At 33.6% G+C, this 57,671-nt stretch carries 52 protein-coding genes and 1 tRNA gene (2 of these 53 cut by a window edge); 30 read left to right on the top strand and 23 right to left on the bottom strand.

What is annotated here, in order from left to right; translation table 11 throughout:
- Both QLS31_RS03645 and QLS31_RS03640 read left to right on the top strand, forming a co-directional pair.
- Window positions 1-904: the end of a DUF294 nucleotidyltransferase-like domain-containing protein gene (locus QLS31_RS03645; RefSeq protein WP_282742670.1), read on the top strand. Its footprint begins 1,013 nt before the window's first position; the window shows 904 of its 1,917 coding nt (coding positions 1,014-1,917); its start codon lies off the left edge, out of view; its stop codon occupies window positions 902-904.
- Window positions 905-906: 2 nt separating this feature from the next.
- Window positions 907-1,503 (top strand): 3'-5' exonuclease, encoded by a 597-nt coding sequence (locus QLS31_RS03640; RefSeq protein ID WP_121342024.1) that lies wholly within the window; start codon window positions 907-909, stop codon window positions 1,501-1,503.
- 8 nt (window positions 1,504-1,511) lie between these two features.
- On the opposite strand, the gene QLS31_RS03635 is transcribed toward QLS31_RS03640, so the two are convergent.
- The 14 genes from QLS31_RS03635 to QLS31_RS03570 form a co-directional block, all read right to left on the bottom strand.
- Window positions 1,512-2,003, bottom strand: coding sequence for a 4'-phosphopantetheinyl transferase superfamily protein (locus QLS31_RS03635; RefSeq protein WP_121342023.1), 492 nt, complete (start codon window positions 2,001-2,003; stop codon window positions 1,512-1,514).
- A gap of 27 nt (window positions 2,004-2,030) precedes the next feature.
- Window positions 2,031-2,288 (bottom strand): phosphopantetheine-binding protein, encoded by a 258-nt coding sequence (locus QLS31_RS03630; RefSeq protein WP_282742667.1) that lies wholly within the window; start codon window positions 2,286-2,288, stop codon window positions 2,031-2,033.
- Between the two features lie 52 nt (window positions 2,289-2,340).
- Window positions 2,341-3,612 carry a beta-ketoacyl-[acyl-carrier-protein] synthase family protein gene (locus QLS31_RS03625; RefSeq protein ID WP_282742665.1) on the bottom strand — a complete coding sequence of 424 codons (1,272 nt, stop codon included), beginning with the start codon at window positions 3,610-3,612 and terminating at the stop codon, window positions 2,341-2,343.
- Window positions 3,613-4,047 carry a hydroxymyristoyl-ACP dehydratase gene (locus QLS31_RS03620; RefSeq protein ID WP_282742663.1) on the bottom strand — a complete coding sequence of 145 codons (435 nt, stop codon included), beginning with the start codon at window positions 4,045-4,047 and terminating at the stop codon, window positions 3,613-3,615.
- A gap of 2 nt (window positions 4,048-4,049) precedes the next feature.
- Entirely contained in the window at window positions 4,050-5,102 is a 1,053-nt protein-coding gene (locus QLS31_RS03615; protein ID WP_121342019.1) for a type III polyketide synthase, read from the bottom strand.
- Complete coding sequence (locus tag QLS31_RS03610) at window positions 5,099-5,812, bottom strand: methyltransferase domain-containing protein (protein ID WP_282742661.1); 714 nt, start codon at window positions 5,810-5,812, stop codon at window positions 5,099-5,101. The genes QLS31_RS03615 and QLS31_RS03610 overlap by 4 nt, the downstream gene beginning before the upstream one ends.
- Window positions 5,813-6,943, bottom strand: coding sequence for an NAD(P)/FAD-dependent oxidoreductase (locus QLS31_RS03605; protein ID WP_282742659.1), 1,131 nt, complete (start codon window positions 6,941-6,943; stop codon window positions 5,813-5,815). It abuts the gene before it with no gap.
- A gap of 155 nt (window positions 6,944-7,098) precedes the next feature.
- Window positions 7,099-9,006 carry an acetate--CoA ligase gene (gene acs, locus QLS31_RS03600; RefSeq protein ID WP_282742657.1) on the bottom strand — a complete coding sequence of 636 codons (1,908 nt, stop codon included), beginning with the start codon at window positions 9,004-9,006 and terminating at the stop codon, window positions 7,099-7,101.
- A 523-nt stretch (window positions 9,007-9,529) separates the two neighbouring features.
- A complete protein-coding gene (ilvC, locus tag QLS31_RS03595; RefSeq protein ID WP_282742655.1) occupies window positions 9,530-10,999 on the bottom strand; it encodes a ketol-acid reductoisomerase in 1,470 nt (489 codons plus the stop codon).
- A 65-nt stretch (window positions 11,000-11,064) separates the two neighbouring features.
- Window positions 11,065-11,589: an acetolactate synthase small subunit gene (ilvN, locus tag QLS31_RS03590; RefSeq protein ID WP_099715558.1), complete on the bottom strand. Its 525-nt coding sequence runs from the start codon at window positions 11,587-11,589 to the stop codon at window positions 11,065-11,067.
- 4 nt (window positions 11,590-11,593) lie between these two features.
- On the bottom strand, window positions 11,594-13,288 hold the full coding sequence (gene ilvB / locus QLS31_RS03585; RefSeq protein ID WP_282742653.1) for a biosynthetic-type acetolactate synthase large subunit: 1,695 nt from the start codon (window positions 13,286-13,288) through the stop codon (window positions 11,594-11,596).
- Between the two features lie 80 nt (window positions 13,289-13,368).
- Window positions 13,369-15,042, bottom strand: coding sequence for a dihydroxy-acid dehydratase (gene ilvD / locus QLS31_RS03580; protein ID WP_282742652.1), 1,674 nt, complete (start codon window positions 15,040-15,042; stop codon window positions 13,369-13,371).
- Between the two features lie 272 nt (window positions 15,043-15,314).
- Window positions 15,315-16,430 (bottom strand): 3-isopropylmalate dehydrogenase, encoded by a 1,116-nt coding sequence (gene leuB / locus QLS31_RS03575; RefSeq protein ID WP_282742650.1) that lies wholly within the window; start codon window positions 16,428-16,430, stop codon window positions 15,315-15,317.
- A 38-nt stretch (window positions 16,431-16,468) separates the two neighbouring features.
- Entirely contained in the window at window positions 16,469-17,644 is a 1,176-nt protein-coding gene (locus QLS31_RS03570; RefSeq protein WP_099716341.1) for a 2-isopropylmalate synthase, read from the bottom strand.
- 154 nt (window positions 17,645-17,798) lie between these two features.
- On the opposite strand from QLS31_RS03570, the gene QLS31_RS03565 reads away from it, so the two are divergent.
- Window positions 17,799-19,343, top strand: coding sequence for a hypothetical protein (locus QLS31_RS03565; RefSeq protein ID WP_099715562.1), 1,545 nt, complete (start codon window positions 17,799-17,801; stop codon window positions 19,341-19,343).
- Between the two features lie 322 nt (window positions 19,344-19,665).
- On the opposite strand, the gene QLS31_RS03560 is transcribed toward QLS31_RS03565, so the two are convergent.
- A complete protein-coding gene (locus QLS31_RS03560) occupies window positions 19,666-21,642 on the bottom strand; it encodes a dehydrogenase E1 component subunit alpha/beta (protein ID WP_282742648.1) in 1,977 nt (658 codons plus the stop codon).
- 172 nt (window positions 21,643-21,814) lie between these two features.
- On the opposite strand from QLS31_RS03560, the gene QLS31_RS03555 reads away from it, so the two are divergent.
- The 8 genes from QLS31_RS03555 (at window position 21,815) to QLS31_RS03520 (ending at window position 28,380) form a co-directional block, all read left to right on the top strand.
- A complete protein-coding gene (locus QLS31_RS03555; RefSeq protein ID WP_282742646.1) occupies window positions 21,815-22,765 on the top strand; it encodes a 2-oxoglutarate and iron-dependent oxygenase domain-containing protein in 951 nt (316 codons plus the stop codon).
- Between the two features lie 147 nt (window positions 22,766-22,912).
- A complete protein-coding gene (locus tag QLS31_RS03550; protein ID WP_121342010.1) occupies window positions 22,913-23,242 on the top strand; it encodes a translation initiation factor in 330 nt (109 codons plus the stop codon).
- Between the two features lie 73 nt (window positions 23,243-23,315).
- A complete protein-coding gene (locus tag QLS31_RS03545) occupies window positions 23,316-24,185 on the top strand; it encodes a nucleoside phosphorylase (RefSeq protein WP_282742644.1) in 870 nt (289 codons plus the stop codon).
- A gap of 94 nt (window positions 24,186-24,279) precedes the next feature.
- Entirely contained in the window at window positions 24,280-25,404 is a 1,125-nt protein-coding gene (locus tag QLS31_RS03540) for an SDR family oxidoreductase (protein ID WP_282742642.1), read from the top strand.
- A 114-nt stretch (window positions 25,405-25,518) separates the two neighbouring features.
- Complete coding sequence (locus QLS31_RS03535) at window positions 25,519-26,046, top strand: GNAT family N-acetyltransferase (protein ID WP_282742640.1); 528 nt, start codon at window positions 25,519-25,521, stop codon at window positions 26,044-26,046.
- Entirely contained in the window at window positions 26,046-26,897 is an 852-nt protein-coding gene (locus QLS31_RS03530) for a substrate-binding domain-containing protein (RefSeq protein WP_282742638.1), read from the top strand. The genes QLS31_RS03535 and QLS31_RS03530 overlap by 1 nt, the downstream gene beginning before the upstream one ends.
- Before the next feature lie 21 nt (window positions 26,898-26,918).
- Complete coding sequence (locus QLS31_RS03525) at window positions 26,919-27,851, top strand: transglutaminase (RefSeq protein ID WP_282742636.1); 933 nt, start codon at window positions 26,919-26,921, stop codon at window positions 27,849-27,851.
- 238 nt (window positions 27,852-28,089) lie between these two features.
- A complete protein-coding gene (locus QLS31_RS03520; RefSeq protein WP_282742635.1) occupies window positions 28,090-28,380 on the top strand; it encodes a hypothetical protein in 291 nt (96 codons plus the stop codon).
- Between the two features lie 95 nt (window positions 28,381-28,475).
- Here the strand turns inward: QLS31_RS03520 and QLS31_RS03515 are convergent, their stop codons facing one another.
- The gene (locus QLS31_RS03515; protein ID WP_282742633.1) at window positions 28,476-28,913 is read right to left on the bottom strand and encodes a PepSY-like domain-containing protein; all 438 of its coding nucleotides are present in this window, start codon (window positions 28,911-28,913) and stop codon (window positions 28,476-28,478) included.
- A 386-nt stretch (window positions 28,914-29,299) separates the two neighbouring features.
- Between QLS31_RS03515 and QLS31_RS03510 the strand changes: the two genes are divergently transcribed.
- The 3 genes from QLS31_RS03510 (at window position 29,300) to QLS31_RS03500 (ending at window position 33,202) form a co-directional block, all read left to right on the top strand.
- Window positions 29,300-30,757 (top strand): NAD(P)/FAD-dependent oxidoreductase, encoded by a 1,458-nt coding sequence (locus tag QLS31_RS03510; RefSeq protein ID WP_282742631.1) that lies wholly within the window; start codon window positions 29,300-29,302, stop codon window positions 30,755-30,757.
- Window positions 30,758-30,847: 90 nt separating this feature from the next.
- A complete protein-coding gene (locus QLS31_RS03505) occupies window positions 30,848-31,588 on the top strand; it encodes a LytTR family DNA-binding domain-containing protein (protein WP_282742630.1) in 741 nt (246 codons plus the stop codon).
- A 105-nt stretch (window positions 31,589-31,693) separates the two neighbouring features.
- Window positions 31,694-33,202, top strand: a complete 1,509-nt coding sequence (locus QLS31_RS03500; RefSeq protein WP_282742627.1) for an amidohydrolase family protein — start codon at window positions 31,694-31,696, stop codon at window positions 33,200-33,202.
- Between the two features lie 143 nt (window positions 33,203-33,345).
- Here QLS31_RS03500 and QLS31_RS03495 read toward each other — a convergent pair.
- Window positions 33,346-33,420 (bottom strand) — tRNA-Val (locus tag QLS31_RS03495).
- 211 nt (window positions 33,421-33,631) lie between these two features.
- Between QLS31_RS03495 and QLS31_RS03490 the strand changes: the two genes are divergently transcribed.
- Window positions 33,632-35,419 (top strand): ABC transporter transmembrane domain-containing protein, encoded by a 1,788-nt coding sequence (locus QLS31_RS03490; protein WP_282713034.1) that lies wholly within the window; start codon window positions 33,632-33,634, stop codon window positions 35,417-35,419.
- A gap of 106 nt (window positions 35,420-35,525) precedes the next feature.
- Here the strand turns inward: QLS31_RS03490 and QLS31_RS03485 are convergent, their stop codons facing one another.
- Complete coding sequence (locus QLS31_RS03485; protein ID WP_282742625.1) at window positions 35,526-36,695, bottom strand: proline dehydrogenase family protein; 1,170 nt, start codon at window positions 36,693-36,695, stop codon at window positions 35,526-35,528.
- Between the two features lie 92 nt (window positions 36,696-36,787).
- Between QLS31_RS03485 and aroB the strand changes: the two genes are divergently transcribed.
- The 6 genes from aroB to QLS31_RS03455 all read left to right on the top strand — a co-directional run bounded on the left by aroB (window position 36,788) and on the right by QLS31_RS03455 (window position 43,711).
- On the top strand, window positions 36,788-37,855 hold the full coding sequence (gene aroB / locus QLS31_RS03480; RefSeq protein WP_282742623.1) for a 3-dehydroquinate synthase: 1,068 nt from the start codon (window positions 36,788-36,790) through the stop codon (window positions 37,853-37,855).
- A 286-nt stretch (window positions 37,856-38,141) separates the two neighbouring features.
- The gene (locus QLS31_RS03475; RefSeq protein WP_282742621.1) at window positions 38,142-39,545 is read left to right on the top strand and encodes an arginine decarboxylase; all 1,404 of its coding nucleotides are present in this window, start codon (window positions 38,142-38,144) and stop codon (window positions 39,543-39,545) included.
- Between the two features lie 93 nt (window positions 39,546-39,638).
- On the top strand, window positions 39,639-40,610 hold the full coding sequence (locus tag QLS31_RS03470) for a deoxyhypusine synthase family protein (protein ID WP_099715600.1): 972 nt from the start codon (window positions 39,639-39,641) through the stop codon (window positions 40,608-40,610).
- A 9-nt stretch (window positions 40,611-40,619) separates the two neighbouring features.
- Window positions 40,620-41,027, top strand: a complete 408-nt coding sequence (locus QLS31_RS03465) for a DNA primase (protein ID WP_121342003.1) — start codon at window positions 40,620-40,622, stop codon at window positions 41,025-41,027.
- Between the two features lie 87 nt (window positions 41,028-41,114).
- Window positions 41,115-43,226 carry a DNA helicase RecQ gene (gene recQ / locus QLS31_RS03460; protein WP_282742618.1) on the top strand — a complete coding sequence of 704 codons (2,112 nt, stop codon included), beginning with the start codon at window positions 41,115-41,117 and terminating at the stop codon, window positions 43,224-43,226.
- Between the two features lie 8 nt (window positions 43,227-43,234).
- Entirely contained in the window at window positions 43,235-43,711 is a 477-nt protein-coding gene (locus tag QLS31_RS03455) for a DNA-deoxyinosine glycosylase (protein ID WP_282713041.1), read from the top strand.
- Between the two features lies 1 nt (window position 43,712).
- Here the strand turns inward: QLS31_RS03455 and QLS31_RS03450 are convergent, their stop codons facing one another.
- From QLS31_RS03450 to QLS31_RS03435, 4 genes are all read right to left on the bottom strand, one after another.
- Entirely contained in the window at window positions 43,713-44,228 is a 516-nt protein-coding gene (locus QLS31_RS03450; protein WP_121343307.1) for a DinB family protein, read from the bottom strand.
- A 10-nt stretch (window positions 44,229-44,238) separates the two neighbouring features.
- Window positions 44,239-46,824 (bottom strand): phosphoenolpyruvate carboxylase, encoded by a 2,586-nt coding sequence (locus tag QLS31_RS03445; protein WP_282742615.1) that lies wholly within the window; start codon window positions 46,822-46,824, stop codon window positions 44,239-44,241.
- 96 nt (window positions 46,825-46,920) lie between these two features.
- Window positions 46,921-47,400: a winged helix-turn-helix transcriptional regulator gene (locus QLS31_RS03440; protein ID WP_072943262.1), complete on the bottom strand. Its 480-nt coding sequence runs from the start codon at window positions 47,398-47,400 to the stop codon at window positions 46,921-46,923.
- A 76-nt stretch (window positions 47,401-47,476) separates the two neighbouring features.
- Entirely contained in the window at window positions 47,477-48,631 is a 1,155-nt protein-coding gene (locus tag QLS31_RS03435) for a M14 metallopeptidase family protein (RefSeq protein WP_282742613.1), read from the bottom strand.
- A gap of 311 nt (window positions 48,632-48,942) precedes the next feature.
- On the opposite strand from QLS31_RS03435, the gene QLS31_RS03430 reads away from it, so the two are divergent.
- Window positions 48,943-49,419, top strand: a complete 477-nt coding sequence (locus QLS31_RS03430; protein ID WP_282742611.1) for a helix-turn-helix transcriptional regulator — start codon at window positions 48,943-48,945, stop codon at window positions 49,417-49,419.
- Window positions 49,420-50,330: 911 nt separating this feature from the next.
- Here QLS31_RS03430 and QLS31_RS03425 read toward each other — a convergent pair.
- Entirely contained in the window at window positions 50,331-51,242 is a 912-nt protein-coding gene (locus QLS31_RS03425; protein WP_282712646.1) for a helix-turn-helix transcriptional regulator, read from the bottom strand.
- Between the two features lie 196 nt (window positions 51,243-51,438).
- Here QLS31_RS03425 and QLS31_RS03420 point away from each other — a divergent pair, with 196 nt between their 5' ends.
- The 8 genes from QLS31_RS03420 to QLS31_RS03385 all read left to right on the top strand — a co-directional run.
- The gene (locus QLS31_RS03420) at window positions 51,439-52,290 is read left to right on the top strand and encodes an aldo/keto reductase (RefSeq protein ID WP_282742608.1); all 852 of its coding nucleotides are present in this window, start codon (window positions 51,439-51,441) and stop codon (window positions 52,288-52,290) included.
- Window positions 52,291-52,299: 9 nt separating this feature from the next.
- Window positions 52,300-53,451 carry an aldo/keto reductase gene (locus QLS31_RS03415; RefSeq protein WP_282742606.1) on the top strand — a complete coding sequence of 384 codons (1,152 nt, stop codon included), beginning with the start codon at window positions 52,300-52,302 and terminating at the stop codon, window positions 53,449-53,451.
- Between the two features lie 39 nt (window positions 53,452-53,490).
- Window positions 53,491-53,970, top strand: a complete 480-nt coding sequence (locus QLS31_RS03410) for a nuclear transport factor 2 family protein (protein WP_282742605.1) — start codon at window positions 53,491-53,493, stop codon at window positions 53,968-53,970.
- A 40-nt stretch (window positions 53,971-54,010) separates the two neighbouring features.
- Complete coding sequence (locus QLS31_RS03405; protein WP_282742603.1) at window positions 54,011-54,457, top strand: nuclear transport factor 2 family protein; 447 nt, start codon at window positions 54,011-54,013, stop codon at window positions 54,455-54,457.
- 10 nt (window positions 54,458-54,467) lie between these two features.
- Window positions 54,468-54,704: a carboxylesterase family protein gene (locus tag QLS31_RS03400; protein ID WP_282742602.1), complete on the top strand. Its 237-nt coding sequence runs from the start codon at window positions 54,468-54,470 to the stop codon at window positions 54,702-54,704.
- On the top strand, window positions 54,656-56,074 hold the full coding sequence (locus QLS31_RS03395; RefSeq protein WP_349238929.1) for a carboxylesterase family protein: 1,419 nt from the start codon (window positions 54,656-54,658) through the stop codon (window positions 56,072-56,074). The genes QLS31_RS03400 and QLS31_RS03395 overlap by 49 nt, the downstream gene beginning before the upstream one ends.
- 34 nt (window positions 56,075-56,108) lie before the next feature.
- Window positions 56,109-57,191, top strand: coding sequence for an alpha/beta fold hydrolase (locus QLS31_RS03390; RefSeq protein ID WP_282742599.1), 1,083 nt, complete (start codon window positions 56,109-56,111; stop codon window positions 57,189-57,191).
- Window positions 57,192-57,260: 69 nt separating this feature from the next.
- Window positions 57,261-57,671 carry the 5' portion of a flavodoxin gene (locus tag QLS31_RS03385; protein ID WP_282742597.1) on the top strand. Its footprint extends 192 nt past the window's final position, so the window shows 411 of its 603 coding nt (coding positions 1-411); it begins with the start codon at window positions 57,261-57,263; the stop codon falls past the right edge of the window.

Here is a 57,671-nt window from a genome sequence, read left to right as displayed (position 1 = left end):
CAGCGAAATTAATTTAGCTATAATTAAACGTTCTGTAGAGTTATCCATTTTAGATTTAGGCTCACCTCCTGCCCGTTTTGCCTGGCTAAGTATTGGAAGTCAAGGAAGAAAAGAACAACTATTATTAACCGATCAGGACAGTATATTAATTTTCGAAGATGTTTCGGCTGATAAATATCGTGAGGTAAAAGATTATTTCCTTAAACTTGGAAAACGAACAACAGCTACGCTTGAAAAAATTGGTTATGAATTATGTCCAAACGGGCATATGGGAAGCAATATGCTTTGGTGTAAATCACTGACTGATTGGACAAAACAATACGACAGCTGGATGAATACTCCAGGTGAAAATAGCAATGATTTAAGCAGTATTTTCTTTGATTACGAAATCACTTTTGGAGAACAAAGAATCGAAGATGCCATTGGAAATGTAGTTTTTAAAAATTCAAAAAACAACACTTTGTTCTTTGATTTCTTAGGAAACGATGCATTGAGAAAAAATTCACCGTTGACTTTTTTCAAAAATTTTATTGTGGAAGAAGAAGGTCCAAACAAAGATAAATTTGATATAAAAACACGTGCTTTGATGCCATTGATTGATGGTGCTCGTTTGTTTACCTTAAATTTTGATATTCGTGGAATCAACAACACCTTTCAGCGATTCAAGCAGTTAGCAATTGCAGATCCTAAACATGCTGAAATTTACCTTAATTGTGCTGAAGCCTTTTTGATTTTATCAAAATTCAGAACCTTAGAAGGCTTAAAAAATGATAATTCAGGTCAATTTATAAATTTGAATGAATTATCAAAAATTGATAAGGAAAAATTAAAGAATGCTTTGGCTCCTATGAGAGAATTGGAAGAATTAATAAAAAATAAATTTCAACTTACTCAATTTTCATAATTATGTTAGACTGGTTAAAAAGTATTAATAAAGAATATCCAGAATTTTGGAAAACCTATCTTTCTAAATTTGATAAGAAATCAAGCCGATTTGTTGTTTTATCTACAGAAACTTCGGGTTTGAATCCTGTTAAAGATGTTATTTTATCTATTGGTTCTTTTTCTGTAATCGATAATAGTATAGTTATCGGGGATAGTTTCGAGGCTGTGTTGCTACAATACAAGTTTCTTCATGATAACGGTCTTTCAAATGAATTTTTGGTAGAAAGCAAAATGAAAAAACTTGGCGAAGCTGAAGCCATAAAATTATTGATAGAGTTTATCGGAAATTCCGTTTTAGTGGGTCATCACATTGATTTTGATGTAGAAATGATCAATGCTGCATTAGAACGACTTGACTGTGGGAGATTGAAAAACGAAGCTCTAGATGTTGATATTATGCATAGAAAACTGCATGATATTAATGATAAACAATTTTCTCTTGATGAACTTTGCGCGGTATATAATATTCCTAAAAGTGATCGAAATTCATCTGCGGAAGATGCGTATAAAACGGCGTTATTATTCTTAAAATTAAAATCAAGGCTGGGAATAAAATAATATTTGTTCTAATCAATCAGAGTAATTCCTTCCCAAAATCGACCGTGATGACTTATAGATACTGGTTTGATCAATTTAGTCTGCTCATCAATTATAAAAGGAATTCCATTCGATTTTATGATGGTGTCGTTTGAATTTAATTTTTTGACGGTATCAAAATTATCTTTTTTCACTACGGCAATCGTATGTACGAATTCCTTAGAAATTATCGTTTTAGTAAAATAGGTTTTCCCTTTTATTGAAACTGAACCCGAAATTTCATTTTCATAACTGCATTCTAGTTGCAAAGGAAAATATCCTCTAATTCCAGTTTCTCGATTGTAGATTTTATAAGCGGCTTCCTTTCGAGACCATAAATTCCAAACCATTATTTCAGGATTTTGGCTATCAACAATGAGTAATTGTTCTTTTACAGTAAAGATTTTGTCCAAAAACCGATTTCGTTTCCAATTGCTTTCTTTTCTGGCTAAAGCCAAATCTACTATATCGTTTCCAATCATTTTACAGACTTTTTTACAGCTGATTCACTAATTTTTCTCTGATAGTTTAGTTTCAATAATCTCCAATGCTGATTTTACGTTAACCATACGCTCCATAGCTTCATTATCAATTACAATGTCATATTTCTCCTCTATATCTAAAATAACATCTACTAAATTAGCAGAATTGATTTTTAAGTCATTGATAAAGTCAGTATCTTCCGTAAGTAAATCAAATGCTTCTTGATTTTGAATATACGGCTTTACTATATTTTTTAATTCTTCTATTGTTTGTTCTTTATTCATATTTTTTGCTTTTTTTTAATGCATTGAATTCAAATTACCTGACATTATGTGACTAAATGTATTTCTTAAAAATTACGCATCCATTCACATCTCCAAAACCAAAACTGGCTTTTGCAATTATATTTAATTCCTTTTCGATCAATTGTCTTGGGATTCTGGATTCATCAATTATTGCTGTAATTTCAGGATGCAAATCGTCACAATTGATATTCGGAAAAACAAATCCGTAATGCAATTGCAGTATTGAAGCCACACTTTCAATACTTCCCGAAGCCGATAAACAATGACCTACCATTGATTTCAAGGAATTTATATATGGAAATTCTTTTCCTTTTCTTCCCAATACTTCACTCCAATTCTGAATTTCCAGACTGTCTTTGGATGTGGCGGTCAAATGTCCATTAATCGCATCGATTTCATCAGCAGAAATTCCAGAGTTAATAATAGCATTTTGAATACATTTCTGCACAGCAATAGGATTTGGAGCAGTCATAGTTCCTAAACCTCGTTGCCCGCCAGAATTTATATTTCCTCCCAAAACTTCAGCATAAATTGTAGCACCTCTATTCAATGCGCTTTCTAAATCTTCCAGAACCAAAGCCCCTGCTCCACTTCCGGGAACAAATCCTGAAGCACTTGCAGACATTGGCTTTGAGCCTTGTTCTGGATTTTCATTGTGCTTAAAAGTACAAACTTTCATTGCATCAAAGCCACCCCAAATATAAGGTCCCGAATCGCTTGTGCTTCCTGCCAAAATGCGTTTTGCCTGTCCTGATTTTATCCTTTCATAACCCATCAAAATACTTTCGGTTCCAGTCGTACAAGCAGAAGAATTAGTGGAGACTTGGTTTCCTAAACCTAATTTCCCTCCCAAATAAGCGCTGACACCACTATTCATAGTTTGAGCCACAGCGGTGCTCCCTAATCTTCTCGTTTGAAAATCATCTATTTTATAAATGCTTTCGCGAAATTTATCAATTCCAGAAGTTCCGGTACCAAAAATAGTTCCGCTGTCCCAATCTGGTTCTTCATTTATTTCCAACAATAAACCAGCATCTTTCCATGCATCAATTCCAGCAATTACGCCATATAAAATACCAGTAGAATTGAAGTTTCTTAACTCTAATTCAGAAAAATATTTTAATGCTAATTCAGTAGAAATCTCTGGTTTTCCTGCTATTTGACAAGAAAATTGCAATCGTTCCAACTCAGCGTCGTGCTTGATTCCTGAAATTCCATTTTTGATGGCATGTGTAAACGCATCAAGTCCTACTCCATTTGGAGCAACAACACCAAGACCAGTAATTACGACACGTTTTTTCATTTATTTAGAAATTACCATTCCTGCAATTATTCCTGTACAAACCTCTTCTCCTTTTTCATTTTTCATTCTTACCTTACATTTCAGTTTCCCAAATCTAAAGTATACTTTTTCTGAAATAACAGTCACTTTTTCTTTAGGAAAAACAGGTTTTAAAAATTCTATTTCAGTTGATGTTAAGGCGATTGAAGTAGTTTTATTAAATGAATTATCTAATAAAAAAATTCCTAAACAAACCAATCCAATTTGCGCCATAACTTCCGTCAAAATCACACCTGGTGTTATTGGGTTATCTTTAAAATGTCCTTTATAAAAGTCAAGGTTTTTATCAAAAGTATAGGTTCCTTCCACCCCATTTTCATTGATTTGGACTATTTCGTCCACAAATAAAAACGGCTTAGAATATGGTAATTTTGATATAATCTTTTGACTCTCCATTGTTAAAACTTTAGCAAAACTCTTTGCGCTGAAAAACCCGGACCAAAACTCAACATCAATCCTTTTTCTCCTTTTTTAGGCTGATTGTCCATGATTCTTTCCAAAACATATAAAACAGTTGCGCTTGACATATTTCCATACAAACGCAAAACTTCTTTAGTATCATCTATATTTTTACCCAAATCAGAAAATAAACCCTCAACAGTTTGAATAATTTTCTTTCCTCCTGGATGAAAAATTAAATGATCAATATCTTCCATTTTTAGATTGTTTTTTTCTAAAAACGGATGAATAATATCCGGAAAATGTGATGCAATCGTTTCCGGAACCTCAATATCCAGAACCATTTGCAATCCAGAATTGGTGAGTTTAAAACCCATCATGTGAATATTATCATAGAAATGATACATCTGCTCCGCTAAAATTTCCGGACCTTCATCGTCTTCATGTGAAGAAAGTAAAACGCAAGCCGCTCCATCGCCAAAAATTGCAGCACTTACAATATTCGCCATCGAAAAATCATCCAATTGAAATGTGGCCGTTGGACTTTCAACAGCAATTACGGCAGCCCGTTTGCCGGGATTTGCCTGCAAGAAATTTTTAGCATAAATAATCCCTGAAATTCCTGCTGCACAACCCATTTCGGTAACTGGAAGTCGTACAATATCCTGACGTAATTTTAATGTATTAATCAAATACGCATCGAGTGACGGAATCATGATTCCAGTACAACTTACCGTAATGATATAATCTAAATCTTCAGGGTTCCAGTTCGCTTTTTTCAAGGCTTTTTCTAAAACTTTTTCCCCTAAATCAATCACTTCTCGAACATAAATATCATTTCTTTCCTCAAAAGAAGTTTTGGTAAATACTTCAATCGGATCCATGATGGAATACCGTTTATCAACCGCGGCTCCTTCAAAAATTTTCTTTACTTTTCTAATGAAACGTTCGTCTTGCCCAACGAGCCAGGCATCCAAAAAAGGAATGATTTCTTCAGTTGTTCTGGAATATTTTGGTAACTGTTTTGTTACGGTTTTGATTTTTACACTCATATTTTAGAAATTATCCATTGGTATCGAAAAGCCCATTTCCAATGAATTTTATAGTTCTTAAAACTTAATTTTTTAGAAAAATGAATCAGTTCTTCTTTTTTAAAACCTCTTAAAATTGAAGTTAATCCGTCTTCACGAGACATCTCATTCAATCGAAACACAAAACACAACGCTTGAAATAATCGATAGGCAATTGCGCTTCGCTGTAAATCATTAATAACAATTCCAATAGCTGAATTCGCATAAAACAGGTTTAATAAATCAACAATTTCATTGTCTTTGAAATGATGCAACGTCAAAGTACACAGCACAATATCATATTTTAATTCCTTAAATGATGTGTCAAATATATCCTCACAACGATAGCTAATATTAGGATAGTTTTGAGATAATTGTTGTGCATGACTAATTGTAAAACTATTGGCATCGATGCCTATTAACTGGAATTTCAGCTTATTTTTCAATCCAAAATCAGCTAAAGTCCGCAACATATCACCGTTTCCGCAACCTACATCTACAATTACAATTTCATTTGATTTTGAAATACTACTTGTCAAATCCTGAACGCCTTGTAAAGTTAGCTGGTTCCCTCCTAAAAGCTGATTGATTTTGGCTATTTTATCCAATGCATCACGCAAGATTTCTCCTTCCATGGCAAAATCATCCATCGTTTCAAGCGTATCGGTTCTGAATTTGGTATTTAGAAACATTTATGAATTTAGAGTTATTGGGGTTCCGTGCGTTTTTTTTATGATTTTAGATAATAAAAATGGAAATATAATTAATATACGCATCAATACAGCTGAAAGTTTTTGCTTTTGCAAAAGATTCGATAACAATCGACCCATTTTAAGTCTTTTCTTGAAATTAAAATTCCACTCCTGAATGTATTTTTCCTCAAGTTCATTTCTGGATTTAATTTCGTTGGTATAATATTTCTCCACTAATTCTGAAACAATTTTGGCACTATGAACAGCCATTGCCATTCCGTTTCCACACAATGGATGAATGAGTCCTGCGGTATCGCCAATCATTAGAATATGATTTTCTACAGCTTGTTTTTTATCAAAAGATATTTGACTTATGGTTAAAGGTTTTTCAAAAAGCAATTTACTTTTTTCGAAAATCACTTTCAAATGTGGGTTTTCTGAAACCACACTTTTTTGATATTCCTCTATATTTTTAAACTGTTTAAACGTGTCGTAATCTGCTAAATAACAGATATTAATTATATCCTTTTCGACTTTAGAAACACCACAATATCCTCCTTTGAAATTATGAAGACCAACGCTATTATTTGGAAAATCTCCCGAATAATGAGCCTTAACAGCTAGCCAATATGATTTTTTTTGAATAAAATCTCTATTTAATTTTTGGTCAATGTTAGAACGTTTTCCAAATGCACCAATAACTATTTTCGATTTTAAAATAGTTTTTTTAGCAGTAGTAACTATAAATTGATTGTCTTCAAATTGTATATTTTCTACATTGTCTTGAAGAATTTTGCATCCGTTTTCAAGTGCTTTTTTATATAAATATTCATCTAAAGCAAAACGACTAATTCCGAAACCGCCAAGAGGCAGAACACTTTTAATGGTTTTTCCGCTTGCTGTTGAAAATTCAAGTTGTGTGATATTGGTAGGATTTAAATCGGTTATATTTAAATTCAACCAATTGAGATAAGGTAAGACCTCGTTAGATATATATTCACCGCAAACCTTATGTTTTGGGAATTCATTTTTTTCAATTACAGTAACCTGAAGTCCAATTTTGGACAAATGAATCGCCGCAGTCAATCCTGCTAAACCACCTCCAATAATTAAAACTTCTTTATTTTTCATATAGAAGTAAATTTATGGATTTGTTTGAGAAAGGAACTATATTATTTCATATAAAACTTACATAATCATACTTTACTTTTTTTTTCATAAAAATGCCCCAAATAGTGTCTAACTTTTTGGGGCATGTTCATTTATTCAAACGGCTTTTAATTAATTTATAATTTTCCTTCTTTTATTTCCTCTACAATCTCAGGATTTAAAAGAGTTGTTATATCTCCAAAGTTCGAATAATCTCCTTCGGCAATCTTTCGAAGAATTCGTCTCATAATTTTTCCAGAACGGGTTTTTGGTAAACCAGAAACAAATTGAATTTTATCTAACTTAGCAATTGGTCCAATATGATCTGAAATGTGTTGATTAATTTCATTAGCCAGATTTTCTTTGTTTCTTGTTTCTCCAGTTTCTTTAAGGATAACAAAACCATATAAAGCATTACCTTTTATGTCATGCGGAAAACCTACAATTGCTGATTCAGCAACGGCTGGATGCTCATTGATAGCATCTTCTATTGGTGCTGTTCCAAGATTATGCCCAGAAACAATTACCACATCATCTACACGACCGGTAATTCTATAATATCCTACTTCATCACGCAAAGCACCGTCACCAGTGAAATATTTACCTGGAAAAGCAGAAAAATAAGTGTCTTTATAACGTTGGTGATCGCCCCAAATAGTTCTGGCAATTCCTGGCCATGGAAACTTAATACATAAACTACCAACTACTTGATTTCCTTCTATTTCATTGCGTTTTTCATCCATTAATACCGGTTGAACTCCCGGTAATGGTAAAGTTGCATACGTAGGTTTTGTTGGTGTGACAAATGCCAAAGGCGAAATCATAATTCCTCCTGTTTCTGTTTGCCACCATGTATCTACTACAGGACATCTTTTATCTCCGACGTGGTCGTTGTACCAGTGCCAAGCTTCTTCATTGATTGGTTCACCTACAGATCCGATTACTTTAAGTGACTTCAATGGATATTTTTGTACAAATTCTATATTTTCTTTTGCCAAAGCACGAATTGCAGTTGGCGCAGTATAAAACTGTGTCACTTTGTGCTTTTCGATTACTTCCCAAAAACGACTAAAGTCAGGATACGAAGGAACTCCTTCAAAAATTACTGTTGTTGCTCCGTTTAATAATGGACCATACAGAATGTAGGAATGTCCGGTAATCCAACCAATATCAGCAGTACACCAAAAAACATCGTTTTCTTCATAATTGAAAACATTCTTAAAAGTATAAGCCGTGTACACCATATACCCTGCTGTAGTATGTACCATTCCTTTAGGTTTACCGGTTGAACCAGACGTGTACAGTATAAACAATGGATCTTCGGCATCCATAATTTCGGCAACATTATTATCTGACGCTTGATCTAAAAGGGGTTGCAACCATTGGTCACGACCTTTTTTCATATTAATATTGGTATGAATTCTTTTGGCTACTAAAACTTTTTCTACAGAAGTACATTTTTCTAATGCTTCATCAACGATTTCTTTTAAATCAATGGTTTTGTTACCGCGGAAACCACCATCTGAAGTGATAACCATTTTACATTCACTGTCGTTAATACGAGTGGCTACAGCTGTAGACGAAAATCCAGCAAAAATAACCGAATGTATCGCTCCAATTCTGGCACAAGCTAATACTGAAACCGCTAATTCAGGAATCATTGGTAAATAAATACAAACTCTATCTCCTTTTTTTATGCCTTGTTCACGCAATACGTTTGCCATTTTGCAAACACGTTGGTGCAATTCATTATAATTAATATGTAGTGCTGCTTCTGCTGGATCATTTGGTTCAAAAATAATTGCTGTTTTTTCTCCTCTTTTGGCAAGATGCCTGTCAATGCAATTTTTTACAATATTTACTTTTGCTTCGGTAAACCATTTGATATCGGCATCAGCCATATTAAATTCGACAACTTTATCCCATTGTTGGTACCAAGTGAAATTTTCTTCTGCTATTTTACCCCAAAATTTTCTAGGTTCACGAACTGATTTATTGTAATGTTTAAAATATTGTTCTAAATTTTCAATTTTGTAGTAGCTCATGTTATAATTTTTTATAAAAGTATTAAATCTCTCGCTATTCTTAAAATTATTTAAATTATAAATACTTACTAAAAAAAATAGATTCCTAAATAAAAAAGCACTTTTAATACTAATTTGTTTAATTTTTACTGTTTTTGACAAAATAAGTAAAACACAAAAAGGCGAGATAGATTTAAATCTACCACACCTCCTGTATCAACAAAATTTAACAACAATTATTTTAGTACTAAACGATGATTTTTTGAACAATAATCAACCAAAACTATTTCGTTCCAATCAAGGAATTATACTACTAATTTTCCAACATAGTTTATTAAAAAAATAAACACAAATAGTTTAACTACTCTTAATCTTTTAGGGACTACTTCACTCAACTTTAAGCTCGTTTAAAGTCAAGTGAATGTACAAGCATCCATATCCATTTATTTTTTTAATAAGTTTTAACTAATTCAAAATATTATGAAATCAAATGATATAGAGCTAATCCCAACACACCCTCTTGTGTGGTAATTCCTATTTTTTATTATCCTATTTTTTTCATGGCAGTCATTGATTCTCTCAACCACTCACCTACTTCTTCAATTGGATGTTGACGAATACTTTTGTTTACAGCAATAAGAACTGCATTATCTACTCCGTTAGAAGTTGAAAAAGGTTTTCCTATCACATTTGTATCAACCGTTTGCATGAAATCAGTCAATAACGGTTTACAAGCATGGTCAAATAAATAACAACCGTATTCTGCTGTATCCGAAATGATTCTGTTCATTTCATATAATTTTTTTCTTGCTACAGTATTTGCAATCAAAGGCAATTCATGTAAAGATTCGTAATACGCTGATTCTTCAATGATTCCTGATTGAGTCATTGTTTCAAAAGCTAATTCTACACCCGCTTTAACCATAGCAATCATTAAAACACCATTGTCAAAATATTCTTGTTCTGAAATATGAGCTGCTGTCGGAGCCGTTTTCTCGAAGTTAGTTTCTGCAGTTGCAGCTCTCCAAGTCAATAAATTAACATCATTATTATCCCAGTCAATCATCATGTTTCTTGAAAATTCTCCAGAAATGATATCGTCTTGATGTTTTTGGAACAATGGACGCATGATATCTTTCAATTCTTCTGCTAATTCATACGCTTCAATTTTTGCAGGATTTGACAAACGATCCATCATGTTAGTAATTCCACCATGTTTCAAGGCTTCAGTTACTGTTTCCCAACCGTATTGAATTAGTTTTGACGCATAAGCCGGCTCGATTCCTTTTTCAACCATTTTATCGAAACATAAAATAGAACCTGTTTGCAACATTCCACAAAGAATGGTTTGTTCTCCCATTAAATCCGATTTTACTTCGGCTACAAATGACGAGTTCAAAACTCCTGCTCTATGACCACCTGTTGCTACAGCATACGCTTTTGCTTGTGCAAAACCTTCTCCGTTTGGATTATTTTCTGGGTGAACCGCGATTAAAGTTGGTACACCGAATCCTCTTTTATATTCTTCACGCACTTCAGATCCTGGGCATTTTGGCGCACACATAATTACAGTGATGTCTTTACGAATTTGCATTCCTTCCTCTACAATATTAAAACCGTGAGAATACGCTAAAGTCGAACCGTTTTTCATCAAAGGCATAATAGCTGTAACTACAGCTGTATGTTGCTTATCTGGTGTAAGGTTACAAACCAAATCAGCCGTTGGGATTAATTCTTCATACGTTCCCACTTTGAAACCATTATCAGAAGCATTTTTAAACGAAGCTCTTTTTTCTGAAATTGCATCTGCGCGCAATGCATAAGAAATATCTAAACCAGAATCTCTCATGTTCAAACCTTGGTTCAAACCTTGTGCTCCACAACCTACAATGACTACTTTTTTTCCTGCTAAAGCTTTAATTCCGTCTACAAATTCAGATTGATCCATGAATTCGCAAACGCCTAATTGTTCTAATTGTAATCTAAGTGGTAATGAATTGAAATAATTTGCCATTTTTTATTATTTAATGATTGTAAAATTTAATAATTGATAGGTTTAATAATTGAAAATTAAACGAACTACTGTTTAAGTTCTTCTAATAATGTTGAAATCTCCATTTTTGCTTTGGAAACCGATATTCTTCCGGAACGAACAAATTGCATGATTCCAAAAGGTTTTAATTTTTCGTATAGCGATTCTATTTCAGCACGTTGTCCTGATTTTGAAATCACAAAAAAGTCTCTCGCAACAGTAACTATTTCAGAGTGGCTTTCCTTAATAATATTCTGAATTTGTTTTTCATCAAAAAGCAAGCTCGATTCAATTTTGAATAATGCATTTTCCAAGAAAATAGTTTCTTCGTCAATATGATAAAATGCTTTGATGACTTCGATTTGTTTTTCGATTTGTCCTACTATATTTTGCACCCATTTTTCAGTTGTATTAACTACAATGATAAATCTGGAAACATTTTCAATTTCAGATTCGGATACATTTAAACTCAAAATATTGATATGGCGTTTCAAGAATATTCCAGATATTCTGTTTAATAAGCCAACGTTGTTTTCTGAATAAACAGAAATAGTGAATGTTTTATTTTCCATAATATTAACTTAATCGGATATCAGAAACTGATGCTCCTGTTGGAATCATTGGGAATACGTTATTTTCTTTTTCTACCATAACTTCAAGGAAATACGATTCTTTTGAAGCCATCATTTCGGCAACGGCGGCATCTAAATCTTCTCTTTTGGTTACTTTTTTGGCTTTGATATAATAGCCTTCAGCAATCGCTACAAAATTCGGATTGATCATTTCGGTAGAGGCATATCTATTATCAAAAAATAATTCCTGCCATTGACGCACCATTCCTAAGAATTCGTTGTTCAAAACAACAATTTTCACAGGAACCTTTGTTTGAAAAATAGTTCCTAATTCCTGAATGGTCATCTGAAAACCACCATCACCAATAATGGCAACTACTTCACGCTCCGGTTTTCCCATTTTGGCACCAATCGCAGCCGGTAATGCAAATCCCATGGTTCCTAAACCTCCTGAATTAATCATGCTTTTGGTCGAATTGAATTTAGCATAACGGCAAGCAAACATTTGGTGTTGGCCAACATCAGGTACAATTATAGCATCACCTTTAGAGTGTTTATTGATCATTTCGATGGTTTCACCCATAGAAATTCCTTCTTTTTTAGGATTTAACTCCTCATTAATTACAGCGTCTAATTCTGTTTGATATTTCGCTTTAAATTCATTGTGCCAAGCCTCATGTTTATTAGGTTCAATAAGCGGAAGCAAAGCCGTCAAAGATTCTTTCAAATCTGCCAAAACCGCCACAGTTGTTTTAACATTCTTATCTACCTCTGCTGGATCAATTTCAAGATGAATTACTTTGGCTTGTTTCGCATAAGTGGCTAAATTTCCTGTGACACGGTCGTCAAAACGCATTCCAAGCGCAATTAATACATCACATTCGTTCGTCAAAACATTAGGTCCGTAATTTCCGTGCATTCCAACCATTCCTACATTCAACGGATGATCTGTTGGCAAAGCCGAGAGTCCTAAAATAGTCCAAGCAGCCGGAATTCCTGATTTTTCAACCAAAGCTTTTAACTCGGCTTCAGCTTCGCTAAGAATAATTCCTTGACCAAAAATGATAAATGGTTTTTTAGCAGTATTAATTAATTCCGCTGCTTCCTTTACCTTTTCAATATTTAAATTTGGTTTTGGATGATAACTTCTTATACCGGTACATTTTTCATAGCTAAACTCAAATTCATCAAATTGAGCATTTTTAGTAATATCAATTAATACAGGACCTGGACGGCCTGATTTTGCTATATAAAAAGCTTTTGCCATGATTTCGGGAATTTCATGGGCTTCGGTAATTTGATAATTCCATTTGGTTACAGGAGTCGAAATTCCAATAATATCTGTTTCTTGAAACGCATCTGAACCCAATAAATGTTTTCCTACTTGCCCTGTGATACAAACCATAGGAGTCGAATCGATTTGCGCATCTGCAATTCCTGTGACTAAATTTGTTGCTCCCGGACCCGAAGTTGCAATCGCCACACCTACTTTTCCTGTTGCTCTTGCAAAACCTTGTGCAGCATGTGTTGCTCCTTGTTCATGACGCACTAAAACATGCTGTAATTGATCTTGAAATTTATATAATTCGTCGTAAACTGGCATTATAGCTCCACCTGGATAGCCATAAACCAAATCTACTCCTTCTTCTAATAAGCATCTTATAACGGCTTCGGCGCCGGATATTTTATTTGTTCCCATGGGTACGTTTATTATTTTTTAGAGATAGAAACATATATTTAAAATATTTTGTTTTGTTTCTATTCCTTCTTTTTTGAAAATTATTTATCGGTTACACATCCTTCAGAGGCACTTGAGACCGAACGCATATATTTAAGTAACACTCCTTGTTTAATTGGTGATTCCGGTTTTTTCCAATTGGCTTTACGTTTTGCAAATTCTTCGTCAGATATTTTCATATTAATGGTGTTTTTTACAGCATCAATTGAAATCATATCACCGTTTTCTATTAAAGCAATTCCTCCACCTTCATAGGCTTCTGGAGTAACGTGTCCTACTACGAAACCGTGAGAACCTCCAGAAAAACGTCCGTCTGTAATTAAAGCGACAGTACTTCCTAAACCAGCTCCCATAATTGCAGATGTTGGTTTAAGCATTTCAGGCATACCTGGACCTCCTTTTGGACCACAGTAACGAATAATAACCACATTTCCTGGTTTTACTTCTCCTCCTCTAATTCCTTTAATTACATCGTGTTCGTTTTCAAAAACTACCGCTGTACCTTCAAAAAACTCACCTTCTTTACCGCTAATTTTAGCCACACAACCTTCTGAAGCAATGTTTCCGTATAAAATCTGAATATTTCCAGTAGCTTTTAATGCTTTTTGGATTTCATGAATCACTTGTTGTCCATCATTCAAATCAGGAACCGAAGCTAAGTTTTCAGCAATTGTTTTTCCGGTTACCGTTAAACAATCTCCATGTAAAAAACCTTCTTTTAATAGATATTTCATTACTCCTGGAACTCCACCTACATTATGTAAGTCTTCCATTAAGTATTTACCGCTTGGTTTCAAGTCAGCAAGTAATGGAGTTTTATCACTAATATCTTGGAAATCTTTTAAGGTAAGATCAACACCTACTGAATGTGCCATTGCAATTAAGTGCATAACCGCATTCGTAGAACCTCCTAAGACTGCCACGATTGTAATAGCATTTTCGAATGCTTTACGAGTCATAATGTCTCTAGGCTTAATATCTTTTTCCAATAATATTCTGATGGCTTTACCAGCATCAGCACATTCTTGTTTTTTTTCTGGACTCAAAGCAGGATTAGAAGAACTGTAGGGTAAACTCATTCCTAAAGCTTCAATCGCTGATGACATAGTGTTAGCTGTATACATTCCACCACAAGCACCGGCACCTGGACAAGCATTTTGAATCACACCTTTAAAATCTTCAGGTGTAATAGTGTTATTGAATTTTTTTCCTAATGCTTCAAAAGCAGAAACAATATTCAAATCCTCACCTTTCCATTTTCCTGGGTGAATAGATCCTCCATAAACCATAATAGAAGGGCGATTTACTCTACCCATAGCCATTAGCGCTCCTGGCATATTTTTATCACAACCTGGAACAGCAATCATTCCATCATACCATTGTGCTCCCATAACCGTTTCAATAGAATCTGCAATTACATCACGGGAAACTAAAGAAAAACGCATTCCATCATTACCATTTGAAATTCCATCACTGACACCAATAGTATTAAAAATCAAACCAACTAAATCTACTGCCCAGACGCCAGTCTTAATATCTTTAGCCAAATCGTTTAAGTGCATATTACAAGGGTTTCCATCGTAACCCATACTCACAATTCCTATTTGCGCTTTTTTAAGATCTTCTTCAGTTAATCCAATTCCGTACAACATGGCCTGAGAAGCTGGTTGTGTTTCATCTTGCGTAATTATTTTGCTGTATTTATTTAATTCCATTATATGATTGTTTCTCTATTTTTTAAATTTATTCCAAAAAAAAACCTCCCAAAATAATTGGGAGGTTTTAAATATTTTTTTAATTATATCTATACCATTCCCTCTGCACATGTGATAATCACATTGACATTAATAATTGAAGAAATAATAGATACGATTTGCATTTTTTATTTTTATTTGCTTCAAAAGTATAAAAACAAATAGTACTAAAAAAATATAACCTCAATATTATATGCATTTTCAATTATTAAATGCATTTTGATTATTGCTTTTTAAACAATAGTCGATTGTCCTATGTAGACATTGTCACTTTTAAAATATAAGTCGTCTTTACTTAAAATGTAATTTGAGATAAAGTCTCCTACTTCATTCGTTCCAAATTTTGAATACGGATTCAAATCTGCCGTGACGACATTTAATTCGATTGCTTTATGCACTGCTTCGTATACTTTTTGGGATTCCATTTGAAGACCAAAATGTTCCAAAAGCATCGCCGCCGATACTATTGAAGCAATAGGATTGGCAATATTTTTTCTTTTTGCTTCTGGATAAGAACCGTGAATAGGCTCAAAAAGTGCATTTGAATTTCCTAAAGATGCTGATGGCAATAATCCTATTGAACCTGTGATTACACTCGCTTCATCTGATAAAATATCTCCAAATAAATTTTCAGTCAAAATGACGTCAAACTGTTTTGGATTAATGATTATTTGCATTGCCGCATTATCAACAAAAAGAAAATCTAAGGTTACATCAGGATATCCTTCTGCGATTTCTGATACCACTTTTCTCCATAATCTTGACGTTTCAAGGATACTGGCTTTGTCTACTAAAGTCACCTTTTTTTGTCTTTTTTGTGCAGTTCTAAAAGCTAAATGACTGATACGAATAATTTCTTCTTCGGAATACTCACACAAATCAGATGCTAAAGTTCCTTGTTCGTTAATCTTTTTTTCACTGAAATAAGATCCTCCCGAAATTTCTCTGAAAATTATAAAATCAGCTCCTTCAATTATTTTTCTTTTTAAAGGAGATAAGTCCAATAAGTCATTGTATGGTTTTATAGGTCTTATATTCGCATACAATCCTAGTGCTTGTCTCAATTTTAATAATCCTTGTATAGGGCGTGATTTTGAATCTGAATGGGTATCATATTTTGAATCATCAACGGCTCCAAACAATATAGCATCAGTATTCAAACAAAGGTTCAATGTTTGCTCCGGTAAAGGATTTCCTGTTTTCTCAATAGCAATAGCACCAATAAGCGCGTCTTCAAAAACAAACTCATGATCAAAAACAACACCAATTGCATACAATGCTTTTTTTGCTTGTAAGATTACCTCCGGACCTATTCCGTCTCCTGAAAGTACTGCTATTTTTAAGTTCATAATAGTAGGATTTAGATTTTATTAGAAATCAAAATATTTTAGTTAAGGATTAATTCCTTATTCATTTTACAGGCTTCAATTATTTGATGAATATCATCATCCAACACTTCTTTTTTAATGTCAGCAAACTTTAAAAATTCAACATAGACAACATCTAATTGCACTTTTGTAAGTTCGTACCCAACTTTTTTGGCTCTGTAGGCCAATGCTGCTCTACCACTTCTGGCAGTAAGAACAATAGATGATTCATTTACACCTACTTCTAAAGGATCCATGATTTCATAAGTTGCTCTATTTTTTATCACACCATCTTGATGAATTCCGGAGCTGTGCGCAAAAGCATTAGCACCAACAATCGCTTTATTAGGCTGCACCATCATTCCCATACTTTCAGAAACCAATCGGCTCATTTCATTCAGCTGACGTGTATTGATATTGGTATCTAAATTCAAATAAGGATGTTGTTTGAAAATCATTACCACTTCTTCAAGCGCTGTATTTCCTGCTCTTTCACCTATCCCGTTTATCGTACATTCAATTTGTCTGGCTCCATTTACTGCTCCTGCTATTGAATTAGCCGTAGCCATTCCTAAATCATTATGACAGTGACAAGACAAGATTACGTTTTCAATTCCTTTGACGTTTTCTTTTAAATACTTAATTTTCGCACCATATTCTTCTGGCAAACAATACCCTGTTGTATCTGGAATATTAAGTACGGTAGCACCTGATTTTATTACTTCTTCACAGACTCGCGCCAAGAATTCATTATCTGTTCTCCCCGCATCTTCAGCATAAAATTCAACATCTTCAACATACGATTTAGCATGTGAAACGGCAAATTTTGCACGGGCAATAATATCTTCTCTAGTTGTATTTAGCTTGTGTATTATGTGCGAATCAGAAGTTCCAATTCCAGTATGTATACGAGGTCTTTTTGCATGTTTTAAAGCTTCTGCAGCAACATCAATATCATTTTTCACCGCTCTTGTTAATCCGCAGACAACTGCATTTTTTACCACCTTACTTATTTCTGAAACAGATAAAAAATCACCCGGACTAGAAACAGGAAAACCAGCTTCTATAATGTCAACACCCATTTCGTCCAGTCGATTTGCTATAACGAGTTTTTGATTGGTATCTAATTTACATCCTGGGACCTGTTCGCCATCTCTTAAAGTGGTATCAAAAATTTGAACTTTCTCTCTATTCATTTTCATTTATTTAATGTAATTTCACATCTTGATAACAAAAATATCTTTCATTACTTTAATATAAAATTCAATTTAATGAAATATACTGCTTATAAAACAAATAATAACTTTGTAATCTACTGAAAAACAACATATTAAGATACTATATTTTACAATGGCTAACCATCAAAAAGATTTCTTATTTGTATTAATAAAATCGCTTTCAAAATCTGAAAAAAGACAATTTAAGATTTTTGCAAGCCGATTGGAAACCAGTTCCAATACAAAATTCATCGAATTATTCAACATTTTAGACAAATCAGAAGTCTATGATGAGAAACTCATTCTGAAAAGCGGTATCATTAAAAAAGTGCAATTATCGAATCTTAAATCATATTTGTACAAGCAAATTTTAGTGAGCATCCGATTGAATATTCCCAGTCAAAACATTCGATATCAGCTTAGAGAACAAATTGATTTTGCTGCCATATTGTACAATAAAGGGTTATACAAGCAGAGTTTAAAAATTTTGGATAAAACAAAAATTTTAGCTTTAGAGAATGATGAAAAACTCATGGCGTATGAAATCGTAGAATTCGAAAAACTTATTGAATCACAATACATCACACGAAGTATTCAAGGACGGGCTGATGAATTGGTAATCCAAGCCAAAGAATTAAATTACCGCAATACCATTTCCAGTAAATTATCTAATTTATCCCTGCAACTGTATGGGATTATGCTTAAAACCGGTTATGTAAAAAGTGATGAAGAGTATACATATATAGACGATTATTTCAATAAACACATTTCTAAATTTGATGATAAAAAGTTTGGTTTTAGAGAAAAATATTGGTTTTATAATGCGTATTTATGGCGAAGTTTCTTAGTACAGGATTTTCTTTCCTGCTATAAATATTCTTTAAAATGGGTGACGCTTTTTTATGACAACCCCAATATGATTTATTTAAACCCTGTATTTTTCTTAAAAGGAAACCATTATTTATTGGAATCTTTATACATGTTGAAATACAAATCAAAATTCAAAAAGTATTTATCACTGCTGGAAAATACCATAAAAGACCCACGTTTTCCCGTGAATGACAATATTGCGTCACTATCGTTCTTATATGTTTATAACAATAAATTGAATTACCACATTCTGGAAGGAACGTTTGCCGAAAGCGAATACTTAATTCCCGAAGTATTAAATAAATTAAAACTTCATACGGACCATCTTGATGAGCATCACGAAATGTTGTTCTATTATAAATTTGCCTCTATTTATTTCGGAAACGAAAAATATGCGGAATGTATCTTTTATTTAGAGAAAATCATAAACAACAAAAATCTTTCGATGCGAGAAGATTTGATGTGTTTTGCCCGAATTTTGTGTTTAATTGCTCATTATGAATTAGGTAAGGATTATTATCTGGAAAATCAGTTGAAAAACACTTATAAATTCCTCATCAAAATGAATGATTTACATGAAGTTCAAAAAGAAATTATTCGATTTTTGAAAAACTTAAACTCTATTTATCCAACGGATATCAAGAAGGAGTTTATAAAAATGAGAGCTCGATTTATTGAATTGGAAAAAAACACTTATGAAAAAAGAGCTTTCCTTTATTTGGACATCATTTCTTGGCTCGAAAGCAAAATTGAAAATCGAAAAATCAGTGATATTATTAAGGAGAAAGCAAAATTGATCAATCGATAAGATTTTGATTTTTTAAAAAATACAATTGCTTTAAACTAAATTTGATAATAAAACAATGTCTCTCTAAGAATTAGCTCTTATTAAGAAAATATTTCTAGAATTAAACTAAGTACTACATTCCAAAAATATTCAGTACTTTTAAAGAATACTTAAAAATTTAAAATTATGAATGGATTTTTTAAAACAATACTTGCAGGTTACGGTGCCAAAAAATTAGGTGGTGGCTGTTTTGGAACAATTATTATTTTCATAATAATCTATTGGCTATTAGGTTATTTTTAGAATCATAACGCTAAAAACAACCTAATTACAAATTCAAATATTAGTAAGCCAAGAGTTCTTTCAAATCACTTTCGAATCTTCCTTTCGGTAAATATTGATCTTCCAAAGCTTTTGTAAAAGGAATTGGTGAGTCTAAACTTGCTACGCGTTTTACTGGCGCATCAAGATATTTAAAACAATTTTCCATTATCATTGCCGAAATATCACTGGCAATACCACCAAACATACTGTCTTCCTGATAAATAATCACTCTTCCCGTTTTCTTAACAGAAGCAAAAATAGCTTCAGTGTCCAAAGGTTGTAAAGTTCTCAAATCCAACAAATCAGCAGAAATTTCAGGATTTTTTGTTAAAGTATCCAAAGCCCAATGCACCGCTGCTCCAAACGAAATAATTGTAACATCATTTCCTTCTTTCAACAAAGCCGCTTTTCCTAATGGAATGGTATAATAATCTTTTGGGACCTCTTGGTAAACGCTTCTGTACAATTGCTTGTGCTCAAAGAATAATACAGGATTCGGGTCATTTATGGAAGCATTCAATAATCCTTTCGCATCATACGGAAATGCCGGATAAACTACTTTTAAACCTGATGTTTTGGTAAACCAAGCTTCATTGGTTTGCGAGTGAAAAGGCCCCGCTTGTGTTCCTCCGCCACAAGGCATTCTAACTACAACATCAGCTTTTTCTAACCAACGATAATGTGATTTGGCTAATAAATTGACAATTGGATTAAATCCTGTCGAAACAAAATCGGCAAACTGCATTTCCACAATCGCTTTATAGCCATTAATCGACAATCCCATTCCTGCCGAAACCACTGCACTTTCACAAATTGGCGTATTAATGACACGCTCTTTACCAAATTGCGCTACAAAACCATCTGTGATTTTGAAAGCACCACCATATTCAGCGATATCCTGACCCATGATTACGGAGTTTTCATGACGTTCCATTGATTGTCTCAAACTGGTAGAAATCGCATCTATGAAACGAATATTTTCTTTTTCTTCTGAAGGATTAACTTGTTCAAATACATACGGTTTGTAAACATCATTTAGCTCTTCACTTAAAGAAGCTTCAATTTCTGGTTCAGCATTGGCAATAGCCAGACTTTCATCGATATCATTCTTTATTTCAGCATGTAAAGCCGCATCAAAATTAGCTGTAAGAACTCCGTTTTCTGCCAAATACTTTCTATAATTTTCTACTGGATCTTTAATCGCCCACATATCCATTAACTCTTGCGGAACATATTTGGTTCCACTCGCCTCTTCGTGCCCGCGCATTCTGAAGGTTTTGAATTCCAATAAAACTGGACGTGGATTTTCTTTCATCGAAGCCTTCAATTCAGATAACAAATTAAATACTTCCAGAATATTATTTCCATCAACAATATGACTTTCCATTCCGTAACCTTTACCTTTATCGGCCAGGTTTTCGCAACGGTATTGTTCATTTGTAGGAGTCGAAAGTCCATAGCCATTATTCTCAATCACAAACAGCACCGGTAATTCCCATACAGCAGCAATGTTTAATGCTTCATGAAAATCACCTTCACTTGTAGCGCCTTCACCAGTAAAAACTGCGGTAACTTTTCCGTTTTTCTTTAGTTTATTGGCCAAAGCGATTCCGTCAGCAACGCCTAATTGCGGACCTAAATGCGAAATCATTCCAATAATCTTGTATTGTTGTGTTCCAAAGTGAAAACTGCGATCACGACCTTTAGTAAAACCATTGGCTTTGCCCTGCCATTGTGAAAAAAGACGGTACAAAGGAATATCTCTTCCGGTGAAAACGCCAAGATTTCTATGCATTGGCAAAATGTATTCATCTGAATCTAAAACTGCTGTGACTCCAACAGAAATAGCCTCTTGACCAATTCCAGAAAACCATTTAGATACCTTTCCCTGACGAATAAGAATCAACATTTTCTCCTCAATTAGTCTTGGTTTCAGTATTCTTTTATATAAATCTAATAATTGGTTGTCTGTAAGATTTTTTCTGTCGAAGATCATTTTTTCGGTTTTATTATATGGTTCAAAGATAAAAAAATATAACAGTTTAGTGATATTTTGTTATATTTTTTTATATTGTTTATAAGTTTTAAAATTCAGATATAAAATTATTCTTTACATTTGTATCTGCAAGGTTTTTAGCCTTACAAGTTATTAAAAAATATTTAAAAGTATGCAAAACATTCCTAGTGTTGACTTGCGTGATTTCCTTTCGGACGACCCGAAACGTAAACAAAAATTTGTAAATGAAATCGGAAGTGCATTTGAAGATATTGGCTTCGTAGCACTCAAAGGGCATTTTTTAAACGACCAACTGGTTGATGAATTGTATGGTGAAATCAGAAATTTTTTCGCTTTACCTTTAGAAACAAAACACAGTTATGAAATCCCTGGAATTGGCGGACAAAGAGGTTATGTTTCTTTTGGAACAGAGCATGCCAAAGGCAGAAAAGAAGGTGATTTGAAGGAGTTTTGGCATTTTGGACAATACGTGTCTGAAGATTCAAAATACGCTTCAGAGTATCCTGAAAACGTTGAAGTAAAAGAACTTCCCCGTTTTAATATTGTAGGTAAAGAAGCGTACCAAATGCTGGAAAAAACAGGAGTTTATGTTTTGAGAGCTTTGGCTTTACACCTTGGTTTAGATGAATTTTATTTTGACCAATATGCTAAAGATGGAAATTCAATCTTAAGACCTATTCATTATCCACCGATTACTTCTGAGCCAGCAAACGCTATTCGTGCTGCTGCTCACGGTGATATCAACTTGATTACTTTGTTGATGGGTGCGCAAGGAAAAGGATTGCAAGTACAAAATCACAATGGAGAATGGATTGATGCCATTGCTGAACCGGATGAATTAGTTATTAATGTGGGTGATATGTTATCGCGTCATACGAATAACAAATTAAAATCTACTATTCATCAAGTGGTAAACCCACCAAGAGAATTATGGGGAACTTCACGTTATTCTATTCCGTTTTTTATGCATCCGGTGAGTGATATGAAATTGGATTGTTTGGAAAACTGTATTGATGCAGAACATCCAAAAAAATTCGGAGATATTACTGCGGGAGCTTATTTATACGAGCGTTTAGTAGATTTAGGGCTTATTAAAAAATAATTCATAATTTTATAGTTCAAGAAAGACATCGAGTTCGCTTGATGTCTTTTTGTTTTTTTACCATTAAGAAATTAAGGTAGATTAAGAGCAGTGAAACTTAATTTTCTTAACTTCTTAATGGTTTAATAATTAATTAATTTTTAAAACATGGACTTACAAGACCAATTAAAAAACCTTTTTCCAGATCACGAACCATCTCCTGAAGATCCAATTGAAGAAGTGGCTCACGAATTATACGTTCAAAAAGAACCTATGATTTGTAAATTCGAAAAACGAAAAGGAAAAGCGACTACCATAATTGAAGGTTATGAAGGTACTGACGAGGATTTTAAAATTCTTGCCAAGGAAATCAAAACCAAATTGAGTGTTGGTGGAACTTTCAAAGATGATTCCATTATCATTCAAGGTGATTATCGTGATAAAATAATGACTATTTTAAAAGAAAAAGGATTTAAAGTAAAACGTGTTGGAGGTTAAAAAGTATTCAGTGTTCAGTTATTAGTATTCAGTTGAGCAACTTGAAACCTTAAACATTTAAACAAAAAAATTAATGATACAATCATCAGAATTAATATTAAATCCAGACGGTAGCGTTTACCATTTGAATTTAAAACCAGAACATATTGCACACGATATCATCTTTGTAGGAGATCAAAATCGTGTGGAAAAAATTACACAGTTTTTTGACAGCATTGAATTTTCGACACAAAAAAGAGAATTCAAAACCCAAACCGGGATTTTCAAGGGTAAACGAATTACGGTAATGTCAACAGGAATTGGTCCTGACAACATTGATATTGTCATCAACGAACTGGATGCTTTGGTCAATATTGATTTGAAAACACGTCAGCCAAAAGAAAATTTAACTTCACTGAACATCATCCGTATTGGAACTTCGGGTTCTTTACAAGCCGATATTCCTGTGGATAGTTTTGTGATGTCAAAATTTGGATTAGGATTGGATAACATGCTACGCTCCTATTTGATTGACGAAGTTTCTAATCTTGAAATGGAAGATGCTTTTGTAAAACACACCAATTGGGATTTACGAAAAGGAAAGCCATATGTAATTGCTTGTTCCGAAAAACTGGAAAAAATGATAGAAAGCAATAAAATGCACAAAGGAATTACCGCAACTGCAGGTGGTTTTTACGGTCCTCAAGGTCGCGTTTTGCGTTTGAATATTCAAGATGAAGCGCTAAATTCTAAAATGGATAATTTTAAATTTGATGACAACCAAATCACCAACTTAGAAATGGAAACGGCAGCAATTTATGGACTTTCGACTCTTTTAGGACATAACGCATTGTCATTGAACGCTATCATTGCCAATCGTGCTTCGGGAACATTTAGCGAGGATCCGTACAAAGCCGTTGATGAATTGATTGCGTATACTTTAGAAAAAATAGCTTTAGGATAGCGAAATTAATTTTCAAAACCGTACCCATTTGTAGTTTTAAAAAAGTGCTCTTTAATTTTTTTAAAACTACATTTGTTTTTAGAACAAAACGATAATGAAAATAATACTTACAGGTGCAACAGGAGTTTTGGGATCTCATATTATGTATGAAATTCTAGAGCTTTTCATCAACACTAAAATTGATGGAAAACTATTTATTATTGCACGAAATAAAGGAAAAAACTCCGCTTTAGATCGAATAAACGAACTCTTATCCAGTAGTTATACGCCTAAAATCATAAAAGAAAAAGGCATCGCAAAACTGCACGAATACATTGAAATCATTGATACCGATTTGGCTGTAATTCAAGATACTTTTTCAAGTCAAATAAAAGGTGCTTATTTTATCCATTCGGCGGGATTCGTGAATTTATCTACCGATGAAGAACAACGCGAAAAGATTTTTGAAGAAAATACCAAAATCACAAAATCCCTTTTCAATCTATTTCATCCTTTTATAAAAAAGTTTATTTACATTGGAACTGCTTTTTCATCTGGAAACCGAAAAGGATTAATTGACAATGATTTTCATAGTTTAGGATTCAAACCGGAACATCGCAATGCGTATGAAAATGCCAAATTCCATTCAGAAAATTTTATAGCAGAAGAATGTAAAAAAATAGGCTTACCCTTTCAAATTCTTCGCCCAAGTGTGATTGGAGGCAAAATGTTGGGGAACGAAAACCAGTATTTTATTTCGAAATATATGGTTTTTTATCTTTTGGCTAAATTCTTTCACTTCACTTCCCAACGAAAAGGAGATCAAGAAAATGTGCGTTTTATAGTCAATGAAGACACCGTTTTGAACATTATTCCTGTCGATTATGTGGCAAAAGTGATTGTAAATACATTCGAAAGAGAAGATATTGAACAGCTTAATATTGTACATCATAAAAGTTTCAATATGGTAAATGGATTGCAGTTAATTATGAAGGAAGTTGGTTATACCAATTTTACCTTAATACAAAATTCGTTAGACTTCAAATACAAAAACACTATCGAAAAATTGTATTATGAAAGTATTGGCAAACATTTAAACCCTTATTTTACAACAGCTGCCAATGAATACGATACCACTTTGTTGAATTCTATTCTTGAAATACCAAAACTGGACCAGGAGGCATTTACCAATATGATTCGGTATGCGAGATTGAATAACTTTAAAGATATTAATGTGTAATTTTAGGAGCTATTTCCCGCTATACGTTGCAATCTTTTCCTTTTCAAAGAAAAAAGGAAAAGGATTTTCACTGCTATCAGGGCTAAATCGGGAACCATCAAATTTTAGTAAACCATGAATCTTATTTTAGAAACCGACCGATTAATTTTAAGAGAAATGCTAGTTTCAGATGCCGAAGCATTATTTGAAATGGACAGCAATCCTAATGTACATGAATATCTTTGGAACAAACCATTGACAGATATTAGCGAAGTACATGCCTATATCAAGCTTGTCAGAGAACAATACATCGAAAATAACATTGGACGATTTGTTGTTGTTTTGAAAGAAACCAATGAATTAATTGGTTGGGCCGGATTAAAATACAACACAGAAATGGTGAATAATAAAATTCATTTCTACGACATTGGATATCGGTTAAACGAAAAATCCTGGGGCAAAGGATATGCAAGTGAAGCCAGTTTTGCTTGGCTGGATTATGGTTTTAATGCAATGAATATCAAAATCATGGAAGCCGCAGCGCATACTGCCAATATCGCATCAAACAGAATATTACAAAAAATTGGACTGAAAATGACCGAACAATACTTGGAGGACGGCATTTCTTGGAATTGGTACGAATTAAAAAATCCTAACCTATAATGAAAACAATAAAAATAGCTGGTGTTCCGGAACATTTCAATCTTCCCTGGCATTTGTCAATAGAAAACGGAGATTTCGAAAAAGAAAACATCGATTTACAATGGACTGACGTTCCTGAAGGAACCGGAAAAATGTGTCTAATGCTTCGTGATAGCGAAACAGATATTGCCGTAATCCTAACGGAAGGAATCGTAAAAGATATTGTTGCCGGAAACCCGAGTAAAATAGTTCAGGTTTATGTAGAAAGTCCTTTGATTTGGGGAATTCACGTAGCAGCAAAATCAAATTACATGACATTGGCTGACTTAGAAAACACCAAAGTGGCGATTTCCAGATTAGGTTCCGGTTCGCAATTAATGGCGTATGTAAATGCTAATAATCAAGGTTGGAAAACAGATAATCTTCAGTTTGAAATTATAAATACCATTGATGGAGCTGTCGAAGCTTTGACAAATGGAACCGCCGATTATTTTATGTGGGAGCGTTTCATGACCAAACCACTTGTAGACAAAGGTATTTTCCGCAGAATTGCTGATTGTCCTACGCCTTGGCCTTGCTTTGTAATTGCGGTTCGTGAGGAAGTTTTGGAAAAAAATCCAGCCGTTATTTCAAAAATTCTTGCTGTCATTAATCAAACTACGCAGGAATTCAAAGATATTCCAAGTATTGACAAAACGTTGGCTTCAAATTACCATCAAAAAATTGAAGATATTCAAGAATGGTTGTCATTAACGCAATGGTCACAAAAACCATTAGCAGCAGAAATGTTAAACAAAGTTCAAAATCAACTTTTTCAACTTAAAATTATCGATAAAAAAGGTACTTTTGAGGATATTGTAAAAACAGTCTAGATTGCTGTTTTTATTTTTGCTATGATAAAAATAAAAGAAATTAATTTTCAGGGTATTAAACAGCGATTTCAGGTCAAAAAACCTTGGGATGACGTTATTATTTTTATCCTGAACATATTAATTGCTATTCCACTCTTTATTATTGTACATCAAAACTTAATCAATCCCAATTGGTTTCTGAATATAGACAGAGTAGTTTTGTTTCTCTTAATGATTGTTGTTATTCAAATCATCCTTCGATTCTTGAGAACAATTATTCTCTTTTGTATCATTCTATATTTATTGGTATTAGTTTATGGTTCCACTATCGGAAACTATGGATTTAACAGCGTTTTTGAAGATTATAATTCAATTATGTACACAATGTCAGACAATCCATATCCACAAGATATTATCATTGCAAAATTGCTTCCATTTCCCAATAAATCAAAAATCATCAATGCCATAGAATATCAAAATCCTAAAATCAGGAATTTTGCGATTATGGCAACATCAAAACATTTCAAAGACATAAAAGGCTATTCTGATTACAGAACTATTATACAATGCTTTGCTGTTTTCAAGGAAATTAACAGCAGATGGAACTATGTAAGCGATCCAAAAGCACGAGATTATATCGCTACAGCTACAGAATCACTGCTTTATTTTTCTGGTGACTGTGATGATCATTCGATATTAATGGCTTCCAGTATAAAGTCTATCGGTGGAACTCCCCGATTAATCCATACTACCGGACATATTTATCCCGAAATACTAATTGGCTCTCTGACTGATTTAGAAAAAGTAAATTTTCTAATTAAAAATGTATTATTTGTCAATGAAAGCAATGAACAAAAACTTCATTATCACGTTGATGAGCGCGGTCAAATCTGGATGAATCTTGATTATACTGCCAAATATCCCGGAGGACCTTTCATGTCTGAAGAAATTTTAGGTGCCTTGACATTGGATTAATAACACTTCAAAAGCATTAAAAAATATTTAAATAAATGACGCGTTTTTAAAATCAAAACGGAATTATATTAAACACTATTTCATGTTAGATTTAAAATGTTAGCCATTTAAAGTAGTCTTAAATGTATCTTCAATTGAAAAATAATATTTTAAAAAAGTTCAATAAACAAAATATTTTATTTAACTTTGAAATACAAAGTACTTTTAAAAAAAAGTTTAAACATTAAAAATTAAAAATATGGATAATAAATCAAATGTTTGGAATATAATAAGTTGGGGGTTTGGAATAGTTGTTTTGGTAATCGGGATTATAAATACTTTTTGGGGAAATGATCTAGGTTTTGGAGTTTTCCTCATTGTACTTTCTGTCGTTTATTTCCCACCGACAAATGTAATTTTCAAGAAAATAACTGGTTTTTCAATTCCGCTTGTAATAAAAATTCTATTGGGTCTTTTTATTATTTGGGCGGCATTAGGCGTGGGTGAATTGTTCAATAAAATAGAACTAATGATGATGGATTTAGAATAAACCGCGTAAATCATAAACTAAAAGAAATGAAAAAACTCCGTTATTTCTAATGGAGTTTTATACATTCAAAACAAGTTTAATTACAAACCATTTTTTTAGTTTAGCTTTTTTCCTTTTAAAATTTGTCCTTCTTTGGTAAATTCTAAATCAATATTATTCGTTAAATCAACGTCGAGGTTTTTGTGCCCATAATCAATATGTGTAATTTTTTCATTCGGATAATTTTTTGCCACATAATCTTTGACTGTTGCGGGAATGAATGCGGTTGGAATCGGTTTCTTGCCACCATCTACCTCACGGTAAGAACCATCTTTCCAAAATTCTACCTCAGTACCATCTTTAAGCTTGACTTCATAGCCTTTTTCACCATATTCCGCATCTTTCTTGGCAATATTAACTGATGTATAGCTAAAATATTTTTGAAGGAAATCCTGAGCTGCTATTGGTAATTCAGTGATTTCTATTCTCTTTTGCGCGCTCGCCGATAATACAAAACCCAGTAATAATGCGACTAATGTGATTTTCCTTTTCATGGTTTCCATATTTAGGTTATCGTATTGCTAATTTACGATAAGTAAAAATGCATTCAAATCAATTTAAGAAACCTTTAATTTTTAGGATACTTTTTTAATACTTACATCTGCCAAACTCTAAGAAATAAAAAACTCCATTGTTTCTAATGAAGTTTGTCTTGTCCTCCTTGTGAACATGTTTACATCCTTTTTTTGCAAGATTTCAATAAAATAGCACTATGAAATCCTTCCTATTTCAATTTGAAAAAGTAGTTTTGTGCTTTAAATCTTTTATCCTAAACTTACGCAACTGCCACAAGCGGCAAAAAGCTGAAAAATGTAAGTTTCTGCTGTTACATTATATAGAAGTTAATAATTAGACCAGCATTAGTTAAATCAATACTGAAGTGAAAAAAGTGGAAAATGAAGAAGTAAGCTGGACTATGTGCGCAGAATGTCAAGGAAGAGGCAAGAAAAGTCGAGGACTAACTAAGAAAGCACGACTACTCCACCAGCTAGCATTAGACCAGTTTGAAAAGACTAATGGCGAAGGAACGGCTCCAGTTCCTCCTAAAGGCCACCTTCACTCCTGCCCGAAATGTTCCGGATCCGGGTTGCTTCGTTCTTCCAGTCCAACTATAGCGGATAAAGAAAACTATCCACACCTAGCCATTATTGGCGGCGGTATTGGCGGTGTGGCTCTTGCTGTGGCTTGTTTGCATCGCGGAATTCCTTTTACCTTATATGAACGCGATAATAATTTCGAAGCCAGGTCTCAGGGTTACGGGCTTACTCTGCAGCAAGCTAGTAAAGCGATTGAGGGATTGGGTATTTTCTCGCTGGAAGAAGGAGTAATTTCAACCAGACATTTGGTTCATACGGCAGCAGGGAAAATAATCGGTGAATGGGGAGTCAGAAAATGGATACAGTCAGATACAAAAACTTTTCAAAAACGTACCAATATACATATTGCACGACAATCTTTACGCTTAGCGTTAATTCAACAACTCGGCGGACAGGATGCGGTTCAATGGGGACATCAGTTATTAGATTATAAGGAAAGTGATGGTAACGGTGTTGATTTAAGCTTTCAAGTGAATGGGGAAATCAAGCATACCAAAGCGGATCTTGTAGTTGGTGCGGATGGTATTCGCAGTTCAGTGCGGAGGTTACTAATTGGTGCCGATATCAGCCCTTTACGTTATCTGGATTGTATAGTGATATTGGGTATCTGTCCTTTGAAAGCACTCGGAAATCTTGACAGTTCTTTACTGGACTCGGCCACTGTATTTCAAACTGCCAATGGCAACGAGCGGATCTACATCATGCCTTATACTTCAGACTCCGTAATGTGGCAATTGAGTTTTCCAATGCCAGAAGAAGAGGCTAAGGCATTAAGTGCTAAAGGACCTCAAGCACTCAAGGAAGAAGCCTGTCGTAGAACTCTGTGGCACAGCCCTATTCCTCAGATTTTAGCGGCAACCCTGGAAGCTCAGATTTCTGGTTATCCAGTGTATGACCGAGAATTACTCGACTCAGAATTGTTAGCAAAAGGACAGCAAGTAACCCTGATTGGAGATGCGGCTCACCCTATGAGTCCATTTAAAGGACAGGGTGCAAATCAAGCGCTGCTGGATGCACTATCGTTGGCTCGCATCATCTCAAGAGGATGCAGACCTTTTTCTCAATGGCGAAAAGTCGGACTGAGGAAAAGTGTATTAACGGAGTTTGAGTCAGAAATGTTAGCACGCAGTGCTACAAAAGTGAATGACTCTGCAGCTGCCGCACAGTTCCTACATTCCGATATTGTGCTTCATGAGGGTGATGAGCCTAGAGGACGGATTTTGAAGAAAAAGGACGCATAGCATAATCGACTTGCTAAGATCAAGTATATATTGTAAGTTTAGACGAATTAAAAAAATAAATATCACAATATAAAAGTCATTTTTTATTAAATGAAAAAATTAAACCCTTCGATTAAACATCATTTATTGATAGGAATCTTCATTAGTATTTGGCTTTTCATTTTCGCCTTTTTTATAAAACCATTTGACGATGGAACGATAAGTTCTAAAATGTGGCTTCTTATAAGTGTTGGGTTTAGCGGAATTGCATTTCTATGCTACGGATTACTTGCTGTAATTCAAAAAATGATATATCAAAAAGTTTCAAAATGGAATGTTGGTTTTGAAATAATCATCCTTATCTTTTTTCAGCTGCTTTTTTTAGTAATTACCTATAGCTATTACAAAAGTCCCGTTCTGAATGGAGGATATGATTTTTTTGAATTTTCACGAATAATAATACTTAAATCAGCTTTGATTTCAACTCCGATTCTAATTTTAGCCAGAGGATATTCAGTTAAGCTAATTCCTATAAAGGATGATTACATCTCAATTAGGGGAGAGAATAAATTAGATATTTTGAAAATAAAAAAACAGGACTTAGTCTGTGTTTCAAATTCGCAAAATTATGTCGAGATTTTCTTTATAGAGGAGAGTCAGCTAAAAATAAAATTAATTCGCAGTAGCCTTAAAAAAATTCAGAGTGATTTCGATTTCCTAGTTCAAATCCATCGTTCCCATTTAATAAATCCAACACATTTTAAGGCTTGGAAAAATCAGGATACCATTTCACTCACCCAAATTGAACTGCCTGTTTCCAAAAATTACAAAGAGCACTTATTGTACTTATAATTTTCGTACCTAAAATCGCCTATTTCATACCTAATCTCTTTTTACACGCTAAATCTGGGTGTTCTTGCGTTTATTTTTGCCTCTCAAATCAAAATAAACTAATTTATGAAAAAGAGATTACTGTACGGGGCAATCGTAGTGTTAGCCATTTTTATCGGCATTTTTATATGGGCCGATAATGAATTGAATGAGGTTTTAGGTAAGTCAACTGACGTTATTGCTATTTCTTCAATTGTAAAGCCATCCAAAATAATTCAAATAAAAAACGTCAATATCCTCTCCGAAGATTGTAGTCATTTCATTAAAAATCAAGATGTAATTATTGAAAATGGCAAAATAATTCGTTTAGGCAAAAATCAACTTATAGATAGTACTTCTGCCATTATTGATGGTACCAATAAATATTTGATTCCAGGACTCATAGATTCTCATGTTCATCTAAAAGAAAGTAAGAATGATTTATTTTTATATTTAGCCAATGGTGTGACTTATGTTAGGGAAATGGCAGGAAGACCAATAGCTTTAAATTGGAGAAAAGAAATACAAAAAAATGGCATTGGGCCACGAATGTTTATCGCATCTCCACCCATATACAGTGAAAGTGGATTAACCGGTTATTATTATAGTTGGACTAGACAGTCCATTAATTATTTGACTAAAAATGAAGCGCAAAAAGAGATAAAGAGAATAAAAGAACAAGGCTATGATGCGATTAAAATGTACGGTTTTGTTAGTCCTGAAATGTTTAAAACTACAATTGAGGTTGCCAAAGCGAGCCATATTCCTGTTATTGGACACATCCCTTTAGTAAATTTAGAAACCTTTTATAAATCAGGTCAAAAAGAGATTGCTCACATTGAAGAAATAACCGTTAAAACTATCGATGAATTTGGAAAGTCAATATCTAAAAACCCTCAAGAATATCTTAGATTTTTAAAAACGCGTTCAGACCAAATTGCAAAAAAACTAAAAGAAAACAATATTAATGTTACTTCAACTGTTTGGTTATGTGAGAGTTTCTCAAACCAACGATTTAACTTAAAGGCTAAACTTAAAGAAGTAGAATTAAAATATGCCAACCCTAAAATTATTGAAGGAACACCACTTTACAAATTGGGCTGGTTGCCCGGCAAAAACGGATATGAATATGATGGTAAAGATGAACTTGAGGCAAAAAAATTATCATTAGTTTATTGGAAAACTTATACCGAAGCTATTCACATTATGACAAAAGCACTTGTTGATAATAGAGTCATAATTATGGCTGGAACTGATGCCAATGTAGCAACTGTTGTCCCTGGATTTTCACTTCATGATGAATTAGAATCTTTATCTAAGTCTGGAATGACTAATTCACAAGCACTCTATTCGGCAACCGTTGCACCAAGTAGTTGGATGAAAAGCAATACAGGCAAAATTAAAATCGGATATGCTTCAGATTTAGTGCTACTGGCAAAAAATCCATTAGAAAATATTAAAAACACAAAAACTATTGAATATGTATTTTTTGATAAATATTCGATTGATAAAATCCAAATCAAAACTATTTTAAAAGCCATAGAAGACGCAAATAATGAAATCCGAAATATAAAAATTGACGAATACTTAAATTGAAAAAATAGGTATCCTAAAGGTCTTCGAATATTTAATCGCAATCAATTTTAGGTGCTGACAAATATTAGAAAAATATTGAAGTAATTTTCGAACCAAAAAAAAACCTCCAAAATCAAATGACTTTGGAGGTTTGTAACTATTTGTGGGCGATGAGGGGTTCGAACCCCCGACCCCCTCGGTGTAAACGAGGTGCTCTGAACCAGCTGAGCTAATCGCCCTAAACAATGCAGTCATTTTCATTTCTTTATTGCGAGTGCAAATATACAGCTAGAAATCGTATCTGCAAGCAAAACTGTAAAAAAAATAAATAAAATATTGAGCCTATTTGCTTTCACGCTCTATCATAGTACTTTATGTTTCGCATGAAACACTACTATTTTTTTGTATTGATTCGTTATAGTCTTACATTTGTGACATAAACAATACATAATGGCAAGGTTCAAAGAAAATGATTTACCAAAATCAAAAATAACTGCAAGTTCACTCAATAAAGCAATTCTAATATTTCAATATGCTGGAAATCATCGTTGGAAATTTTATGTAGGTTTAATTTTTTTATTATTTACCGGTGCTACTGCTTTAGCTTTTCCAAAATTAATGGGAATGCTTATCGATTGTGTGAAAAATAAGGATAACGATCAAGCAAACATGATTGCGGGAGGTTTAATAATAATCTTATTTCTTCAATCTATATTTTCGTTTTTCAGATTGTATTTATTTGTCAATTTTACTGAAAACACCTTAGCTAATCTTAGATTATCGCTTTACAGTAATTTGGTAAAACTACCCATGTCTTTCTTCTCGCAAAAGCGTGTTGGAGAATTAAACAGTAGAATCAGTTCTGATATAACACAAATACAAGACACTTTAACATCTACAATTGCCGAATTCTTAAGACAATTTATTCTAATCATTGGAGGTGTTCTTTTATTGGCAAATGAAAGCATCAAATTGACATTGTTGATGTTATCAGTAGTTCCGCTTGTGGCTGTTGCTGCCGTTATTTTTGGACGATTTATCAGGAAATATTCTAAAAAAGTACAAGATCAAGTTGCCGAAAGCCAGGTAATTGTTGAAGAAACCATGCAAGGAATCAGTATTGTTAAGGCTTTCGCCAATGAATGGTATGAAATTGCCCGCTATAATGGTAAAATTAAAGAAGTTGTAAAATTAGCTATCAAAGGTGGAAAATACCGAGGATACTTTGCTTCATTCATTATTTTTTGTCTTTTTGGAGCTATTGTAGCCGTAGTTTGGTTTGGTGTTCGATTGAGCATCAGCGGCGAAATGAGCGTGGGACAATTGATTTCTTTCGTATTGTATTCTACATTTGTAGGAGCTTCTTTTGGAGGAATCGCTGAACTTTATGCCCAAATCCAAAAAGCGATTGGTGCCACGGAAAGAGTGTTTGAATTATTGGATGAAACTCCTGAAAAAATTAATTCAGTTCAAGAGGCTGCTGAAACCCAGAAAATAAAAGGTAATGTTACGTTCAACAATGTAGCGTTCAGTTACCATTCCAGAAAAGAAATTAAAGTATTGAAAGACGTCAGTTTTACTGCCAATTTTGGCCAAAAAATTGCTATTGTAGGTCCAAGTGGAACGGGAAAATCAACTATTGCTTCCCTATTATTACGTTTTTATAATATTGATGAAGGAGAAATATTAGTTGACGGAAAAAATATTTATGATTTTGATTTAGAAAACCTTCGCGGAAACATGAGTATTGTACCGCAAGATGTTATTCTATTTGGAGGAACCATCAGAGAAAATATTGCGTACGGTAAACCAAATGCAACCGAAGAAGAAATTCTTACAGCTGCAAAACAAGCAAATGCATATAATTTTATCGAAAGTTTTCCTGAAAAATTTGAAACTATTGTGGGAGAAAGAGGAATTAAACTTTCCGGAGGACAAAGGCAACGTATTGCAATTGCCAGAGCTTTATTGAAAAACCCAAGTATTTTGATTCTGGATGAAGCCACATCATCATTAGACAGTGAAAGTGAAAAACTAGTTCAAGAAGCATTGGAAATTTTAATGGAAGGAAGAACCAGTATCATAATTGCGCACCGTCTTTCAACAATTCGAAGTGCCGATCAAATTTTGGTTTTGGATAAAGGAAAAATTACCGAACAAGGAACGCATCAAGAATTAATTGCTTTAGAAAATGGTATCTATAAAAATTTAAGCAATTTACAATTTAGCAATTCTTAAATTTTATTATTCATTTGGCATAAAAAAACTCCATTCAATAAAACTGAATGGAGTTTTTTTATAGATTTTAATATAACCGAATACTAAAAACTGAACACTGAGAACTTTACTTCCCTTTTCTTCTGTTACGTTCTGCTTTTATTAATGTCAATTCACGACTCGTTTGTCCCGCTACCGAAGTATTTTCTTCAGCACGACGAATCAAGTACGGCATCACATCTTTTACAGGACCAAAAGGCAGGTATTTAGCAACATTATAGCCATGAGCGGCCAAATTGTAGCTGATATTATCACTCATTCCATACAATTGACCAAACCAAATTCTATCATCGTTTGTTTTAATCTCTTTTTGCTGCATCAATTCCATTAGAGTATACGTACTTAACTCATTGTGGGTTCCTGCAAAAATTGACATCATATCTAAGTGCTCAATCATATAGCGAACTGCAGCGTCGTAATTTTCATCGGTAGCTTCTTTTGAAGCGCATATTGGCGATGGATATCCTTTTTCTTCTGCACGTGCAATTTCTTTTTCCATGTAAGCACCACGAACTAATTTCATACCAATGAAGAATCCCTCTTTTTTGGCTTGCTCGTGTAATTTTTTCAGGTAATCCAAACGATCCCAGCGATACATTTGCAACGTGTTGAAAACAATGGCTTTTTCTTTATTGTATTTGCGCATCATTTCGGTCACTAAATCATCCGCCGCATCTTGCATCCAACTTTCTTCACCATCAATAAGTAAGGCAACATTTTTTGCATGAGCATCTTTACAAACCAAATCAAAACGAGCCACTACTCTATTCCATTCCGCTTGCTCTTCTGGAGTTAACGTTTGTTTTTCGCCCAATTTCTCATACAATTCAAAACGACCAAAACCGGTTGGTTTAAAAACTGCAAAAGGAATTGCTTGACGTTCTTTGGCAAATTCAATGGTTTTTAAAGTCATTTCAAGTGCAGCATCAAACTGATCTTCTTCCTCTTTTCCTTCTACAGAATAATCCAAAACAGATGAAACTCCTTTAGTGTACATTTTATCAACCACCGAAAGACAGTCCACTTCGTTTACTCCGCCACAAAAATGGTCAAAAACCGTAGCACGTATTAAACCTTCCACAGGAAGATTCGCTTTTAGGGCAAAATTTGTAACCGCAGTTCCTATTCGAACTAGAGGTTGATTATCAATCATTTTGAAAAGAAAATAAGCTCTATCAAGTTCCGTATCACTTTTTAATGAAAAGGCAACTTGCGTATTATTGAATATTTTTTCCATTATTTGTTAAATTTTTGTACAAATATAGACAGAGTTTTGAATATTATTTAGCAAAAATTGCCTTATTTTGCGGTTCCAATTAATCAATACAGATGCAATCAATTCAAGCCAACAGTTATCCGATTCATTTCAACGAAAAAGGATATGAAGCCTTAAACCTTCATTTAACAGAAAATAAGTATTCCAAACTTTTTATTATTGTAGACAGTAATACGAATGAATTTTGCATACCAAAATTTCTCCCTTTTTTAGAAACCGATCTTACAATTGAAATCATTGAATTTGATGCCGGTGAAGAGAATAAAAATATTGAGACTTGCGTCCAAATTTGGAATGTATTAACGGAACTTGGTGCTGACAGAAAAAGTCTTATAATTAATCTGGGTGGCGGTGTTGTTACTGATTTAGGCGGATTTGTTGCTTCAACATTCAAGCGAGGAATTGATTTTATTCATATTCCTACCACGCTACTATCCATGGTTGATGCTTCTGTAGGTGGAAAAAATGGGGTTGATTTAGGAAATTTAAAAAACCAAATTGGTGTTATTAATGTTCCAATAATGGTGCTTATCGATACCCAATATCTTGAAACAGTACCACAAAACGAAATGCGTTCCGGTCTTGCCGAAATGCTAAAACATGGTTTAATATATGATAAGGAATATTGGGAACAATTTTTAGATTTAAAATCTATAGATTTTGCTGATTTTGATGCATTAATTTACCGTTCTGTCGAAATAAAGAATGAAATTGTAATTCAAGATCCTACTGAGAAAAACATTCGAAAATCATTGAATTTTGGTCATACTTTAGGTCATGCCATTGAAAGTTATTTTCTGGAAAATAAAAATAAAACCACTTTATTGCACGGAGAAGCTATTGCCGTTGGGATGATATTGGAAAGTTACATTTCATTACATAAAAAACTCATCAGTCAAGAAGAGTATTTTCAGATAAAATCAAGCATAAAGTCTATATATGACGACATTATTTTTGATGAAAATGACATCGAACCTATCATGGAATTACTCATACACGACAAAAAAAACGAGTATGGAAACATACAGTTTGCTTTAATAGAAGGTATCGGAAAAATAAAAATCAATCAATCTGTTGAAAATGAATTAATTCTTGAAGCGTTTCAAGATTATAAATCTTAATTATTTTTTATAAAAAGGATTGCATTGCGTATATAATATTTTTTACATTTGCATCGATGAAAAAAAGTCAAAACAAGCGAAATTATAGTTCTAATAAAACCCGAAACAATATGTCTTTTCTAAGAATATTGAAACGGTTTTATTCTATTAAAGGAAACTTTAGTTTTGATATTTTCCAATACATGAAGGCAGAAAACGAGAAGCTTCAGATTGTTTATGCAAATATCAGAGTTTGAATTTTAGATTAAATTATACACACTATTTTAATCTATAATTCTAAAATATAATGAATACAAAATATTCTGATTTAATCAATCAAACCTATTACTTTCCTCAAGAAGAATTTACTTTAAACAAAGATAATCTTCAGTTTCACAATATTGATTTGATGAAACTAGTAGAAAAATATGGTACGCCTTTAAAATTTACTTATTTACCTCAAATTTCCAATAATATCAACAAAGCCAAAAGCTGGTTTCGTAAATCAATGGAAAAAAATAAGTATGAGGCAAAATATTATTATTGCTATTGTACTAAAAGCTCTCATTTTGAATACATTATGAATGAGGCTTTCAAGAATAACATCCATATTGAAACATCGTCTGCTTTCGACATTAATATTGTTGAGAATTTATTGGCAAACGGAAAAATCAATAAAAGCACGTATGTAATTTGTAATGGTTTCAAAAGAGACCAATATATTGAGAATATAGCGCGACTTATTAATACTGGTCATAAAAATACAATTCCAATTATTGACAATTATGAAGAACTTGATTTACTTCAAGGTCAGATAAAAAACAAATTCAAGATTGGAATTAGAATTGCTGCAGAAGAAGAGCCAAAATTTGAGTTTTATACTTCCAGATTGGGAATTGGATACAAAAACATTGTTCCATTTTACAAAAAGGAAATCAAAGAAAATAAGAAATTGGAACTGAAAATGTTGCACTTTTTTATCAATACTGGTATCAATGACAATGCCTATTACTGGAATGAATTAGTAAAATGTATCAAGGTTTACGTAGCATTAAAAAAAGAATGCCCTACTCTTGACGGATTAAATATTGGTGGTGGTTTTCCAATAAAAAACTCATTGGCATTTGAGTATGATTATCAATATATGATTGACGAAATCATCAATCAGATTAAAATAGCTTGTGACGAAGCCGAAGTAGATGTTCCAAATATTTTCACTGAATTTGGTTCGTATACTGTAGGTGAAAGTGGTGGAGCTATTTACCAGATTTTATATCAAAAACAACAAAATGACAGAGAAAAGTGGAACATGATTGATTCATCTTTCATCACTACTTTACCGGATACTTGGGCAATCAACAAACGTTTTATCATGCTGGCAGTCAATCGCTGGAATGATACATACGAAAGGGTATTATTGGGAGGAATGACTTGTGACAGTGATGATTATTACAACTCAGAACAAAACATGAATGCCATCTATTTACCAAAATACAATAAAGAAAAACCATTATATATTGGATTCTTTAATACTGGAGCCTATCAGGAAACAATTGGAGGTTATGGCGGTTTACATCACTGTTTGATTCCACAGCCTAAACACATATTGATAGACAGAGACGAAAACGGATTTTTGGCAACTGAGGTTTTCTCAGAGCAACAAACCTCTGAAGACGTCTTGAAAATATTAGGGTACGATAAGGAAAAATAAATTCACAATAATTCAATTAGTCAATTTAAAAATTCGTTAAATTTGAAATAGCATTTTTAACATAGTGATTTTTAAGTATTTAAATTTTAAAAAATGAGCAAAGGACCAATCAGTCAGTTTATTGAAAAGCATTATTTGCATTTTAATTCTGCATCTTTAGTTGACGCAGCTAAGGCTTACGAACAACAATTAGCCAATGGTGCAAAAATGATGGTGAGCATGGCTGGAGCTATGAGTACAGCAGAGATTGGAAAGATTTTTTCCGAAATAATTCGTCAGGACAAAGTGCAAATTATTTCTTGTACTGGTGCAAATCTTGAAGAAGATATCATGAATTTAGTAGCGCATTCTCACTACGAAAGAGTGCCTAATTATCGTGATTTGACTCCTCAAGACGAATGGGATTTACTGGAAAGAGGTTTAAATCGTGTTACAGATACTTGTATACCGGAGCACGAAGCATTCCGTCGTTTGCAAAAGCATATTTACAAGATCTGGAAAGATGCTGATGATAAAGGTGAAAGATACTTTCCGCATGAATTTATGTACAAAATGTTACTTTCAGGTGTTCTTGAAGAATATTACGAAATTGACTTAAAAGACAGTTGGATGTATGCAGCTGCTGAGAAAAATTTGCCTATTATTGTACCGGGTTGGGAAGACAGTACCATGGGAAATATATTTGCATCGTATGTAATTAAGGGAGATTTAAAAGCTTCTACAATGAAATCCGGTATCGAATATATGGTTTTCTTATCAGACTGGTATCCAAAAAACAGTACAAACGGCGTAGGTTTCTTTCAAATTGGTGGTGGTATAGCTGGAGATTTTCCAATATGTGTGGTGCCAATGTTATACCAAGATATGGAAATGCATGATATTCCGTTTTGGAGTTATTTCTGTCAGATTTCAGATTCAACGACTAGTTATGGCTCGTATTCTGGAGCGGTGCCAAATGAAAAAATTACTTGGGGTAAATTAGACATTAAAACTCCAAAGTTTATTATTGAGTCCGATGCTACCATTGTAGCACCTTTAATTTTCGCTTATTTATTAGACTTATAGAATATTTTTATGAAAAGAGTAATTGTTGATTACGCAAAACTTACCAATGAGATTTTAAACCTATTGGTGGACAAATTTCCAGATGGTTATGATGATTCAAACATTATTAGTTTTAGAAACGCTAAAAATGAATTAGTTGAAGCAGTTGAAGTACGAACTGAAGACACTATTTATTTAGTAAAAGTGAGCACTAAACTTGCTGATAGAATTGAAAATTATGATGAAGATGATGAAATAATCATAGACGATGTTGTTGAACCAATCAAAGGTTTAGATTTAGATGACGATATTGATGATGACGATGATGAAGACGCTATCGATAAACCAGATTCTGATTCAGGAGATGATGACGACGATGACGATTCAGACGAAAAAGACTTTTCAGATGAAGATGATGACGAAGAAGATGAGGATTAATTAATCTCATTTTTAAAAATACATTTATAAAGGAACTCAACACGAGTTCCTTTTTTTATTACTTTAGACCTCTAAATACACGCCACAATGACCCATGAAATTTTACACGCCAAACTGAAAGAGAACTTTGGTTTTGAAAAATTCAGACCCAATCAAGAAGACATTATAAATTGTATTCTTTCCGGTCAGGATACATTAGCAATAATGCCGACTGGTGGTGGAAAATCAATTTGCTTTCAATTGCCAGCTCTGATTTTTGCTGGAATTACAATCGTAATTTCTCCGTTAATTGCTTTGATGAAAGATCAAGTAGATGGCTTGAAAGCAAACGGAATTGAAGCCTGTTACATCAACAGCAGCCAAACCGAAGAGGAACGACAGTTTTATTTGGAACGTTTAAAATCTAACGTAATTAAGTTAGTTTACATTGCTCCCGAAAGTTTATCTTTTCTGGATTCTATCTTCAACAGTTTAAGCATAAGCCTTATTGCAATTGACGAAGCGCATTGTATTTCGTCTTGGGGACACGATTTTCGACCAGCGTATACTAATTTAGGATATCTAAAAAACCGCTTCCCTTCCACTCCAATTTTAGCTTTAACTGCCACAGCCGATAAAGCTACACGCAAAGACATTAGCGAACAATTAAATTTAAAAAACCCTAGATTATTTGTAGCTTCTTTTGATCGAAAAAATTTAAGTTTAGAAGTGCGTCCCGCTTTAGACAGAGTCAAACAAATTATAGATTTCATTCAAGAAAAACCAAATGAATCTGGAATTATTTACTGCTTAAGCAGAAAAACAACAGAAGAACTTGCAGATAAACTACAAAAAATTGGTATTAGTGCCAAAGCCTATCATGCTGGTTTAGACACTAAAATTCGCTCTAAAACACAAGACGAATTTATCAACGATGATTGTAAAGTGGTTTGTGCAACCATTGCTTTTGGAATGGGAATTGACAAATCAAACGTTCGTTGGGTAATTCATTATAATTTGCCTAAAAATATCGAAGGCTATTACCAGGAAATCGGTCGAGCCGGTCGAGATGGTTTGCCATCAGAAACAGTATTGTTTGAGAGTTATGGCGATGTGATTCAATTGCAGAAATTTGCCTCCGAAGGCTTAAATGCCGAAGTGCAACTGGCTAAACTGGAGCGAATGAAACAATATGCAGATGCTTTAAGTTGTCGCAGAAAGATATTGCTTTCCTATTTTGGGGAACTCATTACTGAAAATTGCGGAAATTGTGATATTTGCAAAAATCCGCCGCTGTTTTTTGATGGAACGGTGATTGCTCAAAAAGCATTATCGGCAATTATTCGTTTGCAGGAAACGGAACCTTTACCTGTAATCATTGACTTTCTGCGTGGTTCAAAAAATGCCTATATCTACGAAAAACTGTATCAAAATCTAAAAACATACGGCGTTGGAGTTGATCTTTCGTGGTTTGATTGGAATCAATATCTAATCCAACTCATCAATCTGGGCTATTGCGAAATTGCTTTTCATAAACAAAACAAAATCAGATTAACGGCTCTTGCCAAAAAAGTATTGTTTGAAGGTGAAAAAGTACAACTGACCACGGTTCAGAAAATCAACATTGAGAAGCACGAAGTCAAAGAAACGAAAAGTAAATCGGTTGCAAATTCACTTTTTGAAACCTTACGAAAATTACGTTATGAGATTTCCAAAGAAGAAGAAGTTCCTGCTTATGTAATTTTTAGCGATGCGGCTTTACGCCAAATGGAAACCGAAAGACCTATGAGTGATACCGAATTGTTAGCAATTGATGGCGTTGGTAGAGTAAAACTGGAAAAATATGGTGATGCTTTTATCAAAGCAATTATTGATTTTCAAAAATCTAAAGTTGTCAGAAAAAAGAAAGAAGCCACAACTTATAAAGAAACATTAGAACTTTATAAAAGTGGATTGTCAGTCGAGGAAATTGCCCAAAAAAGAAAATTAGGTTTAAGTACGATTATGTCGCATTTAGCGAAACTTTATGTTGACGGAGCTGATATAGATTTGAATCCGTTTATCTCAAAAGAAGAAGTTTCTCAAATTGCTGAAGCACAAATAAAACTGGAATCACCAAATGCCTTAAAACCCTATTTTGATTATTTAGAAGAAAAAATAGATTATGGAAAAATCCGTTTGGCATTAGCAATATTAGAAAAAGAAAATACAGCACTTTAAATTTTAATATGATACAATCCTTTCCTCCTTTTGTAAATTCTCAAACCGAAATTTTGATTTTGGGAACAATGCCTGGAATCGCCTCTCTGGAAAAGCAGGAATATTATGCACATCAAAGAAATCATTTTTGGAAAATAATGTACACGTTATTACATAATTTACCAATATCTGAAAAATTCGAGGAAAAAATACAGTTAATCCAAGCGAATAAAATAGGACTTTGGGATGTTTTAGAAAATTGCGAAAGAAAAGGAAGTTTGGACATTCATATCAAAAATCAAAAGGAAAATGATTTTGAAACCTTGTTTAGAGAATTCCCAGGAATCACTAAAATCATTTTTAACGGAAAAGAAAGTCATAAATACTTTCTGAAAAAATTTGGACAAATAGAAGGCATCACGTATTATGTGATGCCTTCCACTAGTCCTGCTAATACCATGTCATTTGAAAACAAGCTGAAAATTTGGTCAACTTGCTTCGAATAAATTATAAATATCTTTCTTGAAAAACTTTTTGATGGTGTTTTAAATGACCTATAATTATAAAAGCAATTGCTCGAACTGAGACAACTGTATTAGAAGCTGTTCCGGTTCTTTTCATTTGCTCTTCTGAAAAGCTTTTAAAAAGAAATAAATTAGCATGTCTAACCGCTGAGAATTCTGCTAATAAATCCTGAATATTTCTACTATTAGCGTCCGTATTATCTACATAATGATTCTCATCAAAACCCGGTAAAGGCGTTTCATCATTTCTGGAAATTCGCAATGCTCTATAGGCAAAAATGCGCTCTGTGTCTATGATGTGCTGAATAATATCTTTGATTGTCCATTTTCCTTCGGCATATCTATAATCAAATTTATCCATCGGAATATTTTGTACAAAACGAATAAAATCGTGAAGAGAAATTTCTAATTCTTCAATCATTTCAACATTTCCGGCAGCTTGAATATAAGTTGCATTAAAACTTGAATACTCGTTTACAGGCAATTGATCTGTTTTCATTTTTTTATAATTAAGCTGAATTTCTACTGGCATTTGTGTTTCCAAAAAGAGAACGGGTAACGATTTTTTCGTATACTTTTATTAAAGCTTCATCTGGCTTATCCTCTTTGTTTAATTCATTTATACGAAGTAATGCATATTGTTGTATTGTCAACAATGGCAATACTATACGCTCTCTTATTTGTATTGATGCTTTACCATCAGGGTAATTTTCCATAAGCTCTTTGTGACCGGCAATTTTCAAAAGTAATCTTTTTGTTTCTAAAAATTCGTCATAAATTATTTGCCAAAAAGCACCAAATTGAGGATCTTTTTTCATGTAAGCCGTTAATGGAAAAAATGATTTTGCCAATGACATCATACTGTTTTCTAACAAGGTTTTAAAGAACAAAGAATTATCATATAAATCTTGAACTTTATTCCATTGATCCGTGTCTTCAAAATGCTTTAAAGCAGTACCTACTCCAAAAAATCCGGGTACATTTTGCTTCAACTGACTCCAAGAACCTACAAAAGGAATCGCACGTAAATCAGCAAAATCTAAATGCTCCGATTTACTTCTTTTGGATGGGCGGCTTCCAATATTTGTTTTAGCATAATATTTCAGCGTACTCATTTGCTCTAAATACGGAATGAATTTAGGATGGTTTTTAAAACTCAAATACTTTTCATATCCTAAACCTGCTAATTGATCTAAAATATCTTTTTCATTAACAGTCAACTCATTTTGTCCTTTACTAAAGACCTGATTGGTAACACCGGCGCTTAACAAATTTTCCAAGTTATAACGACAAGAATCTAAAGTCCCAAAATTAGAACTAATCGTTTGTCCTTGTACCGTAACCTGAATCTCGTTATTTTCAATGTTTGGACCTAATGAAGCATAGAATTTATGTGTTTTTCCACCACCACGAGCTGGCGGTCCACCACGGCCATCAAAGAAAATTGCTTTTATGCCATATTTTCTAGAGATTGCAGTAAGCTCCTCTTTTGCCTTGTAAATACTCCAATTCGCCATTAAATACCCTCCGTCTTTTGTCCCATCAGAAAAACCAAGCATGATTGTTTGCTTGTTGTTTCTATTGGTCAAATGTTTCGCATAAGCAGGATTCGTATATAATTTCTCCATGATTTCATGCGCGTTTTGTAAATCATCAACAGATTCAAAAAGCGGAATAATATCAACGGATGGATTTTCCCAATTACTCAAACGGAATAATGCAAAAGTCTCCATCACATTAAGCGCACTTTCGTTATTACTTATTATATAACGGTTTGCACCAAATTCCCCATTGTTTTCTTGAATCGTTTTTATGGCTTGAATCGACTCAATAGTAGATCTTGTCATCTCATTTTCAAATACTATCGGGTCAAGATTACCTTTAACCTTAGACAATACAGAAAATTTCTCTTCTTCAGAAAGCTCATAATAATTTTTAGGAAAAACTAATGTATTCGAATTTGAATATAATCCTACTACGTCTTTAAAAACGGTATCGTGTATTTTACTGTTTTGACGAATATCTAAAGACGCAAAGTGAAAACCAAACAGATTAACTTTTATCAAAAGCGCATCTAATTCATCCAGATATAAAGACTGGTGTTGGTCTATAACAATTTGTTTTATTTTATTCAATTGCGATTTAAATTCATTCAAAGTGATAAAAATTTCACCTTTAGAATAAAAAACAGACCTGTAAAGTTTTTGTTCCAATTCGGTCACCAAAGTGTCTACACCTGAGAAAGTTAATTTTCTTTTTAAATTTCTCATTTCTATGTAATAGCACTTTAAAATAGACGTTCGCAAACGTTCCGCCACTTTCAAAGTTATCTCCGTTGTCACAAAAGGATTTCCATCACGATCACCACCTGGCCAAAATCCAAGTTTAATCAATGGATTTTTTATGGAGTCACCATTATATATATTCTTTTGAAGGTAATGCACCATCTCTCCAGAAGTTTGATAAAATACATTTTCAAGATACCAGATTAAACTAACTGCTTCATCAAAAGGATTTGGTTTTTCGTTTTGAATAAAAGGTGTTTTACCTAATTGAGCCAACAATTGCTTAATATCCAGTAAGTTGTTTTTTCGAATAGCTTCTGTCAAATCATTGATAATCCCAAGAACAGCACCAGGATAAAATTGCGTAGGATGCGCAGTCAAAACGGTTCTCACATTGAAATCTTCCAGAAAATCAATCAATTCTTCTTTCTTGTCTTTTGCATCTGACTTTTCCTTGATATCTCTCAACGAACCTCTTCCTTCCATGTTATTAACAAGCGGAAAAGCAGCGTCCTCAATGGCATCAAACAATACAATTTGACGCTCGATATATTGAATAAAACGAAACATTAAATCAATTTTCTCTGTCTCTGAAGCGCTTTGCAAATATCTTTTGGCAAAAAAATCTACAATTTCCTTAGGTGTTTCCTGTTTTTTGAAACCGATTTCACAAACATCTGTAAATAAAGGCAGTAAAACCCCTGTACTATCAATAGAATCAAAGGGCAATGTTATAAAAACACTATTATAAATGTGGTATTTAGAAAGAACGTCCTGATTGAAACGTTCAATTTTTGGTAGCGTGTACATAATCAGTTGTAGTTGGTTTAGTTAGTTAATTTGTCATAAAAAAACCCCAAGAATTAACTTGAGGTTATATTTATAATATAGCGTATTCAAGATTAATTACATATTTTTAAAAATAGTATGCATCAAGCGCTTCTTATCATTTATGCTTTCCTCAAGTGAGATCATAGTTTCAGTTCTGTAAACACCGTCAATATCATCAATCATAAAGATAACGTCCTTTGCATGCTTAGTATCTTTAGCTCTAATTTTACAAAAGATATTGAATTTCCCTGTAGTAACAGAAGCTACTGTCACAAAAGGAATCTCATTAATCCGCTCTAAAACAAATTTTGTTTGAGAGGTATTGTTTAGAAAAACACCAACATAAGCGATAAAAGAATATCCTAATTTATCATAATCCAGAACCAATGAAGATCCCATGATAATTCCGGCATCCTCCATTTTTTTAACTCTGACATGAACAGTTCCTGCAGAAATCAATAATTTTTTTGCAATATCCGTAAAAGGGACTCTTGTATTGTCTATCAACATATCTAAAATCTGGTGATCTACTTCATCTAAACGAAATTTACTCATAATTCTTAAATTAATATTATTAATTGCTATAACAAAGTATAAAAATATACATAAAAACAACAAAAAGACATAAATATTATATTTTTATCATTCCGTTAACAACTTTTATGTTATTATCTAAATAAAAATCAGCTTTTTGATTCAATTTAGGAATATTATCAAAATCATCTTTATATAAAGCTCCTTTAGCATCGTATTCAAAATGACCAAAATAATTTTCTAAATCCCCTATTTGTGAAACATAGGCATTAAAACAAACCCGATTTTCAATTAACTCCTCTTTGTATTGTGATGCAAAATTGGTGATTATTTCGATACCATCATAATTTATTTTGATGTTTTTATACATAAAATCATAAAAAACGACTTTATTTTGAGGAATATTCAAATATTTATTAATTCCGTTGCTAACTATAACGTTTTCGCAAAGTGCCGTAAAACTCGAAATTAGCGCCATAAAAACATATTTACGCGTTTCTTCTCTTTCATAATCATTTGCAAAATGTCCGGCTTCAAACAATAAAGTAGGCACTCCTAAGTACTGAAACGTATCTCCAATACAGTTTATATTAAACGAATCATCAAAACGACCAATTTGATTTGGTAAATATTCCTGAAGTTCTTCATTTATACTCGCAATCAAATTGATAGCTTTCAATCTAGACTCGTTTATTTCTCGTTCTTCATTATAAGAAGGTGCCAAAAATGACAATGTAGCAGGTTTACCCGTATCGCTTACGCCAAAAATAGTACGCTGATCATGAAGATTAAAGCAATAATCCGGCTTAAAAGTCTCGAAAGTCTCTCTTAAAAGCTTGCTTTCTGGCTGTGTGAGATCTTGCGAATCGCGATTTAAATCTATTTTATTAGCATTCTCCCTTGTATATAATGTTGCCCCATCCGGATTCAACATTGGAATACTGCAAAAAGTAAATGTATTTAGTAATTTTTGAGCCAATTCTGAACCACTATGCAATACATTTAAAAAGTCAAACAACGCTTTTGTAGTTGTACTTTCATTTCCATGCATTTGTGACCAAAGAAAAATTCTTGTTTTACCTGCTCCGATTTCATACGAATAAATAGATTTTCCAAGAACTGATTTACCAATAATACTTAGTTGATTATTGGTGTTTAATTTTTGTAATAATGGCTCAATCGAATCTAAAGTAATGTAACGACCTCGAATAGATTCTTCTTTATATTGACTGAATAACTGTTCTAAATTCATGCTGTTTTATTTGATTTACAAAAGTAAACATCTTTATATTTACATTTGTAAACTATTTATAATTCACATATTTCAATGATGTAAACAGTATTTAGCGTTTAGCCGTAGTAGACCTAGTTCCTATAATTGACAATTGTTATCTATTTTTAGAATATAAATTATATACTTATTTATCAAATAGTTATATTAATTTATATCATTTTAAACTTTACATAATTTAATCTAATAAATGCTATTTACACTTGTAATTTTGGTGTTTCAATCTATTTTGATTACATTTGTAAATAGTTAATTTTTAATATTAATTTACAATGGTAAACATAGAGGATTTTATAAAAAGATTAGAAATTATACTGGATTACTACAGTTTGAATGCTTCTTCTTTTGCTGATAAAATTGGCGTACAGCGTTCCAGTTTGTCTCACCTACTTTCAGGAAGAAACAAACCCAGCTTGGATTTTATACTTAAAATATTGGAGGTTTTCCCCGATGTGGATTTGTATTGGATTTTGAATGGAAAAGGAAACTTTCCGAAAAATTCAGAACAGTTTGATAAAAAAGAAAACAGCGTTGAGCAAATTGTAAAACAAAATATTGCTACTCCTTCGCTTACTGAAATAATTCCGGAGAATTTATTTTCGGAAATAAAAATTCCAAATCCAATTCCTGCATTGGAAACAAAAAAAATAGAAAATCAAAATAGCTCCAAAGAATCGCATTCTGATGAAATTGATAAAATCGTAATTTTTTATAAAAATGGAACTTTTAAAAGTTATATCCCCGATTAAAAAAATAACCCCAATTCAGATTTCCAAATTGGGGTCATTCAAAAAAAAAAAACTAAATTGTAATTTTATTTTCTAAAAACAAAAAACTGAAATTCCACTAGCTTCAACTCTTACATATTATCGCGCGAAGCGAAAAGCAACATCAAAAAAGCGGAGCTAACAAATAAACTTTTCGTGTGAATCATTTTTAGAATATAAATGATGGCCAAATTGTGAGCTCCTATAGCCATCAGGGTTTACAGCAATATATTGCTCCCACATATGTTGTACGGTAACTCCAACTTTTTTTAGTTCCCTTCCATTTTAGGAAAAAAATCATGAAGTTTCTGCAATTTGGGGCTAATGGATTCCACTGTAGTGTGTGAAAACAAAAGTTCTAACTCGGCATCTGTTTTTTTCGTTAATTACTTCAAAACTTAATCCTAGCACTTCAAATAAAGAAATATACTTCTTTACCGTATTTCTAGAAAGAGATAAGTACTTACTTGTGAATAACTTACTTTTCCCGTTACAGTAGAATTTAATTGCTTTTCTAATTTTACTCATGTCTGTTATTTTGTTTGCCATAATCCGTATTTTTTAACGAATGTATGGTGCTAACAACATGAAAAAGTCAGTAGTTTTTAATGCTCAATTTTACCCCAAAATCAGGTGTCAATTTGACCGGTTTTTCCAGTAAAACACTAAAAAGACTTCTCCCTTTCCTCTCCTCCTTTTCCAGAAGAATTAATTCTGAAATATGCCAATCACACTTAAAAATGCAAGCAAAATAATAGAGTATAAATAGCGTAACAAGCATATAAAAATAGGATTAAATGCTTGAATAAAAATGTGAGTGAGAAAATGAAAACAGTAAGAAATAAGTTTTCTGTTGAAAAGAGTTCCATTGACAAAAAGCCGAGAAAATTTAATTAGTTCAAACTTCTGTATTCATTAGGCGTATACCCTACTCGTTGTTTAAACAATCTGGAAAAATGCTGAGGATATTTAAAGCCCAACTGATAAGCGATTTCGTTTACAGTCAAATGATCCACCAGAATTTTGTCTTTTGCAACATCAATTATTTTATTTTGGATATATTCCTGAGCAGATTTACCGGTTTCCTTTTTTATTAAATCACCAAAATAGTTGGCTGATAAATGTAGTTCATCTGCACAATAAGCAACAGATGGCAATCCGATAGTGTTGGGTTTATCAGTTGTGAAATAACTATTTAATACCTCTTCAAATTTTTCTAAAATTCCTTTATTAACATTTTCTCTAGTTATAAATTGCCTATCATAAAAACGTTCACAATAATTTAAAAACAATTCAATATTTGAGGCTATAAGTTTCTTACTATGCTTGTCTACCCCGAGTTGCAATTCTAACTGAATTTTTGAAAAAGAGTCTAAAACAATTTGTCTTTCGCGTTCTGATAAATGCAAGGCTTCGTTGGCATTATAACTGAAAAAATTATAATCATTTATACTTTTAAAAAGAGAAGTGCCGTGTATCAAATCAGGATGAAATACTAAGGCATGTCCTTTTGGTTGATATACTTTACCATCCGTTTCTACTTCCATTACTTGCCCTGGAGCAACAAAAACCAATGTGCCTTCCTGGTAGTCATAGTAATTACAACCATAACGCAAATCACCACATTTTATATCTTTCAAAAAGATGCAATAAAAGCCATAATAAATTCTAACAGTCTTCTCTCCTTCCCAAGATCTTTCGTCGGCTTTTGAAAAATCAATAACACTTATTAATGGATGTAAAGTTTCGTTATTGTTAAATACATTATATTCAGTAATGGTATTAAACTTGACTATTTTATTCATACTAATTTTCATTTTATAATACAAATTTAGGTATTTAGAGATAGCAATTATCATATAGTAAGTCCAATAAGTAATATTGGTAGAACAATCAGTAATCCATATACCAACAACCTCATTTTCAGGTCGGAAATTTGCAGAGTACTATAAGTTATCCTAATTGCCAGGAAAATTTATAGTAACTTTAAATTAAAAAATCATGCAAAATATAAAACTAAACAACGGGGTAGAAATGCCCATTTTAGGATTCGGTGTTTTCCAAATTCCGGATGCTACTGAATGTGAAAAAGCAGTCTTGGAAGCGATCGATTGTGGTTATCGTTTAATCGATACAGCTGCTTCGTATAGGAATGAAGCTGCCGTAGGTAATGCCATTAAGAAAAGTGGTGTGCTTAGAGAAGAATTGTTTATTACAACAAAAGTATGGGTCCAAGATGCTGGTTATGAAAAAACAAAAGCTGCTTTTCAAAAATCATTAGACCTGTTGCAACTAGACTATCTGGATTTATATCTTATTCATCAACCTTATGGAGATATTTTTGGATCTTGGAGGGCTATGCAAGAATTATATGCTGAAGGTAAAATCAGAGCAATTGGTGTTGCGAATTTTCATCCGGACAGAATGATGGATTTGATTGCTAATAGTGGTTTTACACCTGCTGTTAACCAAATTGAAACACATCCATTTCATCAACAAATTAGTACTCAAGAATTTCTTCAGAATAACAACGTACAAATTCAATCTTGGGGACCATTTGCAGAAGGAAAAAATAACATATTCCATAATGACTTGTTAATTTCAATTGGCAATAAACATGATAAAAGCATTGCGCAAATTATTCTTCGTTGGTTAATCCAAAGAGGTGTGGTTGCTATTCCAAAATCAGTACGAAAAGAAAGAATGAGGGAGAACTTCAACATTTTCGATTTTGAATTATCAGCAGATGATATGCAAATGATTCAGACATTGGACACGAAAGAAAGTTTGTTTTTTGACCACAGAGATCCGGACATGGTAAAATGGTTAAGCGAGTATAAAATAGAATTATAAAAAATAATTATGAATCGTAGAAATCTTTTAAAAACCGCAGGATTAGCATTGGCTGGAAGTGCTATACTCCCTTTTGATTCATTAGCTCAATCTATAAAATCAGAAGATAATCATTTAAAAAATGACAATTTTCAACCCTTGTCTAACAAGCGAAAACTTGGCGCTTCTCTTGAAGTCTCTAGCATTGGTCTCGGGGTTCAAAACATGAGTCGTACGTATCAGACTATAATTCCCTCTCGACCAGAAATGCTCAACATCATTCGAACAGCCTTTGATAAAGGGGTTACGCTATTTGATGCTGCTGAGGCTTACGGCCCTTTTGAAGTGGAACGAATTCTTGGAGAAGGTGTAGCATCTTTTCGCGACAAAATAGTCATCGAAACGAAGTTTGGTTGGAATATTGACCAAGAAACAGGCAAGCGATTACCTGGATTAAATAGTCGTCCTGAACACATCAAAATTGTAGTGGAAGGAATGCTGAAACGACTTCGTACAGACCGAATTGATTTATTGTATCAACATCGTGTTGATCCGCAAGTGCCAATTGAAGATGTAGTTGGAGCTATTCAGGACTTAATAAAAGAAGGTAAAATATTGCATTACGGATTGTCCGAACCGGGAACTCAAACCGTAAGAAGAGCACATGCTATTCATCCTATTACTGCGATTCAAAACGAATATTCTTTACTATGGCGTGGCCCAGAAAAAGAAATTATTCCACTTTGTGAGGAACTCGGTATTGGTTTTGTCCCTTGGAGTCCACTCGGAGTGGGTTTTCTTACTGGAGCCATTGATACCGATACACACTTCGCTCAAGGCGATATTCGAGCTAATGAGACTCGTTTCTCGCCAGAGAATTTACCTAATAACTTGAAAATAGTAGATCTATTAAAAAACTGGGGGACACAAAAAGAGGCTACTCCTGCCCAAATTTCATTGGCTTGGTTATTGGCACAAAAACTTTGGATTGTTCCAATACCAGGTACTACACAGATGGCCCACATGCTGGAAAATATAGGTGCAGATAATGTAAAATTTACCACAGATGAATTAAAAGAATTCAACAAACAATTGGATGAAATTCCAATTTTGGGCGAAAGATTACCTGCCTTTGTTCAAGCTTTTTCCGATGTGGAAGCACCGTTAAAGAAAAATAATTAATTAGAAATAGAATATTTTAAACCAAATAAATTATTTAAAATGAAAAAGATACTATTAGGATTATTATTCTTTACTAGCATGCAATGGTCATATGCACAAACAAGTACACCAAATACCAAATCTAAAAGCGACCAAAAAACGGAACAGGAATTATTGGACTTGTCAAGACAAAAATGGCTATGGATGGCTGGTAAGAATGTGGACAAACTTGAATCACTCTTTGACAACAAATCAAAATTTGTTCATATGAGTGGTACTTGGAAAAAAGACGAGGAACTCGACATTATTAAAACGGGTAGCATTTGGTATAAAAATGCTAAGGTTCATGATGCAACAGTAGAAATTTTCGAAAAAACGGCAATCGTTTGGAACAGAATTACCCTTCAGGCTGTTGTACGAGGAAGTGAAGTCACAGCTGAGTTTACGGTAACAGAAGTCTATCAAAAACAAGGGAAAAATTGGAAACTTTTAGCCTTAACATTCAGCAGTGTACGAGACACGCATCAAATTCAGAAATAGAAAAAAAGAAAAAATATACTAATTAAAAATTAATCGCATTATGAAAAAGTCAATTTTCGGACTACTGATACTCATTCTATTGGCAAACAAGTCCTTTGCACAAACTGCTACTGCCGCTGAACAGGAAGTGATTCAACTTTCAAAACAAAAATGGGAATGGATGGCCGATAAAAATGTCGATAAACTTACCCCTTTGTTTGATGATAAATCGGTCTTTGTGCATATGGGCGGAAGTTGGGGAAAAACCCAAGAAATAAATGTGATTAAAAGTGGAGGAATTCATTACAAGAAAGCAGATATTCACGAAGTATCAGTAAACATTATTGGTAATACCGCGATCCTTTTAAACAGAATTACACTATTGGCAGTAGTTGGAGGAAATGAAGTTACCAATCCATTTATGGTTACGGAGGTATATATAAAAGACAACAATGGTTGGAAACTTGGCTCATTGTCGTTCACTAAGCTAATGACACTTGGACAATAAAATTTAAAAAATGGGGAAAATATTGATCGCAATTGCATTATTTTATTGTACTACTTGCGTAAACGCACAACAACCAGTCTCACTAAGTCTTACAAAGGAAATTCGTACGACTTCAGGAACTGTTCGCGGTCTAACAGAAGGAGATATCTCCATATTCAGAGGTATTCCTTATGCCGCACCACCAGTGGGTGCAAATCGTTGGAGGTCTCCACAGCCAGTGGTTGCTTGGAAGGAAGTGCGGATGTAAGTAAATTTTGCGCTGATTGTCCGCAGGCGAGTTGGCCTCGTGGTGCCGGCATGTCAACAAATTCAGCTGAAGATTGCTTGTTTCTCAATATCTGGACACCTGCTACAGTAACAAAAAAATCAAAATTGCCAGTTATGGTTTGGATTCACGGAGGCGGATTTGTAGGTGGCAGTGGCGGTGGAAATGACTTTACAGGAGCAGCATTTGCAAAGCAGGATGTCATACTTGTTTCTTTCAATTATCGGTTAGGACGTCTTGGCTTTTTTGCGTTTCCCGCTTTAAGTAAAGAAAACCCAAATGAATATAAAGGCAATTATGGCTACATGTATCAGATTGCTGCATTAGAGTGGGTTAAAAAAAATATCGCTGAGTTTGGAGGCGATTCCAAAAATGTAACCATTTTTGGTGAGTCCGCCGGTGGCGTATCTGTACATTCGCTTTTAACAATACCCGCAGCAAAAGGCTTATTTAAGAAAGCAATTATTGAATCAGGAGGCGGACGAGATGGTGTACTAACTGGGCGTCCAATTGACAAAGAAAATGCAGATATTCATTATCCGGTATCGGCTGAAACCATCGGACTTAACTTTGCCAAAAGATACAATATCGAAGGTGATAATAACGAAGCGCTCATCAAGCTAAGAGCATTAAGTGCTGCTGAAATTGTTGATGGTGGAGAAGAAACAGCCGGACAAGGTGGTCCTACAACTTATCCAGGACCGATACTAGATGGCCGTTTGGTAACGGAGACTGCCGAGAGTGCTTATAAGGCAGGCAGACAACCAAAGGTTCCTATTATTATTGGATCAAATAGTGCAGAGGTTCCTGCAGGGTTTGTCAATGCGAAGTCAAAGGAGGAATTATTATCATTGTTTGGCAACTACAAGAAGGAAGCCACAGCGGCCTACGATGCTGATGGTAATATTGATTTTGCTCAGATGTTAGCCTTTGTTAATACCGATAAAGTTTGGGCAGAGCCTGCCCGATTCACTGCCAGAGCATTTACTTCTAAATCAATACCTGCTTATTTGTACCTTTTCTCTTATGTACCTGTCTCCATGAAAGATTGGATGCGATATGGTGCCTCTCATGCCTCTGAGATTGCTTATGTATTTGATAATCTGGTGGAACGAAATGGCATTACTTTTACTGCAAAAGATAAAGAAGTCGGTAAAATAATGAATGCCTATTGGGTTAACTTTGCTAAAACGGGTAATCCAAATGGAAAAGGACTACCGCTTTGGCCGGAATATGATAGTAATAAAAATGAGGTATTTGAGTTTAGGCAAAATGGGTCGGCGGGTAATTTTTTCGATCATAGAAAAGCTAGACTAGATATGATAGAAAAAGCATTTGAGAGTACTAAATAAAAAGAAGTAGATTATAAGCTTAAAAATATAAATTATGATGAAAAAGAAAGTAATTCAATTGTGGAGCATACTTTGTTTGTTATTGATGATCCATTCATCATTTTACGCACAAAAAAGCACAAAACAAAAACCGTTACTAATTGAAGAGCAAGGAAGTTTTGCTGTTGGAGGAACTATCATTACCAATCCTGGCACATTCGATCCGTACAAACCTACTCCTGAAGGACAAACCTTTCGCGGAGATCACGCCTATGTTTTTTATCAAATTCCTGTAAAGGCGCGCAAATATCCATTGGTCATGTGGCACGGCATAGGTCAGTTTTCTAAAACATGGGAAAGCACTCCCGACGGACGAGAAGGATATCAAAATATTTTTCTCCGCAGAAACTTTCCTGTTTATGTGATTGATCAACCAAGAAGAGGAAATGCGGGCAGAAGTACTGTAGCAGCTACGATTAATCCAACTCCAGATGAACAACAATGGTTTGATGTCTTCCGTGTAGGTGTATGGCCCAATTATTTTGAAGGCGTTCAATTTGCTCAAGATTCCAATACACTCAATCAATACTTTCGCTCTATGGTACCAAACATTGGTACTATTGATAGTAATGTGAATTCAGATGCGGTTTCAACGTTATTCAACAAAATTGGTGCTGCAATTTTGGTTACACATTCCCATTCTGGTGGTATGGGATGGATTACAGCTGTAAAAAATCAAAACGTAAAAGCTATAGTATCTTACGAACCAGGTAGTGGATTCTTATTTCCTGAAGGTGAAGTGCCATCCCCTTTAACGAGTTCGTCAGGTTCACTGGAAGCAAGTTCGATTCCTATGAAAGAATTCATGAAACTTACTAAAATACCGATTGTCATTTATTATGGTGATAATATTCCTGAAAGCCTCTCCAACAATCCTGGGGCAGACGGATGGAGAGTACGACTACAGATGGCCAGATTATGGCGAGATGTAGTAAACAAATACGGTGGTGATGTAACCGTAGTACATCTTCCTGAGGCAGGTCTCAAAGGAAATACACACTTCCCGTTTTCAGATTTAAATAATATACAAGTAGCTGATTTAATGAGTAAATGGTTAAAAAGCAAAAAATTGGATTAATTAAATACAGCCGATATATAATCCTAAATAATAATTCAATTGAAAATAGTAAACACATATTGTTTAATAATGATAATAACAGCTAGTTTATTTTCGAGCTGTTCCAAAGCACAAAGTACTGTTAAGCAAGAAAAAGATGTTTTGAATACAAATAGTATTCTAATTGTCTATCTGACTCGAACAAAGAACACGAAAACAATTGCCCAAATCATTCATAAACAAACAGGAGGCAAATTAGTTGAACTAGAACTTCAAAATCCCTACCCTGAAAATTACAAAGCAATTGTTGATCAAGTCGCCAAGGAAAATGAAACCGGTTTTTTACCCGCACTTAAAACCAAAATTGACAGTATTGAAAAGTATGATACTGTCTTTATAGGTTTTCCAACTTGGGGGATGCAATTACCGCCGCCAATGAAAAGTTTTTTAAGTCAATACAATTTAAAAGGTAAAACTATTATTCCGTTTAACACTAATGCT

The organism is Flavobacterium sp. XS2P24 (genome assembly GCF_030010285.1).
Classification (GTDB): Bacteria; Bacteroidota; Bacteroidia; order Flavobacteriales; family Flavobacteriaceae; genus Flavobacterium; species Flavobacterium algoritolerans.
Note: the sequence above shows the minus strand (reverse complement) of the source record. Positions and strands in the feature narration are given on the sequence as shown.

What these genes read in the sequence shown, in the direction of transcription:
- ilvD (WP_282742652.1), bottom strand. Translation starts at nt 15,042, where the DNA reads ATGGAATTAAATAAATACAGCAAAATAATTACGCAAGATGAAACACAA.
- QLS31_RS03570 (WP_099716341.1), bottom strand. Translation starts at nt 17,644, where the DNA reads ATGAATAGAGAGAAAGTTCAAATTTTTGATACCACTTTAAGAGATGGC.
- QLS31_RS03420 (WP_282742608.1), top strand. Translation starts at nt 51,439, where the DNA reads ATGCAAAATATAAAACTAAACAACGGGGTAGAAATGCCCATTTTAGGA.
- QLS31_RS03485 (WP_282742625.1), bottom strand. Translation starts at nt 36,695, where the DNA reads ATGGAAAAAATATTCAATAATACGCAAGTTGCCTTTTCATTAAAAAGT.
- ilvB (WP_282742653.1), bottom strand. Translation starts at nt 13,288, where the DNA reads ATGGGAACAAATAAAATATCCGGCGCCGAAGCCGTTATAAGATGCTTA.
- leuB (WP_282742650.1), bottom strand. Translation starts at nt 16,430, where the DNA reads ATGAACTTAAAAATAGCAGTACTTTCAGGAGACGGAATAGGTCCGGAG.
- QLS31_RS03500 (WP_282742627.1), top strand. Translation starts at nt 31,694, where the DNA reads ATGAAAAAGAGATTACTGTACGGGGCAATCGTAGTGTTAGCCATTTTT.
- QLS31_RS03405 (WP_282742603.1), top strand. Translation starts at nt 54,011, where the DNA reads ATGAAAAAGTCAATTTTCGGACTACTGATACTCATTCTATTGGCAAAC.
- QLS31_RS03555 (WP_282742646.1), top strand. Translation starts at nt 21,815, where the DNA reads ATGCAAAACATTCCTAGTGTTGACTTGCGTGATTTCCTTTCGGACGAC.
- QLS31_RS03490 (WP_282713034.1), top strand. Translation starts at nt 33,632, where the DNA reads ATGGCAAGGTTCAAAGAAAATGATTTACCAAAATCAAAAATAACTGCA.
- QLS31_RS03550 (WP_121342010.1), top strand. Translation starts at nt 22,913, where the DNA reads ATGGACTTACAAGACCAATTAAAAAACCTTTTTCCAGATCACGAACCA.
- QLS31_RS03520 (WP_282742635.1), top strand. Translation starts at nt 28,090, where the DNA reads ATGGATAATAAATCAAATGTTTGGAATATAATAAGTTGGGGGTTTGGA.
- QLS31_RS03630 (WP_282742667.1), bottom strand. Translation starts at nt 2,288, where the DNA reads ATGAATAAAGAACAAACAATAGAAGAATTAAAAAATATAGTAAAGCCG.
- QLS31_RS03525 (WP_282742636.1), top strand. Translation starts at nt 26,919, where the DNA reads ATGATAAAAATAAAAGAAATTAATTTTCAGGGTATTAAACAGCGATTT.
- QLS31_RS03640 (WP_121342024.1), top strand. Translation starts at nt 907, where the DNA reads ATGTTAGACTGGTTAAAAAGTATTAATAAAGAATATCCAGAATTTTGG.
- QLS31_RS03445 (WP_282742615.1), bottom strand. Translation starts at nt 46,824, where the DNA reads ATGTACACGCTACCAAAAATTGAACGTTTCAATCAGGACGTTCTTTCT.
- QLS31_RS03625 (WP_282742665.1), bottom strand. Translation starts at nt 3,612, where the DNA reads ATGAAAAAACGTGTCGTAATTACTGGTCTTGGTGTTGTTGCTCCAAAT.
- QLS31_RS03515 (WP_282742633.1), bottom strand. Translation starts at nt 28,913, where the DNA reads ATGAAAAGGAAAATCACATTAGTCGCATTATTACTGGGTTTTGTATTA.
- QLS31_RS03475 (WP_282742621.1), top strand. Translation starts at nt 38,142, where the DNA reads ATGAATACAAAATATTCTGATTTAATCAATCAAACCTATTACTTTCCT.
- QLS31_RS03635 (WP_121342023.1), bottom strand. Translation starts at nt 2,003, where the DNA reads ATGATTGGAAACGATATAGTAGATTTGGCTTTAGCCAGAAAAGAAAGC.
- QLS31_RS03400 (WP_282742602.1), top strand. Translation starts at nt 54,468, where the DNA reads ATGGGGAAAATATTGATCGCAATTGCATTATTTTATTGTACTACTTGC.
- recQ (WP_282742618.1), top strand. Translation starts at nt 41,115, where the DNA reads ATGACCCATGAAATTTTACACGCCAAACTGAAAGAGAACTTTGGTTTT.
- QLS31_RS03435 (WP_282742613.1), bottom strand. Translation starts at nt 48,631, where the DNA reads ATGAATTTAGAACAGTTATTCAGTCAATATAAAGAAGAATCTATTCGA.
- QLS31_RS03610 (WP_282742661.1), bottom strand. Translation starts at nt 5,812, where the DNA reads ATGTTTCTAAATACCAAATTCAGAACCGATACGCTTGAAACGATGGAT.
- QLS31_RS03505 (WP_282742630.1), top strand. Translation starts at nt 30,848, where the DNA reads ATGAAAAAATTAAACCCTTCGATTAAACATCATTTATTGATAGGAATC.
- QLS31_RS03545 (WP_282742644.1), top strand. Translation starts at nt 23,316, where the DNA reads ATGATACAATCATCAGAATTAATATTAAATCCAGACGGTAGCGTTTAC.
- QLS31_RS03535 (WP_282742640.1), top strand. Translation starts at nt 25,519, where the DNA reads ATGAATCTTATTTTAGAAACCGACCGATTAATTTTAAGAGAAATGCTA.
- QLS31_RS03530 (WP_282742638.1), top strand. Translation starts at nt 26,046, where the DNA reads ATGAAAACAATAAAAATAGCTGGTGTTCCGGAACATTTCAATCTTCCC.
- QLS31_RS03390 (WP_282742599.1), top strand. Translation starts at nt 56,109, where the DNA reads ATGATGAAAAAGAAAGTAATTCAATTGTGGAGCATACTTTGTTTGTTA.
- QLS31_RS03410 (WP_282742605.1), top strand. Translation starts at nt 53,491, where the DNA reads ATGAAAAAGATACTATTAGGATTATTATTCTTTACTAGCATGCAATGG.
- QLS31_RS03560 (WP_282742648.1), bottom strand. Translation starts at nt 21,642, where the DNA reads ATGATCTTCGACAGAAAAAATCTTACAGACAACCAATTATTAGATTTA.
- QLS31_RS03540 (WP_282742642.1), top strand. Translation starts at nt 24,280, where the DNA reads ATGAAAATAATACTTACAGGTGCAACAGGAGTTTTGGGATCTCATATT.
- QLS31_RS03450 (WP_121343307.1), bottom strand. Translation starts at nt 44,228, where the DNA reads ATGAAAACAGATCAATTGCCTGTAAACGAGTATTCAAGTTTTAATGCA.
- QLS31_RS03605 (WP_282742659.1), bottom strand. Translation starts at nt 6,943, where the DNA reads ATGAAAAATAAAGAAGTTTTAATTATTGGAGGTGGTTTAGCAGGATTG.
- QLS31_RS03425 (WP_282712646.1), bottom strand. Translation starts at nt 51,242, where the DNA reads ATGAATAAAATAGTCAAGTTTAATACCATTACTGAATATAATGTATTT.
- QLS31_RS03430 (WP_282742611.1), top strand. Translation starts at nt 48,943, where the DNA reads ATGGTAAACATAGAGGATTTTATAAAAAGATTAGAAATTATACTGGAT.
- QLS31_RS03465 (WP_121342003.1), top strand. Translation starts at nt 40,620, where the DNA reads ATGAAAAGAGTAATTGTTGATTACGCAAAACTTACCAATGAGATTTTA.
- QLS31_RS03470 (WP_099715600.1), top strand. Translation starts at nt 39,639, where the DNA reads ATGAGCAAAGGACCAATCAGTCAGTTTATTGAAAAGCATTATTTGCAT.
- acs (WP_282742657.1), bottom strand. Translation starts at nt 9,006, where the DNA reads ATGAGCTACTACAAAATTGAAAATTTAGAACAATATTTTAAACATTAC.
- QLS31_RS03620 (WP_282742663.1), bottom strand. Translation starts at nt 4,047, where the DNA reads ATGGAGAGTCAAAAGATTATATCAAAATTACCATATTCTAAGCCGTTT.
- ilvN (WP_099715558.1), bottom strand. Translation starts at nt 11,589, where the DNA reads ATGGAAAATAAAACATTCACTATTTCTGTTTATTCAGAAAACAACGTT.
- QLS31_RS03440 (WP_072943262.1), bottom strand. Translation starts at nt 47,400, where the DNA reads ATGAGTAAATTTCGTTTAGATGAAGTAGATCACCAGATTTTAGATATG.
- ilvC (WP_282742655.1), bottom strand. Translation starts at nt 10,999, where the DNA reads ATGGCAAATTATTTCAATTCATTACCACTTAGATTACAATTAGAACAA.
- aroB (WP_282742623.1), top strand. Translation starts at nt 36,788, where the DNA reads ATGCAATCAATTCAAGCCAACAGTTATCCGATTCATTTCAACGAAAAA.
- QLS31_RS03615 (WP_121342019.1), bottom strand. Translation starts at nt 5,102, where the DNA reads ATGAGTGTAAAAATCAAAACCGTAACAAAACAGTTACCAAAATATTCC.
- QLS31_RS03455 (WP_282713041.1), top strand. Translation starts at nt 43,235, where the DNA reads ATGATACAATCCTTTCCTCCTTTTGTAAATTCTCAAACCGAAATTTTG.
- QLS31_RS03565 (WP_099715562.1), top strand. Translation starts at nt 17,799, where the DNA reads ATGGCTAACCATCAAAAAGATTTCTTATTTGTATTAATAAAATCGCTT.
- QLS31_RS03415 (WP_282742606.1), top strand. Translation starts at nt 52,300, where the DNA reads ATGAATCGTAGAAATCTTTTAAAAACCGCAGGATTAGCATTGGCTGGA.